We start from the raw sequence: 57671 nt of genomic DNA on the forward strand, positions 1-57671 counted from the left end.
AATTCAGTAGATGAATTTTTTATTCAATCTGTCGCATCTAAACGAAATAATATTCCTAGAAAATCACTGGATTATCGAACACCTTTGGAAGTATTTTTGAGTTACGTAAGTATTGATGATCTGTCTAACTTAATTTGACAATTAAGAGGACCCTAAATAAAAAAACTACCCTATTTGTATTTTTTCATTGTTTTAGGCATACTAGTAATAAATAGTTCTTCATTGAAAATAGAAAAAGAGGTGGCACCATGATTGAATTTCAAAATGTGTCAAAGATTTATAAAGGTGGGAAAGTTGCTGTAGAGGACGTCAATCTTTCATTTGAAAAGGGTGAGTTCATTTGTTTTATCGGTACGAGCGGGAGCGGAAAAACGACGACGATGCGGATGATCAACCGAATGACTGATCCAACACAAGGGAAAATTTTGATTGATGGAAAATCCATCCAAGAAATTGATCCGGTGGAATTGCGACGTCAGATCGGCTATGTTATCCAAAGTATTGGATTGATGCCTCACATGACGATCCGTGAAAATATCACTCTTGTCCAAAAATTGTTGAAAGTCAGTCAAGAAGAACGGAATAAAACAGCTGAAAAAATGATTGATCTTGTGGAATTGCCCCGTGAGATGTTAGATCGCTACCCACATGAATTATCTGGTGGTCAGCAGCAGCGTATTGGAGTCGTTCGTGCCTTGGCAGCGAATCAAGATATCATCTTGATGGACGAGCCATTCGGTGCGCTTGATCCCATCACTCGCGATTCACTTCAGGATCTGGTCAAAGATTTACAAGAACGACTCGGTAAAACCATCGTCTTCGTTACCCATGACATGGATGAAGCGATTAAACTAGCAAGTCGTATCGCCATCATGAGTGAAGGTCGTGTGATCCAATTCGATACACCAGAAAATATTTTACGTCATCCTGCAAACGATTTCGTAGAAGAGTTGATTGGAGAAGATCGCTTACTACAAGCAAAACCAAATGCGACAAGAGTCGGAGAAGTTATGCTAAATACAGCAATCACGATTACACCGGAAAAATCATTACAAGAAGCAATCAAACTGATGAGGGAAAAACGTGTAGATACGTTGTTAGTTACCGATAATTCGAATGTATTAAAAGGATTTATCGATGTAGAAACGTTGAATAAAAAACGAGGAAAAGTATCCAGCGTAGGCGACATTTTGAATAAACATGTTTTTTACGTAAAAGAATCCGCCTATCTTCGTGATACTTTGCAACGCATTTTAAAACGTGGGCTGAAATATGTGCCGGTCGTTGATGAACAGAACAAAGTCGTAGGTATCTTGACTCGCGCATCATTAGTGGATATTGTCTACGATGTGATTTGGGGAGAAGACCCTGCAACTACTGATGTTGCAGAGTCAGCTACTCCTGAAGAATCTAAGGAGGTCTGACCTATGCAGCAGTTTTTTCATCAGCACGGTTCAGAAATTCTCTCAAAAGGTTTTGAACATCTTTATATTTCAGGACTTGCTTTGATCATTGGTATCATCATTGCTGTACCGCTTGGTGTCTTACTGACACGTTTTCCGAAAGCTGCCACGATTGTGATTGGCTTAACCAGTGCCTTGCAGACAATCCCTTCTCTTGCTTTATTGGCATTGATGATCCCGCTATTTGGCGTAGGTAAATTACCTGCGATCATCGCCCTCTTTATTTATTCATTATTGCCAATTCTACGAAATACGTATATCGGGATGAAAAATGTCGATTGGAATTATCGGGATGTGGCAAAAGGGATGGGAATGACTGAGTTCCAATCCATTTTTTCCGTCGAACTGCCTATTGCTATGCCAACGATCATGGCCGGCATTCGTTTAGCTGCCGTTTACGTGATTGCATGGGCTACCCTTGCCTCTTATATCGGGGCTGGTGGTCTAGGTGATTTGATTTTTAGTGGACTGAATAATTACCAACCAGATCTCATTTTAGCGGGTACGATCCCTGTAACGATTTTAGCACTGTTGGCTGATTGGCTTCTAGGTCTCTTGGAACACCGGCTGACACCGATCGCACTTAGAGAGGAGAATGAAGAATGAAACGTATATTAAAAATGACCATGGTTCTTCTCTCTCTTCTTATACTTGCGAGTTGTTCCTTCCCTGGACTTGCCAGCAATACAGATGAAGACACCATCTCGATCACAGGTGGAATCACTTCTGAAGCTCAGATCTTAGCAAGTCTAGTTGCCGGGATGGTTGAACATTATACAGATAAAAACACAGCGATCATCAACAATCTGGCTACTACAACTATCAACCACCAAGCGATGATGAACGGAGATGCTTCGATTTCAGCAGCTCGTTACACAGGAACAGATTTAACCACTACATTGAATCTTCCTCCTGAAAAAGATCCGAAAAAAGCATTTGCTACCGTGAAAGATGAATTTGATAAAAGATATGACCAAACGTGGTTCCCGTCCTATGGTTTTGAAAATACGTATGTCTTTCTTGTTCGAAAAGACACCGCACAAAAATACCATCTATCTAAAGTCAGCGATCTGAAAAATGTAGCGGATGAATTAGTAGCTGGTGTAGATACTTCTTGGATCAATCGTAAAGGAGACGGTTACGACGGCTTCCAGGAAACTTATGGCTTCTCTTTCAACTCGATATTACCTATGCAGATTGGACTTGTTTACGATGCAGTCGAAGCAGGAAAAATGGATATTGTTCTTGGCTACTCTACGGATGGACGGATTGCCAGTTATGATCTAGTCATGTTGGAAGATGATCGTCAATTCTTCCCACCATATGATGCTGCTCCAGTTGTAGACAACAAGGTATTAGCTGATACACCTCATTTAAAAGAAGCCTTAAATAAGTTAGGTCATACCATCAGTACGGAAAAAATGCAGGAATTGAACTACGAAGCAGATAATAATCTAGTGGAACCATCAGTAGTAGCACAACGTTTCTTACAAGAAAACCACTATTTTGAAGGGAAGTGAAGCAATTGGATAAAATGAATGTCTTTCAACAATTTTTCTATTATTTCCAGGAAAATGGCTCCTATATCTTTGCACAATTTATCCGTCACTTCCTCATTTCTATCTATGGTGTCCTCTTTGCAGCAGTTGTCGGGATTCCGGTCGGGATCATGATTTCTAGGAGACGTAAATTAGCAAACTGGGTGATTCGTTTGGCGAATATCATCCAGACGATTCCTTCCTTAGCCATGATCTCCATTCTGATCATTGGATTAGGTCTGGGAGTCAATGTCGTGATTGTTACTGTATTTTTATATTCCCTGTTACCCATTATCAAGAATACGTACACTGGGATGATCCAAGTAGACAAAAATATCCTTGATGTCGGCAAAGGCATGGGGATGACTGCTAGACAACGACTATTCATGGTAGAGTTACCACTCTCTGTTTCTGTTATCATGGCAGGCATAAGAAACGCGTTAGTTGTTGCCATCGGGATAACCGCGATCGGTGCATTCGTCGGTGCTGGTGGTCTTGGAGATATCATTATCCGAGGAACCAATGCAACAGATGGCACATCGATTATTTTAGCCGGTGCATTGCCAACTGCATTAATGGCGATCATCACGGACTGGCTTTTAGGTATTTTGGAAAAACGGCTAGATCCAGCCAGCCGTACATCACGCTGATGTTATTGTAAAAAACAAAAGCTTTTGCGACCATTTGTTGGTCGCAAAAGCTTTTTTAGTTCTGTCATTTTTTAAGGCAATATTCCACTCTGATTCCTCCCTCTTTATGGGCAAAGAATTGCTTTTCTTAGCTATTTGTCCATTCCGTATACTCCAACTTCATACTGCCAACGGGTTCATCTCTGCATCCACCGACTAAGTTTTTTTCTTATCCGCTAAGGCATTTTGCCAATCCATTTTTCCATCACTCGTCATGGAATTCATACCACATGATCTCTAAATACTCGTCTGCTTGTTCTTTGAATTGGGCATCAATTCTTACATCGCTTTGGCGTGGCTTTCATTTAAGCCTTTTCCATCAGTCTTCGATTGTTCGATGCCTTCAGCTGCATCATCAAAACTGGTGACTGCCGTATCGGTTTCTTGATTGATGAACCAGTCATCAAATCCATATGTATTGGTAACTTCGATCATCTTTTCTACAATCGGGAACTTGCCATCCTCATCCTTGGCTAAAAACATATCTAGCCATTCCAGCTTCTCGCCATGGGCGGTTTGCGGTTCCTAAAACCGGTACACGATTCTTATGGGCTGCATCCGTCGCAACTAGACTTGGCGGTACGATGATCCCTTCGCCAGAAGAGCCGCCCCAATAAACCAATTGATCGATGTATTGCCAATAAGAAAAGACATTGGCGTCAAAGGTATCGATCCCTCGTGGTGCATTGCCGTTGATACTGCTATTCATGGCCGAAATCGCCACGACTTTGACTTCTTCGTTTGAGTGACATTCATGTTCGGCAATGTCGCTTTGGATACTCGCTCTGCTAAAGGAACGACACTGGTATTGTATTTCGTATCTGTATCTTTTCCAAAAGACTATGCCAACGAATCCTCTGGGAACCAAGAAGACGACTTCGGTTGATTGTCCATTGCTTTTTCCAACATACTTTTGGCTGTTTCTCGATAAACGACTTTTCCAATTGTCTTCGCTTCACTTTGGCGATAATCGATGGTCGTTGCCACTGCCAACACTAACAACGATGCGCCAATTTTACTGATTTTCCTTGTCACACTTCTTCCTCCTTGTTTTACATAAACCCGTCAACATTCCTAAACTCAAACAATGACCCTTCAAAGGTGGAGATATAGGAACAAATTAAAGAAATCATGCAATAAATCCAAGAATGTTGGTTTTAGAACAAAAAAAGAGTCTCCTTTTTGGGGTGACTCTTTGTTAACTATCTAAAAAGGTTGGCTCTTCTCACTTCACTCATAATGTGTCCAGGCAGAATAAATTTCCACAACTTTATTTTCCTCATCAACTTTGTAAACCACTCGATGCTGTCTATTCAGCCTGCGTGAGTATCTGCCTTCATGTGTAGGTCTCAGCTTTTCAAAAGACTGCGTGGGCATATATGGATCTTCCTTCAATGTCTGAATCACTTCTTCAAATTGTTTCTTTAAATTCGATTGCTTGATTTTTCTTAAATCCACTTTCGCAGAGTTTTTGATTGCGACTGTATAGTTACTCATCAAAGAGCTTCCCAATCAATATCATCGATATTCGTAAAGCCACTGTCGTCTTTTTCGCGGTCTCGTACTTTATCTAAAGTACCTGTTTGCTCAAGAAAAAGGGTTTCTTGAATCGCTCTCCAGTCTTCCAGCCCAATCAATACAGCATTGTTTCCACTACGATCACTAATAATCTCGATTTCAGTATGATTTTCATTTACCTCTTTCAATAACTGATAAAAATTTTTACGAGCAGTGCTAGGATTCATCGTTGTATTAGCCATTGTCTCTCCTCCTTTTTCTGATATAATTATAGCGTACTTGATTAAGTACGTCAAAAAAAATACAATAAAGCACTTAAATTCAGCAAACTTTTCCTCTTTTTTACATAGAGAAAAAGACCCCTTTTTAGGGAGGATCTTTGTCCACGCTCACTTCTTACTCCTTTACGACTAGCGGTAGCCAAACGTAAAGTAATTGGTAACAACGTATCATCTTTAGCAAAGGTCGAATCCAAAGCCTGTGAGTCTATGCAACAACACCAATACACGAAGGTTCCTCGTTGCAGTGTGACTTGATTGATATCTTGAATAAAATCTGAGGATACGCACGAAAGATTTGTAACGGTTATGCAAAACTGATTTTGGCCATCAAGTCTTCTACTGCCTCAAAAATGATTGCCTCTTTCGTCTCCTGCCATTCATGTTCACTATCGATTTGAAACTTGATTAGACCGTTGGGTTTGTGAATCACCAATTAAAAATGGCACTGAGTTATGGTAACAAAAAATGGGCACTTGACGAGGCTGAGATTCCTACTCATGGCGCCAGATTATTAAAAGGCAGTATTTAGTAAAAAGGGCAGCAGTATACGTTTATAAGCAACACAATGCAATCTGCTCATTGTGCTGCTTGTTTTTTATTCTTCGCACACTTTTCGACCAAGAAACGCAACGCCCTGATCATTGATTCCAGAGAAAAACAACCTTTCTTTTTGGTCGATGTACTCATAATATGGGACAAATTCATTTCCTTCCCACAAGTAACTTCGTCCTTCTTTTTTTAATTCTGTTATTTCATGCTGTTGAGAAGATATAATTTGAGATTCGTAATCAAATTGGATGATTTCCCACTTTCCTAAAAGATTTTCCTGCTCTGGCATTCGTGAAACACTTCTTTGATAGATTGAAGCAGAGATCACTGGCCAGCCTGATTCCAGCCAATATAGTTTACGTATTTGTAAATGGAATTGGTCACTAAATGGTTTTCTCCGTGCATGATGCACAACAAAACTTTCCTTATTGGATTGCGTAAAGATCGAATTATGACCAGGAGCGTATACAACTGGTTCTTCTGAGAACTGATAACTGCCCAACAGTTTGGTCCCTACTTCGGTTGGCGTCTTTTCTTGATCCGTCATGGCCGTACCATGCCAGTCCAGATATGGCCCCGTAATTTCTTTTGCTCGGGCGACACGGATATTGTACGAATCATTAAGGGAATCGAAAGAAACAAACAAATAATAATAATCGGTTTCAGGGTGATAATAAATAAATGGTCCTTCAATAGCAGTATCAACTGTTTTCGGACGAAAAGCAATCCGTTGGCCATAGCTCTTTTCTTGAAGTTTTCCAGTTTCTTTGTTCAATGGAGCAATATAGATTCCGCCAAAGAAAGAACCATAGACAAACCACTGCTCACCCGAGCGGTCAAAAGCAATATTGGCATCGATCGCGTTATGCTGTGCAAGAGTTGCATTGGTTTTAACAACCTCTCCTTGATCTTCCCAAGGACCCAAAGGATCTGAAGCTGTAGCTAAGCCGATAAAAGAAGTGGTACTGCCGAATGTCGAAGCAGAATAATACATACGGAATTCGTCCTTGTAGCGAATAACTTCCGGTGCCCATAGTCCTTGAGCTTTGCTCCATTTTACTGCTGGTTCAGGCATTTCTGACAATGCCTGTTTCTCAAGTTGCCAATGGATCAAATCTTTTGAGCTACGAATTGGTACACCAGCCGTTTTGGGCTGTTGTGTGTCCGTTGAATATAAATAAAAGGTGCCTTCATGTTCAATAATCGTAGGATCATGAACCCCATTGATCGCTGTCATGTCTTTCCCTCATCTCCTAATTGATTTATACTATTTTATAAAAACAGGACAGCTACTTGACGAGCTGTCCTGTTTGTTCCCACATTCCTGCAGGACAGTTTTTCTTAGCTAAGTTTGCGCGAAACCGATAAAAACAGCCACATTTGGTACAGGTATGATTCAATCGCAGTGGACAGGTCTCACAAACAGCGATTCTCCTACTGACGATCTCCGGCAAAGCCAAGTCTCTTTCTAAAGAAAGTTGTTCTGCAATCAAGGATTCAATGTCTTCCTGTGCTGCTACAGCAACATCTTTCACTTCGCATCCTTTACAAGTCATGGGATCAGACTGTCAATGAGATCGTTAGAACACTCATTGCTGGCACACGCAAACTGACTTTGTTCTCTTCAACATCGTAAGCGGTGAAGTCTTGGATCACCACATCTTCAGGATGATCAAAATCATTGTGTGCGTTCATTTTGTCTCCCACGATATAACGAGCTTCTTTCACTTTATTGATCGCTGTTTCAAGGGAGAAGGATAATTCTTCCGTGCCTTGGGTAGCAAAATTACAAACCGATAGATGGATCGTATCCTCTTTTTTCGAAATCGTATACGTAATGGTATCGCTGCTGGTTCCATGGCTATCAATGGTTTCAGCATCTTGATGGACTTTGTACAAATCAAATACATGATAGCTTGGGGTTTTCACCATTTGTTCGCCATCTGTCAAAATCATCGCTTGCAGGACGTTGACGGTTTGTGCGATATTTGCCATATGCACTCGCTTGGCATGTTTATGGAAAATATTCAAGGTGATCGCTGCGACCATGGCATCACGGATCGTATTTTGTTGGTATAAGAAGCCTGGATTCGTTCCAGGTTCTGCTGAGAACCAAGTGCCCCATTCATCAACAATGATTCCGACACGCTTTTCTGGGTCATACTGGTCCATGATAGCGCTGTGGCGGGTCAATAATTCATCCATGTAGGCTGCTTTTTCACAGGTCACTTGCCACTCTGCCTCATCAAATTCCAAGGCGCTACCTTTTTCTTCCCAGCCTTGCGGATGAACGTAGTAGTGCAAGCTTAGGCCGTCCATCAACCAATGGGCGTTTTTCATCAGCGTTTCTGTCCAATGATAGTCTGCGACATTCGCTCCGCCAGCGACTTTGTAGATTTTTTTGTCACCGTATTGGCGGACATAGGTTTGATAGCGGCGATACAGATCCGCATAGTACTCTGGCCGCATATTGCCGCCACAACCCCAGTTTTCGTTTCCTACGCCAAAAAATTTCATTTCCCACGCTTCTTCATGGCCATTTTCTCTGCGAAGATCAGCCATCGGAGAAATGCCATCCATCGTGATGTATTCCACCCATTCTGACATTTCTTGCACCGTTCCGCTGCCGACATTGCCGTTGACATACGCGTCACATTGCAGCTGCTTGATCAATTCAAAAAATTCATGGGTCCCGAAATGATTGTTTTCAGTCACGCCGCCCCAGTGAGTGTTGACCATCGTTTTGCGGTTTTCTTTAGGACCAATCCCGTCTTTCCAATGATATTCATCGGCGAAGCAGCCGCCTGGCCAACGCAGCACAGGGATTTGAATGTTTTTCAGTGCTTCAACCACATCGATCCGCATCCCATTTTTATTTGGGATCGGCGAATCTTCTCCAACGTATAATCCTTCATAGATACAACGGCCTAGATGCTCTGCAAAATGACCGTAGATATATTTGCTGATCGTTGTTCCTGATTTTGTGTGTAGAATTTTGATTGTCATTTTCCTACTCCTATTCTTTGATTCCCCAAATGGACTCATTATTATCGCCAATCGTTGAAAACGTTAACTTTTGCTGCTCGAATTCTGTTATTTCCTGAGTTAATAAGATTCCTTTGAAGGTAGTTTCTTCAAAAGTCAACACCAAGTATCCCGCATCGTACGTCCAAGTTCCGGTCAAGTCTCCAGTAACGTTTCCATCTTTTTGAAACTCGATCATCTGCGTTTTTAGCATGGTTGTTCCATTGTCGGTGCCATGGTTAATGATTTCATAGCGCCCGATAATTTCATCTTCTGTCAAAGCATCTGCTACTTGTTCATTGCCTCGATACTCATAGGGTGCTGGAACTGGCCAGCCCTCCTCATTCATATACATTCTGTTGACCCGCACTTCATGGGCTTCGGTTCCATTGTTAAAGCGCGTATGATACACCAAGGACCACTGACCATTCTCATCGATGATCGCCGAATTGTGTCCCGCTGCTCGATACCCCATTTGTTGAAACGAGAATTGATAGTTCCCAATCAATTTGATACCATAATTCACATTTTGTTCACCTTTATCCAAGATTGGGCTATTTCCTTGGGCATCAAGGTAAGGTCCTTCTGGTTTTTCAGCGCGAAATAGTCGCATATTGTAACCACCTTTTGCTGCTAAACCACCGTAAGTGACGAATAGGTAATAATAATCGGTTTTCTCATCATAAACAATGTAGGGACCTTCTCCTGATTGATGATAGCCACCTGAGAGTTTAATCCCAAAATAGCGATCAATGATGCGCCCATCTTCTGTAGTGCTATCTTCACCAGGATACATTGGTTTTCCAGTGGCTGGATCAACTTCCAATAAAAAGATACCGCCGGACCAAGAACCATAGGTCATCCATAGTTTCCCTTCTTCATCATAAAACAAAGCGGGATCAATGGCATTTGGCGCATAATCGGTGTTATAGGTAAGACCGGCTTCGATAGACCAGTTTTCACTAAAACCACTTATTTTTCCATCTTTGATCAGTTTTGCCAAATGAGTATTTTGATAGTTTGTATTACGGTCACTACCATCCGTTGAATCTTTTTCTGTAAATCCAGAATAAATAACTGTGTCAGAATAGCTGTATGGTCCTTCAATTGTTTTTGCTACAGCTAATCCAATCGCTGAACGCCGCCAAGTAGAACTAGCTGAGTAGTAAAGCATGTAGGCTCCTTTGTCTCCATTTGACCATTCATAATCAGCATTCCAGATCACATCTGGCGCCCAAAGACTATAGCCGCCTTTTGAATCAGCATCATCATATCCTGCCCATTTAAATGTTTCAGCTAGATTTTCTTTGGTATTTCCATAAATAATATTGTCTTCCATTGATTCATATTCGTGAGAAAAAGGAACTTCCCACGTTCGTAAGTCTGATGTTTTTGCTTGAGCAAGATGTGAACCAAATACATAGAATAATTCTTGATTTTCCTCATGGATAGTTGTAATTGAAGGGTCATGGATCGATACCCGTTCCTTAGATGTTGTTTCCCACTCCTTTTGTATAAGCTGCTCGGCAGCTTCCCCTGTTTGACATCCCATAAGAAAAAAACTGGTCAAAAAAACAGGTATCATCCTACTGATCATATTTATTTTTGTAGTCATTTTTTTCCTCTCTTTTTCTTAAGCTTTGATTACACCAGGTTCGCCAAAATTAGGCAGTCCATTTTTATGCCACGTAAATGGCTGAACATACGCATGTCTGTTTGGATTTTCCAATGGATCACTATAATCATTTTTTTCTGGTCGAGCGTGATAAACTAAAATATCTTGCTTTCCTTCCTCATCAATTGTAAATGAATTATGACCAGGACCATAAAGAGAATTACGCTCAGAACTTGAAAACACTGGTTCTTTTAATTTGTTCCACGAGTAGCCATTCAACAAATCGCTCTCTTCATCTGCCCATAAAAGCCCCATCGCATAGTTTTCATCCGTCGCACTTGCTGAATAAGTGATAAACACTTTTCCATTTCTAATCAAAGCGGCGGGTGCTTCGTTTACTTTGAAGCCGATTTTTTCCCATTCATAATAAGGGATACTCAGAAGAATCTGCTTTCCTTTCAATGTCCAAGGATTTTCCATCTCTGATAAATAAAGATTGGAATTGCCTGGAATATTTGGATCTACTTGTGCCCAGACATAATACAATCGGTTCCTATGTTCAAATACCGTAGCATCTAAACTGAAACTCTCAAATTGCGTCTTGATTTGTCCTTTTTCCACCCACTCTCCTTCAAAGGGATTTTCTTTCGCATTTTCGATTGCAAACATCCGATGATGATGCTGATCATTTCTGACTTCTCCATGATCTGCAGCAGCAAAATAGATGTACCATTTTCCCTGAATAAAATGAATCTCTGGTGCCCAGATCAGCTCACTCATTGAGCCTTCGGCATGAGCCGTCCAGATGACTTTTACTTCACCGTCAGCCAGTCCTTTCAAGGTTTTCGCACGTCTTAATTCGATTTCCTGATACCCTGGTTTTGATCCAGTGAAGTAATAATATCCATCGGTATGCTTGTATATCCATGGGTCTGCTCGTTCTAATACAATCGGTTCCAAATAATTTTCTGCCATAACTTCTACACCTTCTTAAAAAATTCCATTTTCCGTTTTTAGTATTTTTATTGCTTTATTTTTAGACATATACATCGTCGTAGCTAGTAAATAGAGGACGACACCAATCACATCATAGATGATCAAATGGATGATGACACAGGCGATCATCCAACGTATCGTTCCTTTGTTTATTTGTTTGTCTCGCATATTCTTCGCGTTGATCCAACTGATAACGCCCATCAAAATCGTTGCTAATGCAACGATCAACACTACTTTTGAGATCATACCTATAAGACTTGATTGTAAATATTCATACTGATTTTGATTTTGAAACGCTGCGATCCCTTGTTCTTCAAACCAAGGATAATACCCAAACATCGTTACGAGACCAATACAGACATCCCAGACCGCACTGGCACGTAGTAAGTTTCTTTCCAGTTTTCGATTCATGATCTTCACTATCCTTTTATTCCTGCATTTAAGTTCATAGATTCAATGAAATATTTTTGGGCAAATAAAAACAGCAGTACTGTGGGAATAATGGCAATCAATGCTGATCCCATTAACTGGCCAATCATCCGATAATTCCCATAAATGTCTTGTAATAAAAGCAGCCCAGCCGTAATTGGCATCTTACTAACGTCTGTGTACACGATTACTGGCCATAAGAAATCATTCCAAGAGCCAGTGAAAGAAAAGAGTCCGGCAACGATCAGAACAGGTTTGATCAACGGAACGATAATCTCTGAAAAAATTGTAAACTCATCTGCACCGTCCATTCGCGCCGATTCATCAAACTCAAGAGGAATTCCCTTCATAAATTGTCTGACAAGAAAAATATTCCCCATTCCAGCCAGTCCTGGAACAATCATGGCAAGAGATGAATTGACCCAACCAAATGTTTCGATGATTTTATAGGAAGGAATCAAATTCACAACACCGGGAAACATCGAGATCCCCATCAAAAGATAAAAGATTCGATCACGATATTTAAAGCGCGTTCTGCCATAACCATAAGCTGTCACTGAAACAACGATCACAACTAAGACAGTGTGAGTGACTGCGATAAACAGTGAATTCCATAACCACTGCATGATAGGCGCAGTAGAGGTATTGGTTAAAATCGCTATATAGTTATCTAATATCCAATTTACGGGTAACAAGCGAAACCCAGTGGAGACGATTTCGGTCTGAGAACGAAAAGAAGTGGCGAAGCTAAAAATCAATGGAATAACCCAGATGATACATAAAACGATCAGAAACAAATATGCGATGATCATACTAGGTATATGTTTCTTTTGTGTATTCATTTTTTACCCCCTTAAGTATTGCTTCTATCTAAAAGAAAATATTGAAATACGGACACACACATAATGATCAATCCTAATATGACTGCCATAGCCGAAGCCATCCCTGCAATTGATTCCCCTTGACTAAAAGCCAGTGAACGGATATACATCATCAATACAGTCGTGCTTTGATTGGGTCCTCCACCAGTCATCATCAAAGGCTGTGCAAAGACGTTAAATGCCCCAGCAGTTGTCATCACGATTGTATATAAAAGTGGAAACCGAATAGACGGCAAGGTCACGTTCAAGAATTTTTGGAACGATCCAGCTCCGTCGATCTCTGCGGCTTCATAAAGGTCTTCATTGACACCCGCTAAAGCTGAGCGATAGATGATCATGTTACCACCAATCGCTCCCCAAATGCTGACAGCGAAAATCAAGATCCACGCATAAGGTTGTCGCGATGCCCAAGAGAAATCAAATCCAAAAATATTATTTACGGCACCTAATCGAGAGTGGAAAATCAGTGACCATATCAAAGAACCAGCTGATACAGAGATAAGACCAGGAATATATAGAACCGCTTGAAAAAGTCCTTTCAGCTTCACTTTTTTATGTTGCAGTGCCGCTGCAATCATCAAAGGAATAATGATCTGTAGTGGTACCATGATCAAGACAAAAATAAAGGTATTTTTCAAACCATTCCAAAATTGAGTATAGAAAGTGGACGAACTATCAAATAACAATGTCTTATAGTTGTTTAGGCCGACCCAAACAGGATCAGAAACCAAATTCCATTGAGTAAATGAAGCATAAATCCCATAGACTGTTGGAATGCATACAAAAATAATAAAGAGAACCATATGCGGTCCAATGAATGCAATTGAAGCCCAGTTAATGCTCTTTTTTTTCATTCCTTTCATTCCCTTCCAAAAATCAGAAAGAGGATAAAATTATCCCCTTTCAATTATTTAGCTACTTCCGCAATCTTATCTTCTACATATTGTTGCATCGTTGCTAAACCTTCATCCAAGTCTAATTCACCGTATGCAATATCTGTGCAATAGACGTCTAATGCCTCTAATACATAGGAGAAATAAACATAGTCAAAGATATAAAGTGTATCTTCTTCCTCTGAAGTTGAAGTAAAGAAGGATTGAGGATATTGTTGATAATCATCACTTTCTAAAATGTCTTTACTAGCGATAATTTGTCCCGCTTTTGCCCATTCAATCGAATTCGTACGAACGAATTCTAAGAATTGCGCGATGACCTCTTCTTTCTCATCTGTTCTAGACTCACTCTTCAACATACCAAACATATGGGAAGCAGCCCGATTTGTTACAATATCATCAGATGTTGAATAAATGTTTGTGACACCCCAATTCAGCCCTTCAACAGCATCATGCGCGGTTGAAGTCCAAGTACCATCTGTGGACAATAGAACATTTCCACCTTGGAACATCAGATAACCGTCTTCGCCATAAGGAGTCATTAACCCAGCATCGGTTAGTGCTTTAATTCTTTCCAATGCTTCTTTCATTTCCGGAGTATTAACGGTCGGATTGCCAGCCTCATCAGAAATAGCTCCTCCTAAATTACGGATCTGAGCCAAAATAACCCAGGAAAGTAAGGCATTGTTAACAACATAATCGCCTGCGTCCATTTTCCCTGCTAATGACATCATTTCATCAAAAGTAACAATATTATCGTCTAACCAAGAGGTAACATCATATTTCTCTAAAAGGTCCTGATTATAGTACATTGCACTCGCATGGATATCTAACGGAATTGTATACTGAGTGCCTCCAATTGTTCCTGCATTCCAAGCAGTATCTAAATAATTGCCTTTTTGTAGCTCTGGTTGATGCGAAACCAAAGGTTCAACCGTATCGAGAATATTCGAATTAACAAATTCCTCTACTTTGTAGGAATGCATTAATGTTAAATCAGGAATACCATTTTTAGAGCTAACGACTGTACTTAATTTTGTATACATATCAGATGTGATGACGTGATTAATTTTGTAATCTGATCCAGACTGTTCATTAAATTCATCTACAATCTTGTCCATATAAGCACCATCATCCCCCGTAAGAGGAGACCAAAAATTTATTGTGTATTTTTCTTTTTCTGAAGACTGGTAACGTTTAAAACCGGCAAAAGCAATTGCGACTACTGCAACCAATGCACCAATAATAATAAGTTTCTTCTTCATGTTCTTCCCTCTTTCATTGAAATTGAATTATGACCTAGCCGAACACTCCTATCCTCCTCATCACTATTTACTATCAATTCGTATATAATTTCATTACTTATTACCAAAATTTGCAAATGTTTTCTATTTACAAATAAATCATAACTTTATTTGTAACCGCTGTCAACAACATTTTAATTAATTTTACTAGAATAATTGCTACTTTAATTAATAAATATATTAATCAATAAACGAAATAAACAATGCTATTTACACAAATTAGCAAATGTATTAACATTCAAGTAAATCAAACAGTTTAAACGGAGGCGACACGATGCAATTAGAAATCAATCAAGAAGCATTACCTGTCTATGAGGCACTTGCCAGTAACGTGCGAATCAAAATTATTCAATTGCTGGCTAAAAACAAGATGAATGTCAAAGAGTTGGCACAAGAATTAGGTTTAAGCAGTGCGATTATTACGGTGCACATCAAAAAATTAGAGGAAGCCAAAATCATCAAAACGGAACGTGTGGGGCAAAAAAAGATTTCCAGTTTGAGAGTGGATCATATTGATATTAACTTTCCTGAGAAAATATTTAATGCCTTTGATACTAGAGAAACTTCGATTCCGATCGGTCATTATACAAATTATTTTGTTGAACCAACTTGTGGATTAGCGACACTCTCTGGTTTTATCGGTCCAGTAGATGAACCTAAATTTTTTATGGACCCGAATCGAATGGATGGTCGGATTCTCTGGTTCACGAAAGGCTTTGTTGAATACCAGTCACCCAATTTCCTTTCTCCAGATGAGAAACTAGAGATGATGGAGATTTCCATGGAGATTTCTTCTGAATTTCCTTTTTCTAATAATAATTGGCCGTCTGACATTACCTTTAGCTTAAACGGTATCACATTGGGCACCTGGACAAGCCCCGGAGATTTTGCAGATATTCGAGGCAAGTATACGCCAGATTGGTATCCAGACAACTTAAATCAATACGGGTTGTTGAAGACGATTCGAATCATGGAACATGGAACTTATATGGAAGGCGAACCATTGTCAGATGTCACGATCAAGGATATTCCTACTTATGAAGACACATGGCACTTAAGAGTCGAGGTAAAGGAAGAAGCTGAAAATATAGGAGGCTGTACATTATTTGGCAAAGGATTCGGAAATTATGATCAAGACATCAAAATCAAAATGTTTTACAGCTAAATAAGAAGAATAATAACATTTCATACGCTGTTCCCATCTTTAATGGCTTATAGAGGGCACCTTTAGCTGAGAATAAGACGAAACAGACCCTCTAGCTTCAATTAAGAGCTAGAGGGTCTGTTTTTGATTTTAAAACTTGGCTTATTTCTTCAAATGGTAGCTATAGGTGCTGACAACGATATTTTCACGCCAAGACAACCGCAATCTTAACCGCAAACTTGTTTGGTTATGAAGAATATTCTGCCAACGTCTGTTTGGTACAAATTGAGGAATCAGCACAGTAGTTGTATAGTTTTGTTTCGCTGCATTTTTACTTACGATATCTACATAACGGATAATTGGATTTTCAATCGAGCGATAAGAAGAGTGGACGATTGAAAAACGGACATCTGGGAAATGCTTTTTAAATTCTGATTCGATTTCTTTTTCTTTTTCGACATCTTCGTCTAGCGAAACATGCATTGCAACGACATAATCACCGATCGAACGCGCGTAATTCAACGCACCGATATTCACCCGTGTCACATTCCCAACTAATACAAGAACGGTATTTCCGTCATAATCATGTAGTTTTGCATCATTTTCTAAACGAAGCTGTTCTGCCACTTTTTTATAATGATCATGGATCTTATAAAAAATGAACATAACGATTGGCATGATGATGAAGAAAGGCCAAATATCTCCTAACCGATAGACGAACAAAATCGCAATGATTGCATATGAGATGAACGCACCTGTAATATTGGCAATCGATTTGCTTAACCATCTTTTTCCTTCTTTTTTCCATTTGACGACCATCCCTGTTTGAGATAAAGCAAATGGAATGAACACGCCGATAGAGTATAACGGAATCAAGCGTTCTGTTGAGCCATGGAAAATAAACAGCAACACGATCGAACCTAGCGCTAGAGTGATAATCCCATTGGAATAGCCTAGTCGATCCCCACGATCTTGATACATGTGAGGCATGAATTTATCTTTTGCCAGATTGTATGCAAGAACTGGAAAAGCAGAAAAACCAGTATTGGCAGCAACGGCTAAAATCAGTGCTGTAGCAAATTGAAGGACGTAATACAAAATACCATGTCCAAAGACGGCTTTACCGATTTGAGACAAAACAGTGACTTCTTTTTCCGGAACGATTCCATACCAATAGTTGATAAATGTGATCCCAACGAAGAAGAAACCTAAGATCAAGGCCATCATCGTCAATGTGGCAGCGGCATTTTTGGCTCTTGGCTTTTTGAAGAATGGTACGGCATTACTAATCGCCTCCACCCCAGTCAAAGAGGAGGAACCAGAAGAAAATGCTCGTAAAATCAAGGCGATAGAAACCCCCGGAACAGCCGCTCCTGGAAGCGCAGTAGCTTGCAATGGCACAGCACCTGTCACGATATTATATAACCCAACAACGATTAGCAACGAGATCACAAGGATAAATGTGTACACCGGAAATAACAGGAACGATGCAGATTCTCTCAGACCACGAAGATTCAGCATCATCAGTAGTAAAACGATTGTCACAGAAATAGCAACTTGATGCCCGTATAACGCTGGCACCGCTGATGTGATTGCTTCAGCACCTGCTGAGACAGATACTGCTACCGTCAACATGTAGTCGATCAATAAAGAGCCACCGGAAATCAAGCCCGCATTCTTCCCAAGATTCTCACTGCTGACGACATAAGCTCCACCGCCATGAGGATAAGCATGGATGATTTGACGATATGATAGCGTTAAGGAAATCAATAAAATAATAACAAAAGCGGCAATGGGCAGCGAATACCAGATAGCTGCAGCAGACAAAGCGACTAAAACGACAACGATTTGTTCCGTACCATATGCAATAGATGATAACGCATCAGACGACAATAATGCCAAAGCAGCAAAACGGGTTAATTTGTGCTCATCATTTTCAGCAGATTTTAAAGGCTTACCTACTAACAACCTTTTTAAGTAATCCAATTTTTAAACTCCTTTACACGCAATTTTACTTCAAGTATTATAGTCGAAAATTTATAGTAAACAAGATGTTATAGTACGCTCACTGACCTTAAAAGTCAATAAACTTTAAGAAAATAATTGGAAAAAAACAGAAAAATATCAAGCGCTTTTTCAAACGCTTTAATACAGCAAAAATCTAACATTTTTTTATGGGCTTTTTCTTTGAATTCTATAATAAAAGGATAGAACTTGACTTAGAAAATCAGGTTCTATCCTTTTTTATATCTTAACTTTTGAAAGAGAAATGTGAAGCTGTTTTTGTTTGGTCATTCTTATTACTTTATGCAGAACAGCTTTTTCACAACCTCTTGGTACACGGTGTTCCATCAGCTGACCCTCGGTATTAGCTCAAAACGCTGATCTCACAACCTCTTTTTTTAATGAAAAATATGGCTCTCGCGCGCCGCTTCTTTGAATTTCGTCATTTTTTCTTCGATGAACGGATAGACTGCCGTTCCTACGACTCCAAAGACAACAAACAAACCGACCATGATCCAGATTGCATTCGTAGCATTTGGCCAGTAAATGCCTCCTGCAGATTCTCGCAACAAGTTTACCGCATGCGTAAATGGCAAGAACGGATTGATCATTTGGAAGAATTTTCCTGAGACTTGGATCGGATAGTTCCCGCCTCCACCAGAGATCGACAGTACTAAAATGATGATAGCGATCCCTTTACCGACATTATCGAATAATGCAGCCAAGACGTAAACGATCATCATGAACGCTAAGGCGATCAAGACAGCAAATGACACGCTGTAGACTGGATTTTGGACATCTACTCCTAGTAAGAAAATATTTCCTAATGTAACAATCAAGCTTTGCGCGATTGCCATTGTCAAGAATGTCAGCATACGAGCAACGAATTGTTCTCGTTTCGTAAAATTGTTTCGGTCTTTCTTTCCTAAATAGTATTCTGTCGTAGCAACACTTGAAAGAAGAACAGCGCCGACCCACAGACATAGTGCAGTATAAAATGGGGTGCTAGCTGAACCGTTATTTGCGATTGGATAGAGCGCATTGGTTTGCAGCTCAACAGGTTGTGTAAAGAAGTCACTTTCTTTTGTTGCATCTAGTTTCAATAATTTGATGACTTCGCCTAGATCGACTTCCTGTTCGCCTTTTCGGATCGCATCTGCTGCTTTTTGGATACCAGCTTTGATATTTGGCCAGTCATTGTTGATCAAGTCCGCAGCAGCGTTCACAGCTGTTTCGACTTCTGGCATTTTTTCATTTACTGTTGTCAATGTACCGGTGATTTCATTTTTTAGTGCGGGCCAATCATTTTGGATAAAATCAGCGGCCAACCCTAATTTTTGCTGAAGGATCGGTAATTCATTGTTGTATAGGTCTGCCCCTTCATTGATGCCATTGACGATGGTCTCCATATTGCCATTCAACATTGTATTGGCATCGTGGATTTCTTGTCCAATTGCAGGCATTTCTTTTTGATATTTTTCTAAGATTGCCACTGCATTTGTTACAGTTGCTTTCGTTGAGCTGAGAAGCGAATCAAAGTCGATCTGGTCCGCTTTGCTCAGTGCGCCTTGTGCAGTCCCAATCGTATCGATGACTTGGTCTAGTAGAGAAGTGACGGTAGAGCTGACTTGATCCGTCTTGATACCAGTAACGATACCATTAACATTTTCAGCAGCAGTTTGTACTTGTTTTAATAAATCAGTAACTCTATCCGTGTTCCCTTCTTGAACAGCTGTGTTCAAATCAGTGAGACGACTTTGCAAATCGCCTAGCAAGGGTTTCAATTGATTTAGCTGATCAATAACTGGCTGCAATTTCGTATTTCCAGCACTTGTTTGCAATTTAGTCAGGAACTCGACCAGTTTATCGATTGCATTTTGTTGTTGAGGAATACTGTTGATAAAACTGTTTAATACATTCCCGATATCTTCTTTTTCTTTTTCACTTAGTTGGTTATCTTGGACAGCTGCATTGATCGTCTCAGCTAGCGAACCCGTCGTTGTTGCCACTTGTCCAATTGACTTCAATGTAACATCTACACTGTTTGTGATGCTTGGTATCGCATCTTTCAGCTGAGAGGCACCTGATTTTGTTTGGTTTGCTAGATCACTTGCCTGGTTTTCTAAATTTTTCACATCTGGCAAGATATCTTGTACTTGTTGGATGATCGTCAAGCCTTGTTTTGCTTCGTCAATTCCTTGATTCATTGTCTCTTGGATCGAAGCAAAATCACCGTCGATCTCTGCTAGTTGTTTACCGGCATTTTGGATCTCTGGGATTTTTTCTTGCAAATCAAGGATGATTTTTGCTTGGTCTTTCAACTCAGGCATTTTGTCATTCAATGCAACGACTTTTTCGCCCATCTCATCTACTTTAGGGATGTAATCCACGAATTCATTTGCTTTATTCAGTTTTTCTTTAATGTCAGGTAGTTGACTTTGTAATTCGAGGACTTGCTTTGTGTAGCCGTCGATCGTGTCCAGATTTTCATCTGTTGATAAAATCATATCTTTGACTTTATTGATACTTACTAGGTTCGTATCGATGTCGTAACCTATTTCATTGAATACTTTCAATAAAGTCGAACTGGCTGTTTTGATAAATTCATTTGTGATTTGCGATTGGATCGAACTTGCTCCTTTATCGGTGATTTTCGGTGCAATCGCATTGATTTTTTCATTTACCGTATATTCGATTTTTGGTTTCTTGATGTCACCACTAGTAAAACTCAGCAGATCTTCTGAGAAATCCTTTGGCAGGTAAATACCTGCGTAATACTTTCCGGAACGGACTCCGTCTTCTAATTGTTCTTTTGAATCAACGAATTGCCATCCTAATTGTTTATTTTTATGAAGCGATTCGATGACTTGCTCCCCAATGGCCACTTCTTTACCTTGAAACTCTGCTGGCTTGTCTGCACTGTAAACAGCAATTGGCAGCTCTCCAGTATTTCCATATGGATCCCATAGTGCTTTAATGTTAAACCACGCATACAGCGAAGGGATGATCATGATCGCAATGATCAAAAGTGTAGCAATCGGGTTTTTGAAAATCCGTTTCCAGTCAAGCAAATATAAACGAAGTGTATTTTTGATTGACTGCATAGTTCTCCCCCTTCTTCTTTTTTCAGCTGAATTACTTTACCATGTATTTCATACTTTTTTCAATCGGCTTTTTTCAAAAAAGTCGAATTTTTGGACATATCACGGCAATTGTCTCATTGTAATCTCTTACATATTGAGAAATAATTAAGGATTACAGCCTTTACTTTATCATGAAATAAAAGGGAAAGATAATTTTATGCCAAAGTTTTTATCTATTATACGTATACGCAAAAAAGCTAAAACACTTTTTTGGTCTTTGCCCCTACAAAAATGTTTCAGCTTTTTTCTTTTTTATTCCTATATTTCTTATTTTTCGAATGACAAAATGATTTTCCCAGCAGGAGGATGCCCTTCAACTTGCTGATGTGCTTGGATGACATGTGCAAGGGAAGCAGACAGATTCATTGAAATAAAAATATGAAAGGCACCTTTTTGATAAGCTTTGATTATGCCAGCAAAGGCTTCTGCATCTTGATATTCCTTTCTTGGAACAAATGATTCATAAAAGCCTTCCTTTTTTTGCCGCAAATCTAGGTCTGGGAGGTCATTTAATGCAACATATCTCCCACCTGGTTTCAGGATCTGGATGCCGGTTTCTCCTTTGATGCTTCCTTTCGTGGCATCAATCACAAGGTCTGCTTGATCAGCAAATTGCATACCTGGGTCTGTTTTATCATAAGCAGCAAATGCTGAAGCTCCTAGTTTCCTTACTTTTTCTTCGTTTTTACTAGAGGCACTGGTTAAGACTTGGATGCCCTTTTCGTGGAGAAGCTGGATCAGACTAGACCCGACCGCACCTGATGCACCTAGAACCATCACTGTATCTGTCGGCTGAATTTCCGTCAAATGATTGATTAGATTGTACGCCGTAATCCCTGGTGTGACCATTCCGGCTGCTTCTTCCCAACTCATTTCATCTGGAATTTTTACTGCTTTTGCTGATGGCAGTACGACTTCTTCTCCGTAAGTCCCGCCGACTGCATGGACAGCTACTCGATCACCTACATGAACAGTTGTGACATCTGAACCAATCTCTGTCACGATACCAGCGCCATCATTACCTAGTACATAAGGGAATTTCAATGTTCGTATCTCTTTCATCTCTCCTGAACGCAAGGCAACATCATACGGATTCACGCTGAATGCTTTTATTTCTACACGAATATGTCCGGAATCGACTTCTCTGGGTTGAGCATCGATTTCTTCAAAAACATCTTGCGCTTCTCCGTAACCGTTAATTGCAAATCTTCGCATGGTTACCATCTCCCTTTTTCTTTAAGTTTACGTTCATGCCTTTATTTTGACAAAAAAAATGTCTTTTCGGTTTGGAACATGATCCAAAACAAAATAGTTGTTTTTTTTCGCGTATCGTGTTAAATTATTCATCTAAAAGCGTAAAGATTACGATTTACGCTAATAAAAAAATTGGAGGAATTTGTTGATGGCTAAAAAATCAAAGATTGCCAAAGCAAAAAAACAGCAAGAAACGATTGAACGCTATGCTGCTTTACGTCAGGAATTAAAAGCGCAAAAAGATTATGAAGGCTTGCGTAAACTTCCTTTAGATGCTCGTCCAGAACGGTTGAAAAATCGCGATCTAATCGATGGACGACCTCGCGGATACATGCGTAAATTCGGGATGTCCCGTATAAAATTCCGTGAGTTAGCACATAAAGGTTTGATTCCAGGAGTAAAAAAAGCCAGCTGGTAGTCCAAGTCTGGCTGTAAAGGAGGAGGGCGCATGGACCACTCCTTGGATCATCAAAAAAGATACGTTCGCTTCTTCTAGCAGAAATGCTGGTACTAGAAGCGGACGTATCTTTTTTTACGCACAGTTGGTCCTTTTTTTATATGTAAAGGCTGCATGGTTACTTCGCTATACTTATTTAGTAACAGGAGTGAGTGCCTCAATGCCCACACTAATTTTTAATGCTCGGTCAACTTCTGCCATAATTGGACGATCCAAATGGCAGACTTTTTCTTTCAATCTTGATTTATCGATCGTTCTGATCTGCTCCAACAGGATAACGGAGTCTCTTTCTATTCCTGTTCCAGTAGCTTTGATCCCAATGTGAGTCGGAAGCTTAGGCTTAGCCATTTTTGCCGTTATAGCCGCAACAATGATCGTCGGGCTGAAATGGTTACCTAGATTATTTTGAATAACCAAAACTGGACGTGTTCCGCCTTGCTCCGATCCCACGACTGGAGAAAGATCAGCAAAATAAATATCTCCTCTTTTTACCATAGGATCCTCCTTATTCTTGATATTCTCTTGGTATCCGCTGTCCTAATCCGCATGCCACTTCATAGTGGATCGTACCTAATTGATCTGCTACATCTTGCATAGTGATTTCTTTGTCTGCATTTTTGCCGATAAGCGTCACTTTTGTTCCGACCGGAAATTCTTGAGGCAATCGGATCATCAGTTGATCCATACATACACGTCCAATCGTTTCACAATAGTTTCCTTCTACCAATAAAGAAAAACCTTGCATCTTTCGTAGCCAGCCATCTGCATAACCGATCGGTATCGTTCCGATCCATTCTGCTTCAGGAGTGATATATGTTTCCCCGTAGCCGATTCCTTCACCTGCTGGGAGTTTTTTGACTTGGATCAATTCAGAAACCAGTTCAAGCGCTGGCTGTAACGGATAAACTTCCGGTAGTGCATGCCCAGATGGGTTCAGTCCGTACATTGCTACTCCATAACGAATCATATTGCCGATTGTTTCATCATGCCATAAAGCCGTTGCACTGTTACTGACATGTACATATCGAGGAAGTTCAGAAAGTTTTTTTAGCACTTCCATAAAGCGTTCCTTTTGCAGATTCCAATACGTATCGTCTGCTTGATCTGCTGTAGAAAAATGGGTAAATAATCCTTCCCATTCTAATACACGACTTTCTCTGATGAATGCAGCTGCCTCTTTTACTTCTTCAGGTGTACAAAAACCGATACGCCCCATCCCAGTATCTGCTTTTAAATGGATCGAAAGAGGCATCTCTAGCTTACTTTCCTCTAAAATAGCAGCTGCTGCCTGCAACCATTCCCGGGTACCTGCAGTTACTGACAAATCATGAGCAACAGCTAAAGCCAGTGCGTCGTAAGGAACCATGTTCAAGATAAGGATGGGCTGAGTAAATCCAGCTTCTCTCAACTCGACTCCTTCATCTAAATTTGAAACACAAAAGCCCGAAGCTCCACCAGCAACTGCTGCTTCAGCTGTCTCTACAGCTCCATGACCGTATCCGTTTGCTTTTACTACTGCAAACAATTCTTTCCCTTGCGGAAGTCTTGCCACTTCATTTGCTACATTTTCAGTTATAGCTTTTTTATGTATCACTGCTTTCGTTGGGCGGTGCCAAGCGACAACCATCATTTTTCCTTCTTTCTAGTCTTCCAAAATAATTTGTGCAAAAGCTGTTTCATTTGTGTGAGTAATACTGACCCATACATTGCCTTCATGAGGGGAACGCGTAACAACGGGCTGACCGTTTTCATTTTTTAAAATCTCGATATCTTGAAAGGTAACTTTCCCGATCCCCGTTCCCCAAGCTTTAGAGAAAGCTTCTTTACAGGCGTAACGCCCGCCTAAAAATTCTACTTGGCGATGAAAAGGCAAGGACTGGAACAGTTTCGTTTCTTCAGAGGTCAAGATTCGTGCAATGAATTTTGGTTTTTCTTCGATCAGCCGAGTGATCCTAGACAATTCGACTGCATCGATCCCAATTCCTTTTATCATATGCTTTTCTCTTTTCAATAAATTTAGAACACTCTCATTCTACCAAATTATAACCATTTTGCCACAAATAAGTCCACAAATAACAAAAATGAAAGTTTCTCTTAAAACAGAGAAACTTTCATTTTAGGTTTAATCGTTATTTGAACGGATCACAAATCCGCGTTTTTTATCATTGTGACGTTTACCGCCATCTTTTTGGCTGTTATTATTTTTGCTATATCCGCCTTTTGATTTGTTTCCACGATAATTCCCGCCGTCACGACGATTACGGTTGTTTCCGCCGCCACGTTTGCCATTTTTGTTGTATCCTTTTTTCTGCATTGGCAATGGACGTTCGGGTGTGATCTTCACTGGTACTGCATCAGCTGGATCTTTTGCTGTCGTTTTCAGCAGTAATGCAACCAAATCTTGTGCAGAATATTCTTCTAATAATTTATCTGCTGTTTGCAGGTATTTATCTAGACCGTTTTCTGCAAGTTTTGTTTCGATTTGTTCAACTGCAGCACCTAATTGACCTTTGAATGCTTCTTTTTCAGTTGGCGGACGTAAAGTCGTCATCCGTTTTTTCGTCAAGTTTTCGATCACATGCAAGTAGTCCATTTCATTTGGTGTAACGAAAGTCACAGACATACCGCCTTTTCCGGCACGACCTGTACGTCCGATACGGTGAACGTAGCTTTCTGGATCTTGAGGGATATCATAGTTGTACACATGAGTGACACCTGAGATATCTAATCCACGTGCGGCAACGTCTGTCGCTACAAGGATATCTAAATGACCGTTCTTGAATGAACGCAATACGCTCATCCGTTTTTGTTGAGACAAATCGCCATGGATTCCTTCTGCACGATAACCACGTGCTTCTAATCCGCGTGCCAATTCATCTACGCGGCGTTTTGTACGTCCGAAGACGATTGTTAGTTCCGGTGTTTGAACATCAAACAAGCGAGTCATGATATCAAATTTTTCGTATTCTTTTGCGCGGACATAGTATTGATCGATCAAGTCAGCTGTCATTTCTTTCGCTTTGATCTTCACATGATGTGGACTTTTCATGAATTTAACGCCGATATTCTTGATGGCTGGCGGCATTGTTGCTGAGAAAAGTAATGTTTGTCTTTGCTCAGGAACTTGAGAAATGATTTTTTCGATATCTTCCAAGAAGCCCATATTCAACATTTCATCTGCTTCATCCAAGACTAATGTTTGAACAGTTCCAAGCTTCAATGTATGGCGGTTGATGTGGTCAAGCATACGTCCTGGTGTACCCACAACGATATGTGGACGATCTTTCAAGCCACGGATCTGACGGCCAATATCTGCTCCACCATAGACAGCTTGTACACGCACTTTTTTGTCGCGCCCTAAACGATATAGTTCTTCTTGTGTTTGGATAGCTAATTCACGTGTTGGTGCGATAACCAGACCTTGTAATTCGTGACGATCTGGATCGATTTTTTCTAACATTGGTAATCCAAATGCAGCTGTTTTCCCTGTACCTGTCTGTGCTTGTCCAATAACGTCTTTTCCAGCTAATGCTAGCGGAATCGTTTCTGCTTGGATAGGTGTTGCTTCTTCAAAACCAGCGCGTTCGACTGATTTCAACAATTCTGGTGATAATTCTAGTTCTTTAAATTTCAAATGAATCCTCCTATATGGTTGTTAACTGAGGATGTAGCTTTTTTGCTACCCCGTCGATTTGTTCGGTCAAAGTGTATTGTTTCTTTTTGACAGTGGCCACGCACGTTTTTATCCATTCTTAGCCCCTGTGGCACCACCGAAAAATCACTTTGCGAAGTTTAGGCATTAGAAAAGCCAAACGGGTCGCGTTCAGCTTTATCATGATTATGACATCTGGTTTCGACAAGTTGCTTCCATGGCAAAACCAGTCCAATTTCTCTTCATCTTTCGGCAATAGGTTATTCTAACATAGCTTTTCATTTTCTGCAAGTTTACAGATTTTTATTTCATTTGCTGAAGCTGTTCTACTACTTCGAATAAGCCCATGCTGTTGCTGCCTTTCAGCATAATACTGTCTGTTGATTCAAGAGTTTGTTTGACAGCTTCAATCAATTTATTCTTTTCTTTTTCAAAATAGAACACAGGTAGTTGCGGATATTTTTGATTCAAGTCTTCTTTTAATGCATGCATTTGTTCCCCGTACAAGAAAATCATGGCAAATTTCTCAGGATCGATATGTTCACTCATTTGCGCATGCATGTTTAATGAATCTTTCCCTAATTCCAGCATATCTGCTAACACAGCGATTCTGCGCCCTTTTGTTGGCAGATTTTTAAAAGTATCTAATACTAGTCCCATGGCTGTTGGATTTGCATTGTAGACATCGCTCAAAATAGCTGCACCATTTCCTGCCGTTAGCCATTCAGTTCTATTTTGTGTGATAGAAACATGAGCGAGCCCTTGGCGTATCTCAGGTATGGACAGTTCAAAGAAGCGCCCGATCGTATACGCAATCAAAGCATTCGTTACATTATAACTTCCAGGCAGCGGGATCGTAAATGTTTCTCCTTCTACTACAAAATCGGTTTGCGCTTTTCCTTCTGCTGTCACTTCTGCATGAACATCGCCATTTCCAATACCGAATGTTGTGACTGTTTGTACTAATGTTGCCGTTAAAGGTGTCAGCAACGGTTCATCTGCGGGCACAACGAGTAATCCGTCTGGTACAAGTCCGTCAGTGATTTCCATTTTGGCTTTAGCGATTCCTTCTCGCGACCCAAGATTTTCTATGTGTGCTTCACCGATCATTGTGATTGCTGCAGCTTTTGGTTGAGCCATAAGTGAAAGTTCTGTGATTTCATTGGCGTGATCCATGCCCATTTCCAAAACGATTTTTTCTGTATCTTGCGGCATGTGCAAAATCGTGTAAGGAAGACCAATATTATTGTTGTAATTTCCTTGCGTCTTATATGTTTTGTATTTTTCAGACAAGACAGACGCGGTTAGATCTTTCGTGGTGGTTTTACCATTGCTTCCTGTAATTGCAACGACTTCTGCGCCTACTTTTTCCAAGTAATAGGTTGCCAATTGCTGCATGGCTTTCAAAGGATCTGCTACAGGGATAACTGGAAAATCTTTTGGTGCTTGTTCAACAGGCAAGCTCCAAAATGAAGCAGATGCGCCGTTTGTGATCGCTTGCTGGATAAATTCATGTCCATCTCGCGTACCGGCAAGAGGAACGAATAAACTTCCTTCGGTTATCTTCCGGCTGTCAAATTCGACATTGGTAATCTTTGTCAGTGCAGAGCATTCGCTGCCCACGGCTTGTGCAATTTCTTGTATTGTTAGATTCATTGAGATCTCTCCTAAAAAAGGTTGTGAAAAAAGCGTTTGGCCTAAACGGCGGGTTCGCATGACTCTCACTTCCAAGTAAATTTCTCTATTCGTATTTAGAAGCTAGAATGAACGCGGTTACGCAATCACTCCAGCTTCTTCTTTATTTCTCTTTATTCATTTTTTTCAAAAAAAGATTGACGCTGATGGTATCGATTCATTCCTAATTGAATCAGTTCTTCAATCAAATCACCGTATTTCAAGCCCATGTTTTCCCATAAGAGTGGGTACATACTGAACTCCGTAAATCCTGGCATAGAATTTAATTCATTCAGGAATAATTCATTTTTATTTGTCAAAAAGAAATCACACCGGCTCAATCCGCTTCCGCCTAACATCGTGTAAGCTAACTTCGCGTACTCTTGCGCTTTTTGATAAACTTCTTCCGGCACTTCGGCTGGAATCTGCATTTCGATTTTATTATTGATATATTTGGCTTCATAATCATAGAATGCTACGTCTTTTACGACTTCACCAGGCAAAGTCGTCCGAACATCTTCATTTCCTAATACAGCAACTTCGATTTCGCGCGCTTCAATTCCTTGTTCAACGATTGCTCGAGAATCATACTGATAGGCTGTTGCTAAAGCATTTTGCAATTCTTCGCGGTTTTCTGCTTTTGTAATACCGACACTAGAACCCATATTCGCCGGTTTGACAAACATCGGATAAAGCAAAGAACCTTCACATTGATCAAATACTTTTTTAGGATTTTCTTTCCATTGATTCTTAAGTACTGGTACATAAGGAACTTGTGGCACACCAGCAGCTTGTAAAATATATTTGGTCATGATTTTATCCATGGCACATGCACTGGTCAATACGCCTGCGCCGACATAAGGCATATTCAATGTCTCTAAGAAGCCTTGGATCGTTCCATCTTCTCCGTTTGGCCCATGTAAAACTGGAAAAACGATGGCTCCTTCTTCTTTGATTTCGCCCGGATTGATCACTTTTCCTGTAAAGCCTTCCTCTGTCTGTCCACTTGGGTCCCATGAAAGATGCAAGACATCTTTGCTGGCAGGTTTTTCTGTTAGTAATGGACCTTTGACCCATTGTCCTTCTTTTGTAATAAATACGAGTTGAACTTGGTAATAATTATAATAAATGGCATTTAAAACTGAAAATGCGGAAAGAATGGACACTTCATGCTCTGCGCTGCGTCCGCCATATAGTAAAGTAATCTTCAAAAGATTGTCCTCCTGTATTCTAAATCGTTCAGTGATTTACTCTCATATTTTAGCACAAAACAAAAATAAACGAATAACTTATTTATAAAAAAACGAGTTGGTTTCTAAAAGAACAAACGTCATTTATTTTTTGTCAGCTAGATTATTTGTCCCGTTTTTTATAAAAAGTTATGATAAAGGAAAGGAGGGATGATGATGGCGCAAACAAATCCACGCAGCCGCTTGGCAGAAATCATTCGAGTGTTCATCAACTACAATGTAGTGCCAAACTTTGTACAGCAAAAAAATCCCGAACAGGTAAAAAAAGCCTTTGAAGAATTAGGACCCACCTTCATCAAGATAGGACAGATGCTTTCTGTTCGGGAGGACTTGCTTTCCTCTGCCTTCACTCAGACTTTTAAAACATTACAAGACAGTGTACCTAGCGACACATTTTCAACGGTCAAAAAGACGATCGAAACGGAACTTTCTCTTTCGGTATCAGATATATTCGATGATTTTTCCAAATCGCCTTTTGCCTCCGCTTCTATGGGACAGGCTCACCGTGCCAAGCTGAAAAGCGGTGACGCGGTAGTTGTTAAGATCCAACACCCTAACATTGCCGAAGAGATCCGCCTTGATCTTCAACTATTTGAGCGTGCAATCCCTTTGATCAAATACATTCCTGAAACTAGCGTAGTTGATCTAAAAGGGGTACTCCAAGAAGTAAAACGTTCCTTGATCAATGAAATGGACTTCTTAAAAGAAAGTCAAAATGGCGAACAATTCTATCAAAAGAACAATGGCTGGAAAGAGATCCGCAGCCCCAAAATTTATGACGCTTTTTGTTCGAAAAAAGTGATCGTGATGGAAGAAATGTCTGGTAAAAACTTGAATCATTTGATGAATGCCGAAAACGGAACAGAAACTTTTATCACCGGTATTCAAAACAAGCAGCTGAAACAAGAAGTTGCAAAGCTTTTAGTTGAGAACTTTATGAAACAGGTGTTTGATGATGGTTTTTTCCATGCTGATCCTCATCCGGGGAATTTGCTGTTCCATGTGCTAACAAAAGAAGAACAGACACGAGCTCGCCGAACAGCTGAAACAGTTCATGAAAAAGAGTTCGGTCCCTTTGCTTTTCGAGCCTCTACTTCTACAGAAGACCCTGTTGCGCCATATACGGTCAACTACATTGATTTTGGCATGATGGGGCATCTTTCTGCAGGTCTTAGGCAAAAGCTCACACAAGCCGTTTTAGCGCTGTATACGAAAGATGCTTATCGAATCGAAAAAGCGGTCCTTCGACTTTGTCAGCAGGAAGGCTTATTTGATGAAAGTCGGTTTCATCAAGAACTGACAAGTTTTCTTGAACAATATTATGATTCCCCTATTGATGAAATCAACTTGCAAGAAGTATTCGCACAAGTCGTGATGATCTGTCATCAAAATAATCTGCAGTTCGACCGTGATATCACGCTTTTGCTGAAAGCATTCGGGACATTAGAAGGGGTAATCCGTGTCCTTGACCCTGAAGTTTCCCTCATGGAAGTTGCTTCGCCTTTTGCCCAACATTACTTTCTCACCCATTTGGATGTAGAAGATACATTGAAACAAAGTGGATTAGATCTATTAGAAGGAATGAAGGCTGCGCCTAAGATTCCACAACAACTCCATCATCTATTAGAAATGTGGACTTCGGGACAAGGAAAAGTCAATTTGGAATTAAAAAAGCAAGACAAATTATTGAACAGGATCGAAAGTATGATCAATCGGCTTGTTTTCGGTATGATTTTAGCTGCATTGATCGTAGGATCTTCCCTCCTTGTCCAAGCTGCACCTGTAGAAAACGCAGAGGTCGTTTCCTTATTAGGGATATTTACGTATGCTATTGCCGCATTTGTCATTATTTTTTTAGCAATCGATGCATTGATCCAAATGTACAAGAAGAGGAAAAAGTAGAAAAAAGTTGAGAGAAAGCTGTTCTGTCTCAAGCAATAAGAACGACCAAATAAAAATAGCTCCTCCTATTTTACCGTTTTTTGAGCGAGTACCGAAGAACAACAAAAAAAAGGAACAAGGAATCCATTTATCCTGTTTCCCTGTTCCTTTTTGGTGTATTCGCGCACAAGTAAACTACCTTCGTTACCTACTATCTTCTGTACTTGGTAAACCTTGGTCAATTGCCTTTTTCAACGCTTGACGAAAAGCCGTATGATCTTTCTCCGTAAAAGGTTTTGGACCCTTTGTCCTTATGCCAGCTTTTCTTAACTTCCCACTATGGTAACGTTGTTCGAGAAGCGTACCGATATTCGCTTCGTCAAATTCTTTTCCAGAGTGATGGAACACTCGAACACCCTTCGGCAATACAAGTGAAGCTAAACCATAATCTTGCGTGATCAAAAAGTCATTCTTCTTAACCATACCGACGATTTTATAATCTGCACTATCAGCTCCACGGTCTACGTAGACGATTTGGACATGATTAGCGTATTCTTTGGTCGTATAATGATCTACACTGGTTACGATAATCACGTCGAGACCATAGGATTCTCCTAACTTTATGACGTCGTCTTTTACTGGAGAACCATCCCCATCAATGAATAGCCTCATTCTTTTTCGCCTTCTTCCATAAATGATATACAGTCACCAATCCGCTCATTAAAAGACCGACATTGATCCATTTGGCTAAAATAAGCAGTTGCGCACTTGCTATCGGCACTGCTCCATGGTTCAGCATGATTAGTAGTAGATGGATTGGCTCTCCCATTTCTTTTGCTAAAATAAACAAAAGCGTCATCAATAAAAACTGGTGGATCACACTTCCTTTATTTTGAGTAGTGTATTTGGCAATAATCCGACGATCCATTGGAATAGCTACATCGGTTTGATAGTATTCCTTATTTAGCCAACTGCCTGTTACTACGTGCCAGAAACTAAGCAGAAAGACACCTATCGCAAAACCATTTGGAATCAAGAGGACCAACAAAGAAGAACTCAGTCCAAGCAATTGCGTAGCCAATGGAGACCATGATAAACGTTTCAAAATCAATGGTCCGACTATTTTTGCTGCAATCAAACCGGCAGCATAAGGCAAATACATATAAAACGGAAGTTTCTCTAATCCGTACAGTATGCCAACATAAAAACTGCTAAACAAAAAAAGAAAATTCCCTAGCATTCCATTTAGAAAAGTAAACAGATTCAGCCAACTTGGCAACTTCCATTCCTTCTTCTGGTGGCCTAAGACGAACACGAACACAATGAACAACACCAAGAAACCATAAACAGCAAGATCAAAAAGCCTTTCATCGAATAACAATCGGGCATTTCTCAAAAGAAACAATAAGCCAAAGAACACCAAAAATAAAACAAGCTCCCGCGTAGCCACTAGGTTTCTTTTAATATCTTTGAAATCCAGTTCGTAACGCGGATAATGACTGACCGTATGGTAGGCCATGACGTAAAAAAGTGTATAAATCGTAAAGCTTGCTGCAATCTGAGTCGGTGCAGGCAGTCCGATCGCTTGATACAGGAGAAATAGCCAGATAGCTGCAAATAAGTATTTTTTCCCATCCATATTGATAAAGCCTTGCGTCTTCTCATGGAAATTGACCGTGATATTAGCAGGTACAAGCCATGCTGCACTCAGCCCTAGAAGAACACTTGAAAAATAAAACAAAGGAAAATAAAATACGCCTAGTATTCCAAGTAATGAACCAGTACCACCAATCAGCAAAGCAATCATCAGCAACGTGTAACTATCTAGACCAAATCGTAGACTATTGACTAAAAACAGCCCAGTCATCCGAAAGGCATAAAACAGCGTAAATGGCAAAATCGTCAGCCAATTATGCGAATCTGTTATTCCTAAAAATAAAAGATAAGGAATCAAAATAACCGTATTGCTTAAGATAAAGGGCGTTGTTTGCGTAAAATTGCGCCCAAATCGTTTGAGTTTTTCGAACATGACAATGGCTCCCTTAAACAGTCTTATAACTAATCTGCTCTTCGATTTTAGCATTAAAGGGGAAATAAACCAATTTTACAGAATATATTCTTGTAAAAAAAAATGCAGAAAGAAGCATAAGCTTCTTTCCGCATTTTTACGGTACTTGATTACTCAAGCAGACAAGCCCTTCTCCACAAAAGTCTTGCCCGACACCCCTGCATCCGGCAGGTGATAAAGATAGAAATCAATTATCCTGTGCCTCCAAAATCAATTAGGAGCTCTGTAAACCAGAGTCCTTCTCGACCCGTCGCATGAGGTTACTTTAACACAGTTCCTAAGATTATGCGAGAGCTTTTTTCATTTTATAATCGACCATTTGAAATCCTTGACCGATATCTGAAACAAGTTCTTCTGTAATCTCAAACCCTTCATGCTTATAAACCTCGATTGCTTGGTGATTTCCCTGGTTCACTCGTAAAAAAATCTCTTTTTCCTTTGTTTGCGCAACAAGTTCTTCATACCAGCGAAAAACCGAAGAAGTCAATCCTTGGCCACGGGCTTTATTCAGCAAATATAATTTACTTAAATAGATTTTACCTTTTATCTCTTCATAAGCAGTGTAACCGACAGTCTTCCCTTCACTTTTTAATAAAAAATAAGAAACGCCTTCTGCCAGTTCTTTTTGGATCTGCTTTTTTGACTGATAAGTTTTCAGCATATAATCGACTTGTTTTTGACCAATAATTGGTACAAAAGCTTCCGGCCATACTTCTTGAATGACTGCCATCAGCTCATCCAGTTCATTTTCTGTTACTTTTATTTTTTCCATACACCCACGTCCTTTTTTACATTATAAATGACCTTGCGCTTGATGGAATAAAAAGAGCATGATCATACTGTACACACCTACCGACCACGGCTTCAAGAAAATCACGATCTGCATAAACTCTCTAAAAGATAATTTCGTCAAACCAGCTACTAGACAGATCAAGTCGTCTGGCGCAAAGGGAAGCAGCAAGGTAACGACTAATACTTTTTTGATATCTTTCGTTTTTCTTGTCAGCAATTCATCAAATTTTTGATACTTTTTTGGCGATAAAATAAGCTGGACAAAGGCTACGCCATAGTAACGGACAAGCAAAAATCCGATTGCTTCCCCAATCACTAGACCAATACAACTATATAAAAGCCCAAATCCATTGCCAAACATCAGCATGCCAGCTACCGAAGAAATCCCTCCCGGCAAAATAGGAATGATCACTTGGATCACTTGCAACAGAACAAATACTATCACTGCATACTTGCCGAATTCCTGGATAAACGCTTGCAAAGACGTGCTTGAACGAAAGATCCCATGATGATAAGCATAGAGAATCAACACAAAGAAAAATAACAGACCGATGATTGGCATGATCTGAAGACATTTTTGTAAAACTGATGCTTTTTTAGACATCTTTCTTCCTCATATCTTTTTTCATTTGCTAAAACTGCCTCCTTAGGGGGGTGATGCAAAAGTAGCTTCTTCGGAAAATTCCTTCTTATTTATTGAAGCTGACTACTTCTGACACAACCTCTTGTTAAACGGTGTTCAAAAGCTTGCATCTGCGATAATAAACCCAACCAAACGAAAAACATGAGAAGCTGTTTTTGTTTGATTTGTTCTTATTACTGGATGCAGGGCAGCTTTTTCACGACCTCTGATTCACGGTGCTCAATCAGCTGACCTTCGGTATTAGCTCAAAAAACGGTAAAATATAAGGAACTATTTTTCCGTTTTTTCTCTCTAATACTCAAGTCAAGACGCTGATTTCACAACCTCTTGTTATAAATAAAAAAACAGTTGACTGGTGACTGTTCAAAAAGCAGGATCCTTGCTTTTCAAACGGTCGCAGTCCGTTCAACTGTTTCGCTGCGCACTATTTATGGTTTAAGAAACTAGCCACTTTTGTTGTAATCAAATCAATAGCAACGTGGTTTTCTCCGCCTTCTGGAACAATGATATCCGCATAGCGCTTCGTTGGTTCGATAAATTGATGATACATCGGTTTAACAACTGTCAAATATTGCTCGATCACGGAGTCCAATGTGCGTCCCCGTTCTTCCATATCCCGTTTGATACGACGAATAATACGAATATCATCGTCTGTATCTACGTATACCTTGATATCCATCAAGTCACGCAGACGTTCATCTTCTAAGATCAGGATTCCTTCTAGAATGATCACTTCTTTTGGTTCCTGAATGATCGTTGCCTGACTTCTTGTATGCGCTACATAGTCATACACGGGTTTTTCAATGGCTTTATAGTTCAGTAAGTCGCCTACATGCTGAATCAGCAGATCATTATCAAAGGCAAAAGGGTGATCGTAATTTGTGTTCAATCGTTCTTCAAAACTCAAATGGCTCTGATCCTTATAATAAGAATCTTGTTCAAGCATCATGATGGAATGGTCCGGGAAGTTGTTGAAAATCGCACGGCTGACACTTGTCTTTCCGCTTCCTGACCCACCCGTCACACCAATGATAATTGGCTTGCTTTTTGTCATTGACTAAAACCTCTTTCGTATCCGTTTTTTCATTCTAATCTATTATAGCGAAAAAACACGAAAATGCTATATTTTTCTGAAAATTAATCCTTTTCAATTTCCAATAATGAGTAAAGTTCTTCTAAAGAATCAATTCGATAAGTGGGTTGGATCTCTTCGATTTCCGGCAATTTGTTTTTATTGAACCAAATCGTATCGATCCCTGCCATGTTCCCTCCTTTGATATCAGAAGTCAGTGAATCACCAATGATCACCGTCTGCTTTTTATCAAGATCAGGAATGTGGGAAAATACATGATCAAAAAATTCTTTCATCGGCTTTTGCGCTCCGACAGCTTCTGAGACAAATATATCTTTAAAATAATCAAGCATTCCTGCATCTGTTAAACGCTGATATTGAGTATGCGACACACCGTTCGTTACAATATAAAGTTCGGCGTGAGGATGGAGCTTTTTCAGAAGTTCTAGACTTCCCGGAACAAGATCATGTCCTTGATTCAAGTAGTGACGATAGCGTTTCTCCATTTGGCGACTATCTACTGTTTTCCCAAATTGCTGGAAGAGTAATCCAAAACGACTGCCTGTTACTTCTTCTCGTGATAGTCTGCCCTTTTCAAATTCCTGCCATAAATGATGATTCAAAGCCTTATAGCTCGTTTTGATTTCTGGTGTCAATGTGATCCCTTGCTCTGCGAACAAAGCACTTAAAGCATTTGCCTCAGTTTGTTGAAAGTCTAGCAATGTATCATCAACATCAAACAATAAAGTGTTATATCTCATCTTTTTGATCTCCTATTTAAAATAAATACTTAACTTTTTCATCTCTGCTAGCGTCAACGATCGGTACTCGCCTACTGCCAACTGTTCATCTAATTCCAATGGTCCCATGCTTAACCGCTTCAATGCGATCACTTTCTTTCCTTGGGCTAAAAACATCTTTTTGACTTGATGGAATTTCCCCTCTTGGATCGTCAATAAAACGGTACTTTGGTGCTTGTCTGCTTTGAGTATTTTTAGATTAGCCGACTGGCATTGGTACCCATCAGCGAATACGATTCCTTTTTCAAATGCTGCTACGTCTGCTGATGTCACCCTTTCGTTCACCACTGCTTGATAAGTCTTTGAGACCTTTTTTTCAGGAAGGAGCATTTCATATCCCAATTGGCCATTCGAAGTAATCAGCAATAGTCCTGTTGTATCTCTATCCAGTCTTCCCACTGGATAGAGCGGCTGAAAACGATCGGCACTTGCAATCAGATCGATTACCGTCGTCTTTTCTGGATCTGACACAGCAGTCACAGCTTTTTTAGGCTTGTTGAGAAGATAGTAGGACTCATTTGTTTCTAAATGTTCACCTGCTACTTCAATCCGATGCAGCAAACTGTCTACATTTCGATTTTGTCGAAATTCGACTGTGCCATCGATCATCACTTGCTTCAAAGCAAACAGCCGCTTCATTTCCTTACGTGTCGTTTCTAATTTTTCTTCTATTAATTTATCTAAGCGCATACCGTTTCCTTTCTTATTACTAATAAGAATTATACCTTGAATATGTTTGCTTGCAAATAAATCATCAACGTTATTCCTTGACTTAACTAGCAGTTCGCGTTACGGTTAAAGAGTAAAGTGAATTGGATTTCTCATACACAGCGTAATGACCTGGTGGAGAAAAGTTGAATCCTGACTTTCTAAGGGGAGATGCGCACATCTCTCCTTTTGCGTTTTTTTAAGCGCCCTGCCTTCGATGATGTGCAAGAGATTAGCCTTTAGAATTCACTTAAATAAAATCTGTCCGTTACCAAAGCAGACAGTCACATTTTAAGGAGGAATTTTGGTTATGTCAGTATCATTAGAAGTAAGTAAAAGAGAAGTACGTCCCCGTTCATTAAGAAATAAACTTCGTCATGAAGGGAAAGTTCCAGCTGTTGTTTATGGGTATAAAATAGAAAGTACCCCTATCTCATTCGATGGTTTGACACTAAGCAAATTGCTGCGTGAACATGGAGCAAACAAAGTTATCACGATGGACATTGACGGACAAAAAGTCAATACATTGGTTCATAAGATCCAAACGAACACTTTTACTAATCATTTCGAACATGCAGAATTTCTATCTGTCAACATGTCGGAAGAAACAGAAGTCGAAACAGAAGTCGTTCTTGTTGGCGAATCAGTTGGTGTTAAATCGGGTGGAGTGTTAGCTCAAAACTTGTATACAGTAGTCGTATCTGCTACACCAGACAAATTGCCTGAACGAATTGAAGTCGACGTGACAAACTTGGAATTAGGCGATTCTATTACAGTAGCCGATCTTCCAAAAAACGACGATTACAAGTTCGTGACCGACAGTGAAGAACAAATTGCTGCTGTAGTCGCTCAAAGTGAAGAAGAAGAAAGCACAGGTGAAGGTGGCGAACCAGAAGTAATCGGTTCAAAAGAAGAATAATACTGAAACAATCAGGTGGTGTTAGAAGCGGCGGGTCAGCAGCTTTTAACACGCCTTTTTTATTTCTAATCGTTTATTTTCATATGGGGCTTCCGCTTTTGTAAATAGCTTTGCAAACGAAAAATGCTGATTTACCAAGCTTTCCCTCGCATATTTTTATGGTACCTTTATAAAAATTTATAGTTTGAAAAAAAGTATTCAATTATTGTTGCATTTTTCCTGATTCTTTATTAGAATGAACCCTCGTTAAAGTAAGTATTTCTAGTTTATCCTATGATTGATTATAAAAATAAAAACATTCGTTGATTCGAAGGAGGTTAACCAGATGTTTGAAAGTTTTGATAGCAGCCGCAACCGTTACGCTTCAGTTGGTGTAGTATCAAGTTTGCCAGATGAATTGATTGACAGTATATGGTTTATTATTGACCTAGATCTTAAGGGAGTCATTCCATTAGAAAATATATTAACCTTTGATTTGATCGAAAATCGTGGAAAAGTGACGATGCATTTTTCTCAAGCAGGAAGCAATGTGGAAATGGATATTGATTTGCCGTTTGCCTATTCGAACCAATTTCCTGCTCAAGTATACGCCTATGATGACGGTACGAGAGAAACGATCCTTTTACCAAGTGAGATCAGACAATATTAAGGTGATAGATAAACGTGGATGTCCCTTATTTACAGACCAGGCCAAGTTGTTGATTCTTTGACTCAATTCTTGGCTTCTTTTTATGGAATTTCATCAATTATCATTGATTTCTAATTGGTATTCTCAGGATAAACGCTATATACTACTAACTAAATTTTAAAGATATAAGGAGTTTAAAAGATGCGCGATTTAACAAAAGGAAGCCCCGCTAAACTGATTTTGCTGTTCACTGTTCCTTTACTGATCGGAAACGTTTTTCAGCAGTTTTATAATATGATCGATATGATCATCGTGGGTCAGACACTAGGTAAAAATGCGCTGGCAGCGGTTGGTGCAACTGGAAGCCTGACATTTTTGATCATTGGTTTTGCCCAAGGGTTAACAGCTGGTTTAGCCATTATTACTGCACAACGTTACGGTGCAAAAGATTATCGGGGTCTGAAGAAAAGTTTTGCTGCTAGTGTTGTTATTAGTCTTGTCGTCACTGTGATTTTAACTGTCCTGAGTCTCCTGTTTATTCGTCCGATGCTTCAGTTGATGCAAACTCCTCCTGAAATAATTGATCAAGCACAAACATTTATTTCAATTATTTTGTTAGGGATCTTTGCATCCGTCAGTTTCAATTTGCTTTCTAATGTCATTCGCGCACTTGGTGACAGCCGCACACCATTATTCTTTCTGATCATTGCGGTCATCATCAATGTCGTACTTGATTTGATTTTTATTATCTATTTTGGTATGGGTGTGGAAGGTGCAGCTATTGCTACCGTAATCGCACAAGTTTCTTCTAGCGTACTGTGTCTTGTGTATATCAAGAAAAAGATGCCTTTATTACAGTTACGCAAAAAAGATTTCAATTTTGACAAAGAAGAGTTTCGTGTACATCTAAATGCAGCTTTGCCAATGGCGTTCCAGTCTTCAATCATCGCTGTCGGTGCTATCGTATTACAAGCAGCGCTAAATAGCTTAGGGACAGATGTTGTGGCTGCTCAAGCCGCTGCTGGTCGTATTGATCAATTTGCCAATCAACCGATGATGTCATTTGGTATCGCAATGGCGACTTTCACTGCACAAAACTATGGTGCAAAGGAATATGGCCGAATCTTGCAAGGTGTACGACAAACTTTATTGATGAGTGTCGGATTTAGTCTTTTAGCAGGTGCTATCGTCATTTTCTTTGGACATTTCTTTGTTCAACTGTTTGTTAGCCCATCAGAAACACATGTATTTGAATTAGCACAAACCTACTTCAATATCAATGGGTCTCTTTACTGGATCTTAGCAGTCCTGTTCATTTTACGCTACACGCTTCAAGGTCTTGGACAAAGCAAGATTCCTACGATCGCCGGTATGATGGAATTGCTTATGCGTTCTTTTGCAGCTATCGTTCTTACAGGAATGTGGGGGTATCCAGGAGCCGCAGCAGCTTCTCCTCTAGCTTGGATCGGCTCTGTTGCTGTGTTGCTTTACTCTTACATGCGTTCGATGAAACAATTGAAACACATGGGTGAAGAGGAGCATTTCACGTTAGAACATGCCGAAGCAAGGTAACCTTGATTAAAAGAAATCGGTGCGGCTAAAAATGAAAACTTTTATTGAAAATATCTTCTTCGTTTACCGAAAACAGTTTTTTTAGATAACAAAAGGCTGTGACATTTTTTGTCACAGCCCTTTTTCATTTATTCTGCTTCTCTTTCCATGGTCTCTACTTTGAAATAATCGATATGTGCATGCTGGTATTCTAATACCGTGAAGCGAAATGAGGCAATCTCAATGATCGTTCCTGCGTTTATTTCTTTGTATCGGCTAGAAGCAAATCCCGCAAGTGTAGTAAAATTCGTTTCTTCAAACTCTGGAATCTCTACATGAAAATAACGTTGGAAATCATCTAATGTTAGTTTGCCGGAGACGATATAAGAGCCATCTGACTGTTCCGCTATCAACGCTTCGTCCAAATCTGTCTCATCCCGGATTTCCCCGACGATTTCTTCTAAAATATCTTCAATCGTCACTAAGCCGCTTGTCCCTCCATATTCATCTTTTAAGATAGCAATATGTTTTCCTTTTTTTCGCATGATCGTCAATAATTTTTTTATAGGGATCGTTTCAGTTGTGACGATTGGCTCTTCAATCAAATGTTCTACTGTCAGTTGGTCATCTTTATAAGATTGCTTGATCAAATCTGGTAAGGTAACATAACCTAGAACATTGTCTTTGGATTCTAAAATCACTGGATAGCGAGTATGTCCTTGCTCGATCGAAGCTTTTATCGCTTCTTTTACTGTTTCTGAAGCTTCGAATACTTGCATAGACGTACGATCTACTTGTATATCTTTTGCCAAGGTATCATCAAATTCAAACACGTTTTCCAAATAATGATATTCTTCTTTGGTCAACTCTCCTTTTTCATAAGAATTCAATGCGACTAATGTCAGCTCTTCTTGAGACAAGGTTTCTTCTCCTTCAGATACGAGGCGCACACCTAAAAGCTTTCCTAGACCCGCCGCCGAATGATTCAATACCCAAATAAAAGGAAACATTACTTTATAAAAATAATGAAGCGGTTTGACTACGAACAAGACGACCTTCTCCGTATTGACGATACTATAGCTCTTAGGAAGCAGTTCGCCAATAACCACATCGATATACGTCACTAAAATAAATCCTAGCGCCACAGAGATTGTACTGCTGATAGCCGAACTGAAAGGTAGTTTACCAATCACTGGTTCCAGTAGAGCCGCGACAGAGCCTTCACCGACCCACCCGATGATCAGACCGGTTAGCGTAATTCCTAATTGACTAGCTGATAAATAATTATCTAAATGGTGTGTAACATGAAGAGCTAGCTTGGCGTTCTTCACGTTTTCCTTTTCTAGTTGTTCCAATTTTGATCGTCTGATTTTCACTAAAGCAAATTCACTTGCTACAAAAAATGAAGTAATTGCGATCATCAAAAATAAAATAATGAAATTGATAACCATATTCTCCCGCCTTCCTCTTTTTCTATTGTACCCTTTTTCTACAAAAAGATTGAAAATAATGCGTATTTATATTAGGAATAAAAAAGGAGATGTGGCTGAAAAATGCCACATCTCCTTCTTACTCAAAAGCATCGCATTACTTGTTGCTAAACAGCTTTTTCATGATCTCTGATAAAAACGGTATTCAAAAGCTGAATTCAGATCAAAGCGCTACTTTCACAATCGCTCTTTCAACCATGTTTTCCGAGTATTTCCAATGATAAGCGGAACAGTTTCATGTTTTACTTCACTGTACTCTAGCCCAAACCATGTTTCTGGCGAGGTAGCGATTTTTTTGATTGCCAGTTTTGCCTGCATGATTTGACGCTGCCATTTTCCTAGAGTTGTCACATTGGAGACTACTTCATCAATCAGGACAAATTGGAAATCGCCAACTTCCCGTCCTGGTGTCAGAGAGTATCTTTGTGGCTGTTTTGGCAAACGGCCTTGTTTCATCAAATCATGGATGACTTGGCGAACATATACGTTGATTTCCTGTTGGACCCTGAAACCTAAGAACAGATTCACTTGGACAATAAAGTCGGTGCCCATCATATCTACTTGATATTCTTTCGTATATGGCTCATCCGTCACTTCCACATGAACAAACCAATAGACTCGTGCTCTTTTAGGTCGCTTATCTAAAATCGAATAGATGAACTGTCGTCCCACTTTATCTTCAGCCATATCAGGAACCAGAAAGACAACATTCGTCTGATAGATTGGTAAAGAAGTATCATCACGTAATTCTTTAAGCTGAGGGATATAATCTCTCAAAGACACATCCTCAGTTGACGATTCGCGGATGATGTTTCCTTGTTCCCAAATGAACATCACAACTAAGATGATCAAACCAATCAGAACGGCTACAAAACCGCCACGGAAGAATTTGACGACACTTGAGATAAAGAAAACGACTTCTATTGCACCAAAGAAAAAGGTAACTAAATATGCAAACCAACGAGAATGCCCATTTTGGATAAGATAAAAGTAAAGCAGTGCCGTCGTCATCAACATGGTCACCGTTATCGACAGACCATAAGCAGCTTCCATATGATGGGAGGTTCGGAATGTGACAACCACTAAAGAACAGGCGATCCATAGAATCAGATTGACTGCTGGGATATACATTTGCCCGATACTGTTCCCAGGATACATGATCTTTAATCGAGGCAGCAGTTTCAACTTGATGGCTTCCGAAACCAGCGTAAACGAGCCTGTAATCAATGCTTGCGAAGCAATCACCGCAGCAACTGTTGCAAAAGCAACGCCAATCACGATCCAACTTTGAGGCATCATTTGGAAGAATGGATTCAGGTTCTTGATTTGCTGTGCTTCAGGGTTTTGATAAACATTCAATAACCATGCAGCCTGCCCAAAATAATTGATAACCAAACAAATTTTGACGTAAGGCCAGCTCAAACGAATATTTCGTTTGCCGACATGTCCAAGATCGGAATAAAGCGCCTCTGCACCTGTCGTAGCCAAGAAAATATTTCCAAGAATGAACAAGCCTAGTTTGTTATCTGCACTAAAAAGCAGCTGGATTGCGTAATAAGGGTTTAATGCACGGATAACTGTCCAATCCTGGCTAAAATTCAGCAACCCCATTACTCCTAAAAAAGTAAACCAAGCGAACATGATTGGTCCGAATGCTTTTCCGACAATATCTGTCCCAAAGCGTTGGACCATGAATAAGACAAAAATAATAACTAAAGTGATAATGACGATCACATTCTGGTTATTACCGAACCGGTCAAAAAACTGCGGAATTCCCCGCAATCCTTCAATCGCAGTCGTTACCGTCACAGCAGGGGTCAATACCCCATCCGCTAGTAAGGCAGCTCCTCCGATCATTGCAGGAATGATCAAATATTTCCCACCTTTTCGGACAAGTGTGTAGAGTGAGAAAATTCCACCTTCCCCATGGTTATCTGCATTCAATGCAATCACGACATATTTGATCGTTGTTAGTAGAGTCAATGTCCAAAAAATCAATGAGACTGATCCGATAACAAAATCAGGATTGATTCCTGTCAATCCGCCATTATCTTCAACAATCGATTTCATCACGTAAAGCGGACTTGTCCCGATGTCTCCGTAGACGACTCCCATCGCTACAAGCAGGCCAGCCATTGATATTTTTTTGGTATTGTGCGTTGTTGCCACGTTTTCCCCCCATTTCTTGTTATATGGATATCCTTTAGGTAAGCTTGAATGATAGACGATATTCTTATCCATGACACCCGCTTTCCTAAATTGCTTCTAATTATCCAAGTAACACACTGAAGTGTCAACTTATTTGAATAAAATTATTCTTTCTTTGGTCGTTCCCTGATACGTCTTGCCACAAATGAATAAAGAGCAAGGCAAAAAATTGCACCCAATAATGCTGGGATCAAATAAAAACCGCCAAGTTCCGGTCCAAGCGGCCCTAGTAAAAATTCGCCAAGCCAGCTGCCTAAAAAGCCGATAATGATATTTCCAGATACACCACCTGGGACTTCCTTTCCCAAAATGGCACCAGCTATCAAACCTAACACACCGCCGATAAACAACGACCATAAAAAGTTCAGCATAGCCTTCCCCTCCTTCGTCCCTTTATCTCACTTTTATTTTACGCTTTATTTAGAAGGACTCCAAAAATATGCACCAAGAAATTTCAGCAAAAAGAGGTTGTGACAGAAGTGGTCAGCTTCAAGAAATAAGAAGGAATTTACGAAAATTGCTTCTTAAATTTTTGTGAAATTTCGGCTTATTTCCGAAGAAGCTACTTCTGGAACACCGTTTATTCGCAAAAAAGGACTGTGACAGTTTTTTGTCACAGTCCCCTTTTTTCGAATAATTGTTGTTCTCCTGCCAATTTCTTGATCACAAGACACAATATTCATAAGAATTAAAATTATTTTGCTTCGTTTTTCGTTGAACCATCTTCATTCAACATTGCTTTTCTTGACAGATTTACGCGTCCTTGTTTATCAATTTCAGTTACTTTCACAAGGATCTCATCACCTAGCTTAACAACATCTTCGACTTTATTGACACGATCGTTTGCCAATTGAGAAATATGGACAAGTCCATCTTTTCCTTTGATCAAGTTGACGAATGCACCGAATTTTTCGATACGGACAACTTTCCCTAGATAAACTTCACCGACTTTGACTTCTTTTGTCAGATCTTCGATGATCTTGATGGCTTTTTTGATCATTTCTGCATCAGCAGAAGCAATACTTACTTTTCCATCTTGATCGATATCGATTTTTACACCCGTTTCATCGATGATTCCATTGATCGTGTCTCCGCCTTTACCGATGACGTCTTTGATTTTAGCAGGTTCGATCTGGATCATTTCGATTTTTGGTGCATATTGGCTTAATTCTTCACGTGGAGCAGCAATCGTTGAAGTCAATTCTTCTAAGATTTCCATACGTGCTTGTTTTGCTTGCGTCAATGCTTCAGTTAGGATTTGTTCTGTGATTCCTTGGATCTTGATATCCATCTGCAAAGCAGTGATCCCATCTTTTGTACCGGCAACCTTAAAGTCCATATCGCCAAGATGATCTTCCAACCCTTGGATATCTGTTAAGATCGTATAGTTCTCACCATCAGAAACAAGTCCCATCGCAATACCGGCAACAGGTGCTTTGATTGGTACCCCTGCATCCATCAATGCTAACGTGCCAGCACAGATACTTGCTTGGGAAGAAGAACCATTTGATTCCAATACTTCTGCTACCAAGCGGATCGTATAAGGAAATTCTTCTTCTGAAGGGATTACTTGTGCCAATGCACGTTCTCCTAATGCGCCATGTCCGATTTCCCGACGACCTGGAGATCCTGCACGTCCTGTAGAACCAACAGAAAATTGAGGGAAATTGTAGTGGTGGATGAATCGTTTGCTGACTTCAACCCCTAGACCGTCAATGATTTGGTGTTCTCCTAAAGGTGCGAGTGTACAAGCAGATAAAGCTTGTGTTTGTCCTCGTGTGAACAATCCTGAACCATGTACACGTGGCAATAAGCTGACTTCTGATGACAATGGACGGATTTCATCCAATTTACGCCCGTCAGGACGGATTTTATCGATGGTAATCAATTCACGTACGACATCTTTTTCCAAATCTTCCGTGATTTGTTTGACTTCTTTCAATAAGTGATCTTCATCTTCGTGACCTGCAAATTTCTCAGCGTAAGCTTCACGAATATCGAGTTTCACTTGCTCAATGTTCTCTTCGCGAGCAAGTTTTTCTTCGGTCATTACTGCTGCTTTCATTGTAGCGTAAGAAGCATCAAAGATTTCTTTTTTCAATACTTCATCAACTTGCAGTAAAGTGACTTCCATTTTTTCTTTTCCTACTGCTTGAACGATTTCTTCTTGGAAAGCAACTAATTCTTTGATAGCGTCAAAACCAAACAGCAATGCACCAAGCATGTCTTCTTCTGAAACTTCTTTCGCGCCACTTTCAACCATGTTGATCGCTTGTTTCGTACCAGCAACAGTCAATTCGATATCTGTTTGTTCTGCTTGCTCTACCGTTGGATTCAAGACATATTCACCATTTACACGACCAACTTCTACACCTGCGATTGGACCATCAAATGGAATATCTGAGATTGATAGTGCTAAAGAAGAACCTAACATCGCTGCCATAGCTGGTGAACAGTCAGTTTCTACACTCATCACGATGTTCGTTACTTGGACTTCATTACGGAAGCCTTCCGCAAACATTGGGCGAATCGGACGGTCGATCAAACGGGCAGTCAATGTTGCTTCTGTACTTGGACGACCTTCTCGTTTGATGAAACCTCCAGGGATTTTCCCTGCTGCATACATTTTTTCTTCATAATTGATCGTTAATGGGAAAAAGTCTGTATCTTTTGCTTCTTTAGAGGCCACAGCTGCACTTAAGACCACTGTATCTCCATAACGGACTAAAACGGCTCCGTTTGCTTGTTTTGCTAGCTGACCGACTTCGATTTGTAAGGGACGGCCGCCCCATGTCGTTTTGAATACTTGTTTTTCTGACATAACTTCTCCTTTTCCTTCTCGTGAAAGCAAGACGCTACTAAACAAATGAAAACTGCTGAAAGCCGTTTTTTGAGCAGCTTTCATTTGGTTAGTAGGAGTCCATCTAGCTTGATCACGGAATTTTGCTTAATTGATATACGAGTAAAAAAAGTGAGATTCATGTGAATCCCACTCTTTTTGACTAAAATTAACGACGCAAGCCTAAACGTTTGATCAATTCGCGGTAACGTTGAACGTCAGTTTTACGTAAGTAAGCTAACAAGTTACGACGGTGACCAACTTTTTTCATTAGGCCGCGGTATGAATGATGGTCTTTTTTGTGCACGCGTGCATGTTCATTCAAGTGGTTGATTTCTTCAGTTAATACAGCGATTTGTACTTCTGGAGAACCAGTATCCCCTTCATGGCGAGCATATTCGTTGATGATTTCATTCTTGCGTTCTTTTGAAATTGCCATTTCTTTCACCTCTTTCGATTATTCCCCTGCGACTGAGTAAAACGTTGGTGATTCGCTTAACCAAGTGGCAGGCCGTGCGCCTAGAGCACACAGCTATACTTTACCTGAAACCGGGCTGGAAATCAAGTGGTTAATCATTAAGAAAAAGTAGTTTTCAAACAATCTTACTACTACTTTTCCATTTTTGTGGTAAACTATAATGCGAAAATAGACTTGAATATAGTCTTTTAAGAAAGGGGTACATATTCCATGATTACAATGGATGATATCATTCGTGAAGGAAATCCGACCTTACGCGAAGTAGCAGAAGAAGTTTCTCTTCCATTAAGCGAAGAAGATATCTCTTTAGGAAAAGAGATGCTTGAGTTCTTAAAAAACAGCCAAGATCCAATCAAAGCTGAAGAATTGCACTTACGAGGCGGTGTTGGCTTAGCTGCACCTCAATTAGATATTTCTAAAAGAATCATTGCTGTTCACGTACCAAGTGCAGACCCAGAGGTAGATGAACCTTCTCTAAGTACTGTTATGTATAATCCTAAAATTTTGAGCCATTCTGTTCAAGATGCTTGTTTAGGGGAAGGTGAAGGCTGTTTATCTGTTGACCGAGAAGTACCAGGATATGTCGTTCGCCATGCCAAAATCACTGTGTCTTATTATGATATGAATGGTGAAAAACACAAGATTCGTTTGAAGAATTATGAATCGATCGTCGTTCAACATGAAATCGACCATATCAACGGTGTGATGTTCTATGACCACATCAACGATCAAAATCCATTTGCATTAAAAGAAGGCGTATTGGTGATCGAGTAGAGACTTGGATTGATCCTTCGATTCTATGGCATAAGAAAGCTTTATAAAAGGGAAGTGACAGAAAATCGTCACTTCCCTTTTTATGTTTTGTCACTGACTGAAATCAAAATTACTAAAATCAAAATTCAGCATACGGCTGTGTCTTGGATAGAGATAAATTTTTATTGGGGATTATATGTTTTTTATCTCCTAAAAGATAGCTTTTATGTTTCGTTGCGCCTTCTTGGAGTTGGTTTAACCTCTGTTTTCTTGAATTTAGTGTTGCTATGCCCGTTGTTTGGGTGCGATTGTCTAGAACCTGTCCTGAGTTACTGTCTTGCCGATTTTCCCATGACTTTATTAACTGTCCCACTCGCTTCTTCCCTTGATTTTTATCGGTCTCTTGCTTCAATCCCTCTCTGTTTTCCCAAGAATCTACTTTTACCAACGGTTTTTCTGTTCGTGTATTCATACGCACGTTTTGTTTTGTTGGACTATTTGGTTGCCGATTGTTTGATTGATCATCCGCTTTATGTTGTACATTAGTTGCTGTTATGAAATCTGACAGCGGCTTTTGGTGATGGCGAGAAGCTAAATCAGTTAGTTGCGCTGACTTGTTTGGATGTAACCCTTTCGGCTGAGTCAACTGTTCCACTGGTCTTAGGTCCATGCCAAAGTCTTTGACACATGTTTTCCATAATTCAGGGTTCCTATCCATATACATCTTTTTATCATCTTTCTTGTCTATGCTTTCATCTCTTTCTTTCGAGAAAGGCTTTGTCTGTTCTGATGTAGCAAAATTGATGTTTTCCAGCGGAGTCTCACGTTCTGCCTTTGTATCAGAAGCCTCTTGTTGCCGAGTGATCACTGAATGTTTTTGCTCATTGGATAGGTCTTTTAGTTGTTGGGTGGGTTCCTTCTTAGCTACTTGAGTTGGAGCTAGTGTAAGACACGTTGTTTGACATTCCTCTTGCCACACCGTAGCAAGATCTTCGTCTCTTTCCCAAGGCATCTTTTCAACGAACTCTTTTTGCTCGTTATATAAATAAATCTTCCCCTCTAATCCTTCATTGTTGTGATATACATATCGGAGTACTTGACTAGAGTAGCTTCCTTCCACTCCATTAGCAATGTTACATTCCATCTCGTACACACTTTCTTGCCAATCTTCTACTATCATTATTAATTCAGTAGCATCCACACCACCATCAGCTGCATCCATTGCATGTAAAAATTCTGGATCATAGTAAAGGTTCAACTCAATCACCGGACTTGCTTTCGCTACTTCCACGGCTATTTGTCCTCTCAAGTTGTACAAATAATCATCGAATTTTTTCTTTTCAGAATCAATTGATTCACTATCAAAAGTTATATTCAGATTTTTACAGATATTCTCTAATTTAAGTTCTTCAAACTTTCTGCTAACCTTTTGGAAATCCTCCCATAAAGCCCATTCTTTTGTTTCAGGGGAAAGATATGCCGTAAAGTTTTCAAAGAATTGCTGTTGAATGTTCTTATCAGAAATCTGTGGTGCATGCTTAAACACAGTATCTGTTATAGCAGTTAAATAATTAGTGTAATGTTTTTCTTTGTACTGATCAAATTCCAATCCTTTGTCAATATATAAACTGATTTTTTGTTCTTTCTGTTTATCAGTGTCCATCTTGAACATCTCCTTTTTTCTGACTTGTTAAAAAGTATAGAACAGTTTACTTAAACAAAAAGAACTGCTTTTTCTTGGAAATAAAAAAACTGGCGTTTAAATTCCGCCAGTTCTTCGGTGTTATTTTTTTATGGAGCTTGTCATCCTTCGTACAAGATACCTGCTTCAGCTAGTTTTTGCTTGATTGTTTTCAGCATATGCTTTTCTGGGTAGCGGATCGTATGCAGATGGATTCCTCCTGTGAGTTCGGATAATAAAGAAGCATTGCTTTTTTGATAACGTCTCATAAATGAATCGATGTCTTGTGGCGTTTTAATGTGCAACGTGCCTGTTAGTTCACCGTAAAGCGGATGTTCTACGATCACATCAATGATTTCACCGCCATTTTCAACGATGAGTCTCAACTCTTCTTCTGTTTGATCTTTTCCATGCTGGACCGCGATTTTACTGATATGTCCAGTATTGGTTTCTTCTGTTTCAAGGATATAACCTCTTGCTGTTGCCACGATACTTTTACCTGCCGCTCGTAGTAAAGCAATATCACCGACAATAATCTGACGGCTGACTCCAAAAGTTTTCGCAAACTTGCTAGCACTCACTGGTTTTTCTGTATTTGCCAAGGTTTGCATGATTTGTTTTCGCCGTGCCTCTCCTTCGATCACACTTATTCCTCCTTCATTTTGTTTTGGTATTCGCGCGAGTGTTTCATCAAATCAACATATGTGTCTGTTATTGTTTCCATGTATCCCTTATTTTTCAGCAGTTTAGCCACTTTATCCAATACTTGCTGCTCTCTTTTTTCATCATAAACTGCTTGGTTTCCTTCTTTTTTTACTTGTCCTATTTTAGTTACTGTATCCATTCTTTTTTCTAATAAAGCAACTAATTCTCGATCGATCGTATCGATCTTTTGACGTAATGTTTCAAGAGACTCTTCTAACGGTTCTTCCTCTACTGTCTTGATGATACGAGCAGGATTTCCTGCAATCACTACATTGTCGGGGAAAGATTTGGTCACGACCGAACCTGCGCCGACCACTACATTGTTTCCTAGCGTGACACCCGGCGTGACGATCACGCCTCCGCCTAACCAAACATTATCACCGATTTTTATGGGTTTTGCGTACTCCAAACCACTGTTACGTTTCACTGGATGTAATGGATGTGTTGCCGTATACAGCTGGACATTGGGAGCTAACATGCAGTTATCACCGATTTCGATTGTGCTGACATCTAAAAATGTACAGTTGAAATTTGCATAAAAATTCTCACCGACAAATATATTATATCCGTAATCAAAATTGATAACTGGCTCCATATAGATTTTTTTCCCTGTACGACCAAATGTCTCTTTCAACAATTGGGATCGCAGTTCCGCTGATTCGGCTTGGTTGATGATTTGGCTTTGACTTCTTGCAAACATACGGTCGGCAACCAGCTCAGGATCATTGGCAAAATAAAGCTCGCCTGCAATCATTTTTTCTTTTTCTGTTTTGAATTCAGTCATAGTCTACTCCTAATTCTTGTATTTTTTTGAAAACAACCGCTCCGTCTTCCTGAATAAACGTATAAGGTTCCGCTAAATAAACAGGCGTTTGATTGATTACTAAAATTTTGGCTGACGGTTGGCGAAATTGTACCAGATCACAAAATGGATGAACTTGAAAACTCGTTCCAACAATGACGACCAGCTCTGCTTGGCTGACGGCGTAAGCCGCCTGCTCAATGACTTCATCTTGGAATCCTTCACCATATAACACGATGTTCGGGCGTATTTGTCCGCCGCATGCTTGATGTTTATCGCTGTGAAGATATTCTTTCCAGTCTACTGTTTGCTTACATTTTCGACAATGACATTGATACAAACTTCCATGAAAATTGACGAGTTGCGGGCTTTTAGCTTTCGCGTGCAACCCGTCGATATTTTGCGAAACGACCCAGACATTTTTTTCTTTCGCTAAACGTGCCATTTCTAAATGAATAATATTTGGTTTTGCTTCAGGATGATAAATCTTTTTGACAAATTGATAGAATTTATCCGGTTCATTTACCATTGCTTGATGACTCAGCAAGTATTCCGGCTGTTCCATTCCGTGGTAGATTCCTGTCAGTGATCGATAATCTGGCACTCCAGAAGGTGTGGATACCCCAGCACCGGTCAAAAACGTGATTTTCTGATGAGTCAATATCTCTTTTGCTGCTTCGTCTACTGTTCCTTGTTTCATGTTTTGTCACCTCACTTTCCATTATAGCCCATACTCCAACAAATTTATTGTTGAAAAGTGTGAAAAATAGGAATAAAAAAGTGTGAGGTACATTTGAACAATTTATCACAATCCTCACTGACAAAAGAATGAAAACGTGTTACAATACTGCTGTATAAAAGTGAGGTGAATCGATATGTTACCATTCTTTATTTACTGGGGCGTTATTCTGGCTTGCATCGCCTGGTTAGCGTTAAGTGTTTATTTCTCTGTTTTTTACCTTGTACGCAAAGAAAATGGAAATCTTTGGGCTTTTGCTTTATTCAACGTGATTGCCGCCATTGTTTTAGCCATTACATTAGCCGTTTATCGAACATGGGGCTGGGGAATCACTCAATACTCAAGTTTGATTTATCTAATATTAGCCATTTACGGTGTCGTTGTTCTTTTGCAAGCGATCCTAGGACGCGAGCCAAAGAAAGCGGCTGCTTAAATAATCGAGGTGGAACTGGATGCAGAAAATTTTCTGTTTCAGTTCTTTTTTTATTGTGTTACATACATTTTTGTGTATAATTATACTATTGTTTGTAATGGATAGATGATTCACATTGTGATTGTTTTTTCGGTAAAAGTAAAGTTTTCTATATTTATCAGTATTTTTTCAAAAAACAGCAGTTATAGATTGACAAAGCCTCTCGAGTATCGTAAACTTTTTTTGTATAAATAACTGAATACGAGATGCCTCAATCAATGAGGTAGAGGTCGCGAGAATCATTAACCCTGTGGAGTGAAGCAAACATGGAGAAGCAGGAATAGGGAGGATCGCCGAAATGTACACTTTTTTGCTTGAAGTGTATGTTGGGACGCAAGTTAAGAGCTTGCGGACTGTCTTAGCAGTGATGCTAAGTTGCGCTATGTTTTGTGAGAGGTTTATCACCTTATGGAATTTTAGCGGCCTTTTTATATCTATAAATCGGTCGCTTTTTATTTTTTCAGATAAAGCTTTACCGCATTTCATCTAGACCGCTCGTGTATCATATAATCAGAAAGGGAGAAAAAAATGAAAAAAAATATGGTTTCAGTTGCCGTACTATTTGCTTTTGTCTTCTCACTATTCAGTGTGGGGTCTCTGGCAAATGCAGATGAAAAAACACCGAGCGATGAGTTTCGCGTAGGTATGGAGGCTGGGTATGCACCCTTCAACTGGTCTCAACAAACAGATGAGAATAACGCCTTGCCAATCCAAGGCCAAAATAGTTACGCCGGCGGTTATGATGTTCAAATCGCTAAAAAAGTAGCAGATGGTTTAGGGAAAAAATTAGTCATCGTCCAAACAAAATGGGATGGTCTGGCTCCTGCTCTTCAATCAGGCAAGATCGATGCGATCATCGCCGGAATGAGCCCTACTGCTGAACGACGAAAAGAAATTGATTTTACCGATCCTTATTATGAATCCCAATTAGTAGTAGTAGTCCAGAAAGATGGCAAATACGCAAAGGCAAAAAGTTTAGCAGATCTTTCTGGAGCAAAGATCACTGCTCAGTTAAATACCTTCCATTATACTGTGATCGATCAGATACCGGATGTGCAGAAACAACAAGCAATGGATAATTTCTCAGCCATGAGAACAGCGTTAGCTTCTGGAATGATCGATGGTTATGTCAGCGAACGTCCGGAAGGTGTAACGGCAACTAGTGTGAACAAAGACTTGGAGATGCTCGAATTCAGCGGTGCAGATGGCTTCCAGACAAACCCGGAAGATGTTCAGATTTCTGTTGGTATGCGTAAAGGCGACCCGGATATCCAAAAAGTAAACCAGATTCTTTCTGGCATCTCTAACGATGAACGAACAAAAATCATGGACCAAGCAGTCAAAGATCAGCCTGCTGCAACTGATAGTGAAGAAAAAACCGGCATCATTTCTGACTTCACTACGATTTGGAAACAATACGGCAATATGTTCTTACGAGGTGCTGGACTTACCTTGTTCATCGCATTGATCGGGACAGTTGTCGGTACCACACTTGGATTACTGATTGGTGTCTTCCGTTCGGTACCTGAATCAGGAAATGCACTGACTCGCTTCTTCCAAAAAATCGGAAATGCACTTCTTTCTATCTATGTCGAAATATTCCGCGGAACACCGATGATGGTACAAGCAATGGTCATCTTCTACGGTCTGGCACTCGCTTTTGGTATTTCGTTGAATCGAACGATTGCCGCTTTGTTTATCGTCTCTCTCAATACTGGAGCTTACATGACAGAGATCGTCCGTGGGGGGATTTTTGCAGTAGATGAAGGACAGTTCGAAGCTGCGCAAGCCATTGGTATGACCCATGGCCAAACGATGAGAAAAGTTGTTATTCCACAAGTTTTACGGAATATCTTGCCGGCAACGGGGAATGAATTTGTTATCAATATCAAAGATACAGCCGTTTTAAGTGTAATCGGCGTAGCTGATTTGTTCTTCCAAGGGAACTCTGCTTCCGGTGCGAATTTCCAATTCTTCCAAACATTTACGATCGTCGGGATCATCTACTTAGTCATGACCTTTACGATCACCAGAATCCTGCGTGCGGTAGAAAAGAAAATCGATGGCCCTTCTGCTTACACAAAGCTTGAAGAAATCGACAATTCAAATTTGCAGGAATAAGGAGGAAGAATCATGAGTGAAAAAATTATTGAAATCAACCATCTAAGAAAAAGCTTCGGTGAAAATGAAGTATTGAAAGATATCAGCGTGACAGTCAACAAAGGCGAAGTTGTGACGATCATCGGTTCTTCTGGTTCTGGTAAATCTACTTTCTTGCGCTGTATCAATTTACTAGAAAAACCAACAGGCGGCGAGATCATTTATAATGGAGAAAATGTATTAGCTCCTAAATATAATTTACCTAAATATCGAACGAATCTAGGTATGGTTTTCCAATCCTTCAATCTCTTCAATAATATGAACGTCTTGGAAAACTGTATGTCTGGACAAACAACTGTCCTGAAACGAGATAAAGAAACTGCCAAAAAAGTAGCAATCGAAAATCTGGAAAAAGTTGGTATGGATCGTTATGTCGAAGCTAAACCAGCACAATTGTCTGGCGGGCAGAAGCAGCGTGTCGCAATTGCTCGAGCATTATCGATGAATCCAGATGTATTGTTATTCGATGAACCTACTTCGGCGTTAGACCCTGAAATGGTTGGTGAAGTGCTTAATACGATCAAAGACTTAGCACATACTGGCTTGACGATGCTTATCGTGACGCATGAGATGGAATTTGCAAAAGATGTATCTGACCGTGTCATTTTTATGGATAAAGGTGTGATTGCAGAAGAAGGTACACCAGAAGATATCTTTGTCCATCCGAAAGAAGAACGTACAAAAGAGTTCCTTTCACGTATTTTAAATGCTTAGGATCAATCGCTGATTGGGACAGAGAGCTGCGGTGTTTACCGCAGTTCTTTTTTTGCGCCTACTCATAAAAGGTAAATTTCTGAAAATTTTGGAATCTTAGTTGTGTTTTTCAGAAAACTCTCTTAATATGGAAGTAATTAAACTTTTTTAGTTAGGATGATTTAAAAATGAATGAAGAGCAAGAACTGCAGCGTGGACTGAAAAATAGACATGTCCAACTGATTTCTATTGGCGGAGCGATTGGAACGGGGCTGTTTTTAGGTTCCGGAAAGTCTATCCAGCTAGCTGGCCCTTCGATATTGCTCGCCTATCTCATCACTGGATGCATCTGTTTTTTCATTATGCGTGCGTTAGGCGAACTTCTGTTATCAAACACTAATAACCATTCTTTTCTGGATTTTGTTGCAGAATATCTTGGTAAAAAAGCGGCTTTCATTACTGGTTGGACGTATTGGTTCTGCTGGGTATCGATTGCAATGGCAGATTTAACAGCCATCGGGATGTATGTTCGCTACTGGGCACCTGGTGTTCCTCAGTGGCTTCCCGAACTGATTGCATTAGGTCTTCTTCTTTGCTTGAATATGGTGGCTGTCTCGTTGTTTGGTGAGTTAGAGTTTTGGTTTGCCTTGATCAAGGTTGTAGCGATCATTGCCTTTATCCTCGTAGGTGCTTATATGATCCTTACCCACTATACGACAGATATTGGCACAGCCAGCATCACGAATCTATGGTCTCATGGCGGATTCTTTCCGACTGGTGCCAAAGGATTCATCTTGGCTTTTCAAATGGTGACCTTTGCTTTTGCTGGGATCGAATTAGTTGGATTAGTCGCTGGGGAAACAGAAAATCCTGAAAAAGTATTGCCGGAAGCTATCAATAATATTCCTATCAGGATCATCTTATTTTACTTAGGTTCTCTTTTTGTCATTATGGCCATCTATCCATGGAATAGCTTGAATCCAGATAATAGTCCATTTGTAGAGGTATTTTCGGAAATTGGGATCACGATTGCTGCATCCTTGATCAATCTAGTCGTATTAAGTGCAGCAGCTTCTGCCTGCAACAGCGCCATATACAGTACAGGACGTATGCTTCGTTCTTTAGCACAAGAAGGCAGTGCTCCTAAAAAATTCAAGAAGTTAACAACACATCATGTTCCAGGAAATGCTTTGACATTTTCTACGATCGTTATTTTCATTTCGGTTATCTTGAATTACGTGATGCCTAGTGAAGTATTCACACTCGTAAGCAGTATTGCCACTACTTGTTTCTTGTTTATTTGGAGTATGCTTGTCTACACGCATATGAAATATCGTAAAAGTATCATCGGCAAAAAAGCACATTCATTTAAAATGCCGCTGTATCCATTGAGTAATTATTTGGTCTTTCTTTATATGGCCTTTGTGTGTGTCGTCTTGTTCCTAGGAAAAGATACGAGAATCGCTTTATTACTGACACCTGTGTGGTTCTTGCTTCTATTACTGATCTATCATATGAAATATGAACGTAAGAAGTAAGAAAGAGGCTGTGACAGAAGTGGTCAGCTTCAAGAAATAAGAAGGAATTGACGAAAATTGCTTCTTAAATTTTTGTGAAATTTCAGCTTATTTCAAAGAAACTACTTCTGGAACACCGTGAACCAGAGGTTGTGAAAAAGACGCTTAGTTTCGAGTAGTAAGAAAAATTTTGTGAAAATGGCTTTCCACATTTTTGCATAGATTTGGCTTAGTACCGAGAAACTGGCTTTTGAACACCGTTTAAGAAAGAGGTCGTGAGCCTGCCGTTTCACTCTGAGTCACAAGGAGCAATT

At 39.9% G+C, this 57671-nt stretch carries 53 protein-coding genes, 2 pseudogenes and 1 riboswitch; of the genes and pseudogenes, 16 read left to right on the forward strand and 39 right to left on the reverse strand.

The genetic code is table 11. The features are described from left to right. The 5 genes and pseudogenes from KFO35_RS10290 to KFO35_RS10310 all read left to right on the forward strand — a co-directional run. A pseudogene (locus tag KFO35_RS10290) lies at positions 1–138 on the forward strand (IS30 family transposase); the annotation flags it as partial. A gap of 110 nt (positions 139–248) precedes the next feature. Continuing rightward, positions 249–1424 (forward strand): betaine/proline/choline family ABC transporter ATP-binding protein, encoded by a 1176-nt coding sequence (locus KFO35_RS10295; RefSeq protein WP_002294192.1) that lies wholly within the window; start codon positions 249–251, stop codon positions 1422–1424. 3 nt (positions 1425–1427) lie between these two features. Next, positions 1428–2069, forward strand: coding sequence for an ABC transporter permease (locus KFO35_RS10300; RefSeq protein WP_002293405.1), 642 nt, complete (start codon positions 1428–1430; stop codon positions 2067–2069). Beyond that, positions 2066–2983: an osmoprotectant ABC transporter substrate-binding protein gene (locus KFO35_RS10305; protein ID WP_002315583.1), complete on the forward strand. Its 918-nt coding sequence runs from the start codon at positions 2066–2068 to the stop codon at positions 2981–2983. The genes KFO35_RS10300 and KFO35_RS10305 overlap by 4 nt, the downstream gene beginning before the upstream one ends. Continuing rightward, positions 2980–3651, forward strand: coding sequence for an ABC transporter permease (locus KFO35_RS10310; protein ID WP_025477296.1), 672 nt, complete (start codon positions 2980–2982; stop codon positions 3649–3651). The genes KFO35_RS10305 and KFO35_RS10310 overlap by 4 nt, the downstream gene beginning before the upstream one ends. 453 nt (positions 3652–4104) lie before the next feature. On the opposite strand, the pseudogene KFO35_RS10320 reads toward KFO35_RS10310, so the two are convergent. The 14 genes and pseudogenes from KFO35_RS10320 to KFO35_RS10380 form a co-directional block, all read right to left on the reverse strand. Further along, positions 4105–4399, reverse strand: a pseudogene (locus KFO35_RS10320) (endo-beta-N-acetylglucosaminidase); the annotation flags it as partial. Between the two features lie 131 nt (positions 4400–4530). Further along, positions 4531–4725 (reverse strand): hypothetical protein, encoded by a 195-nt coding sequence (locus KFO35_RS10325; RefSeq protein WP_080000635.1) that lies wholly within the window; start codon positions 4723–4725, stop codon positions 4531–4533. Positions 4726–4920: 195 nt separating this feature from the next. Continuing rightward, positions 4921–5187 carry a Txe/YoeB family addiction module toxin gene (locus tag KFO35_RS10330; protein WP_002294198.1) on the reverse strand — a complete coding sequence of 89 codons (267 nt, stop codon included), beginning with the start codon at positions 5185–5187 and terminating at the stop codon, positions 4921–4923. Then, a complete protein-coding gene (locus KFO35_RS10335; RefSeq protein WP_002294199.1) occupies positions 5187–5450 on the reverse strand; it encodes a type II toxin-antitoxin system Phd/YefM family antitoxin in 264 nt (87 codons plus the stop codon). The genes KFO35_RS10330 and KFO35_RS10335 overlap by 1 nt, the downstream gene beginning before the upstream one ends. Before the next feature lie 343 nt (positions 5451–5793). Next, positions 5794–5922, reverse strand: coding sequence for a hypothetical protein (locus tag KFO35_RS14340; RefSeq protein WP_258560466.1), 129 nt, complete (start codon positions 5920–5922; stop codon positions 5794–5796). A 162-nt stretch (positions 5923–6084) separates the two neighbouring features. Further along, positions 6085–7275: an arabinan endo-1,5-alpha-L-arabinosidase gene (locus tag KFO35_RS10340; RefSeq protein WP_002315579.1), complete on the reverse strand. Its 1191-nt coding sequence runs from the start codon at positions 7273–7275 to the stop codon at positions 6085–6087. 52 nt (positions 7276–7327) lie between these two features. After that, positions 7328–7594 carry a DUF6171 family protein gene (locus KFO35_RS10345; protein WP_002315578.1) on the reverse strand — a complete coding sequence of 89 codons (267 nt, stop codon included), beginning with the start codon at positions 7592–7594 and terminating at the stop codon, positions 7328–7330. 4 nt (positions 7595–7598) lie between these two features. Beyond that, positions 7599–9044 (reverse strand): alpha-N-arabinofuranosidase, encoded by a 1446-nt coding sequence (locus KFO35_RS10350; protein WP_070703901.1) that lies wholly within the window; start codon positions 9042–9044, stop codon positions 7599–7601. Positions 9045–9054: 10 nt separating this feature from the next. After that, complete coding sequence (locus KFO35_RS10355; RefSeq protein WP_002298342.1) at positions 9055–10677, reverse strand: glycoside hydrolase family 43 protein; 1623 nt, start codon at positions 10675–10677, stop codon at positions 9055–9057. Between the two features lie 18 nt (positions 10678–10695). Next, positions 10696–11652 carry a glycoside hydrolase family 43 protein gene (locus KFO35_RS10360; protein ID WP_002315575.1) on the reverse strand — a complete coding sequence of 319 codons (957 nt, stop codon included), beginning with the start codon at positions 11650–11652 and terminating at the stop codon, positions 10696–10698. A 15-nt stretch (positions 11653–11667) separates the two neighbouring features. Next, positions 11668–12084, reverse strand: a complete 417-nt coding sequence (locus tag KFO35_RS10365) for a hypothetical protein (RefSeq protein WP_002337069.1) — start codon at positions 12082–12084, stop codon at positions 11668–11670. Between the two features lie 8 nt (positions 12085–12092). Beyond that, positions 12093–12944: a carbohydrate ABC transporter permease gene (locus KFO35_RS10370; protein WP_002315574.1), complete on the reverse strand. Its 852-nt coding sequence runs from the start codon at positions 12942–12944 to the stop codon at positions 12093–12095. Between the two features lie 11 nt (positions 12945–12955). Continuing rightward, positions 12956–13846: a carbohydrate ABC transporter permease gene (locus tag KFO35_RS10375; RefSeq protein WP_002315573.1), complete on the reverse strand. Its 891-nt coding sequence runs from the start codon at positions 13844–13846 to the stop codon at positions 12956–12958. Between the two features lie 44 nt (positions 13847–13890). Continuing rightward, complete coding sequence (locus KFO35_RS10380; protein ID WP_156271914.1) at positions 13891–15141, reverse strand: extracellular solute-binding protein; 1251 nt, start codon at positions 15139–15141, stop codon at positions 13891–13893. 313 nt (positions 15142–15454) lie between these two features. Between KFO35_RS10380 and KFO35_RS10385 the strand changes: the two genes are divergently transcribed. After that, entirely contained in the window at positions 15455–16345 is an 891-nt protein-coding gene (locus tag KFO35_RS10385; protein ID WP_002298354.1) for an ArsR/SmtB family transcription factor, read from the forward strand. Positions 16346–16486: 141 nt separating this feature from the next. Here the strand turns inward: KFO35_RS10385 and kimA are convergent, their stop codons facing one another. The 3 genes from kimA to KFO35_RS10400 form a co-directional block, all read right to left on the reverse strand. After that, positions 16487–18310, reverse strand: a complete 1824-nt coding sequence (gene kimA / locus KFO35_RS10390) for a potassium transporter KimA (RefSeq protein ID WP_002315571.1) — start codon at positions 18308–18310, stop codon at positions 16487–16489. A 416-nt stretch (positions 18311–18726) separates the two neighbouring features. Further along, positions 18727–21432 (reverse strand): YhgE/Pip domain-containing protein, encoded by a 2706-nt coding sequence (locus tag KFO35_RS10395; protein ID WP_002315570.1) that lies wholly within the window; start codon positions 21430–21432, stop codon positions 18727–18729. A gap of 306 nt (positions 21433–21738) precedes the next feature. Continuing rightward, positions 21739–22686, reverse strand: coding sequence for an NADP-dependent oxidoreductase (locus KFO35_RS10400; protein ID WP_002315569.1), 948 nt, complete (start codon positions 22684–22686; stop codon positions 21739–21741). Positions 22687–22873: 187 nt separating this feature from the next. Between KFO35_RS10400 and rpsN the strand changes: the two genes are divergently transcribed. Next, complete coding sequence (gene rpsN / locus KFO35_RS10405; protein ID WP_002293413.1) at positions 22874–23143, forward strand: 30S ribosomal protein S14; 270 nt, start codon at positions 22874–22876, stop codon at positions 23141–23143. Between the two features lie 171 nt (positions 23144–23314). Here rpsN and KFO35_RS10410 read toward each other — a convergent pair whose 3' ends face one another. The 6 genes from KFO35_RS10410 to KFO35_RS10435 all read right to left on the reverse strand — a co-directional run bounded on the left by KFO35_RS10410 (position 23315) and on the right by KFO35_RS10435 (position 29719). Next, the gene (locus tag KFO35_RS10410; RefSeq protein WP_002289874.1) at positions 23315–23677 is read right to left on the reverse strand and encodes a type II toxin-antitoxin system PemK/MazF family toxin; all 363 of its coding nucleotides are present in this window, start codon (positions 23675–23677) and stop codon (positions 23315–23317) included. 10 nt (positions 23678–23687) lie between these two features. Further along, positions 23688–24809 (reverse strand): alanine racemase, encoded by a 1122-nt coding sequence (gene alr, locus KFO35_RS10415; protein ID WP_025477293.1) that lies wholly within the window; start codon positions 24807–24809, stop codon positions 23688–23690. Positions 24810–24824: 15 nt separating this feature from the next. Next, a complete protein-coding gene (acpS, locus tag KFO35_RS10420; protein WP_002293418.1) occupies positions 24825–25175 on the reverse strand; it encodes a holo-ACP synthase in 351 nt (116 codons plus the stop codon). Between the two features lie 129 nt (positions 25176–25304). Continuing rightward, the gene (gene cshA / locus KFO35_RS10425) at positions 25305–26816 is read right to left on the reverse strand and encodes a degradosome RNA helicase CshA (RefSeq protein ID WP_002293419.1); all 1512 of its coding nucleotides are present in this window, start codon (positions 26814–26816) and stop codon (positions 25305–25307) included. 321 nt (positions 26817–27137) lie between these two features. Then, positions 27138–28490, reverse strand: a complete 1353-nt coding sequence (locus KFO35_RS10430; RefSeq protein ID WP_002315567.1) for a UDP-N-acetylmuramoyl-tripeptide--D-alanyl-D-alanine ligase — start codon at positions 28488–28490, stop codon at positions 27138–27140. Between the two features lie 152 nt (positions 28491–28642). After that, positions 28643–29719: a D-alanine--D-alanine ligase gene (locus KFO35_RS10435; protein ID WP_002293424.1), complete on the reverse strand. Its 1077-nt coding sequence runs from the start codon at positions 29717–29719 to the stop codon at positions 28643–28645. A 195-nt stretch (positions 29720–29914) separates the two neighbouring features. On the opposite strand from KFO35_RS10435, the gene KFO35_RS10440 reads away from it, so the two are divergent. Further along, positions 29915–31660, forward strand: coding sequence for an ABC1 kinase family protein (locus KFO35_RS10440; protein WP_002315566.1), 1746 nt, complete (start codon positions 29915–29917; stop codon positions 31658–31660). Positions 31661–31843: 183 nt separating this feature from the next. Here KFO35_RS10440 and KFO35_RS10445 read toward each other — a convergent pair whose 3' ends face one another. The 7 genes from KFO35_RS10445 to KFO35_RS10475 all read right to left on the reverse strand — a co-directional run bounded on the left by KFO35_RS10445 (position 31844) and on the right by KFO35_RS10475 (position 37704). Further along, on the reverse strand, positions 31844–32311 hold the full coding sequence (locus KFO35_RS10445; protein ID WP_002315565.1) for a YaiI/YqxD family protein: 468 nt from the start codon (positions 32309–32311) through the stop codon (positions 31844–31846). Next, positions 32295–33668 (reverse strand): hypothetical protein, encoded by a 1374-nt coding sequence (locus KFO35_RS10450; RefSeq protein WP_002315564.1) that lies wholly within the window; start codon positions 33666–33668, stop codon positions 32295–32297. Before KFO35_RS10450 ends, KFO35_RS10445 begins: the two co-directional genes overlap by 17 nt. A 322-nt stretch (positions 33669–33990) precedes the next feature. After that, positions 33991–34479 (reverse strand): GNAT family N-acetyltransferase, encoded by a 489-nt coding sequence (locus KFO35_RS10455; RefSeq protein WP_002315563.1) that lies wholly within the window; start codon positions 34477–34479, stop codon positions 33991–33993. Positions 34480–34500: 21 nt separating this feature from the next. Then, positions 34501–35103 (reverse strand): TVP38/TMEM64 family protein, encoded by a 603-nt coding sequence (locus tag KFO35_RS10460; protein ID WP_002293431.1) that lies wholly within the window; start codon positions 35101–35103, stop codon positions 34501–34503. Between the two features lie 463 nt (positions 35104–35566). After that, on the reverse strand, positions 35567–36196 hold the full coding sequence (gene udk, locus KFO35_RS10465) for a uridine kinase (protein WP_002289751.1): 630 nt from the start codon (positions 36194–36196) through the stop codon (positions 35567–35569). An 83-nt stretch (positions 36197–36279) separates the two neighbouring features. Then, entirely contained in the window at positions 36280–36975 is a 696-nt protein-coding gene (locus tag KFO35_RS10470; protein WP_002315562.1) for a YjjG family noncanonical pyrimidine nucleotidase, read from the reverse strand. A 12-nt stretch (positions 36976–36987) separates the two neighbouring features. After that, the gene (locus KFO35_RS10475; protein ID WP_002315561.1) at positions 36988–37704 is read right to left on the reverse strand and encodes a 16S rRNA pseudouridine(516) synthase; all 717 of its coding nucleotides are present in this window, start codon (positions 37702–37704) and stop codon (positions 36988–36990) included. 328 nt (positions 37705–38032) lie between these two features. Between KFO35_RS10475 and KFO35_RS10480 the strand changes: the two genes are divergently transcribed. The 3 genes from KFO35_RS10480 to KFO35_RS10490 all read left to right on the forward strand — a co-directional run bounded on the left by KFO35_RS10480 (position 38033) and on the right by KFO35_RS10490 (position 40841). Continuing rightward, the gene (locus KFO35_RS10480) at positions 38033–38641 is read left to right on the forward strand and encodes a 50S ribosomal protein L25/general stress protein Ctc (RefSeq protein WP_002315560.1); all 609 of its coding nucleotides are present in this window, start codon (positions 38033–38035) and stop codon (positions 38639–38641) included. Positions 38642–38966: 325 nt separating this feature from the next. After that, positions 38967–39290, forward strand: a complete 324-nt coding sequence (locus KFO35_RS10485) for a DUF960 domain-containing protein (protein WP_002289744.1) — start codon at positions 38967–38969, stop codon at positions 39288–39290. 180 nt (positions 39291–39470) lie between these two features. Then, positions 39471–40841 carry an MATE family efflux transporter gene (locus KFO35_RS10490; RefSeq protein ID WP_002293436.1) on the forward strand — a complete coding sequence of 457 codons (1371 nt, stop codon included), beginning with the start codon at positions 39471–39473 and terminating at the stop codon, positions 40839–40841. Between the two features lie 128 nt (positions 40842–40969). Here KFO35_RS10490 and KFO35_RS10495 read toward each other — a convergent pair whose 3' ends face one another. From KFO35_RS10495 to rpsO, 5 genes are all read right to left on the reverse strand, one after another. Then, the gene (locus tag KFO35_RS10495; RefSeq protein WP_002315558.1) at positions 40970–42271 is read right to left on the reverse strand and encodes a hemolysin family protein; all 1302 of its coding nucleotides are present in this window, start codon (positions 42269–42271) and stop codon (positions 40970–40972) included. Positions 42272–42487: 216 nt separating this feature from the next. Beyond that, positions 42488–44479 carry a KUP/HAK/KT family potassium transporter gene (locus KFO35_RS10500; RefSeq protein WP_002315557.1) on the reverse strand — a complete coding sequence of 664 codons (1992 nt, stop codon included), beginning with the start codon at positions 44477–44479 and terminating at the stop codon, positions 42488–42490. 143 nt (positions 44480–44622) lie between these two features. Continuing rightward, positions 44623–44889: a GlsB/YeaQ/YmgE family stress response membrane protein gene (locus tag KFO35_RS10505; protein ID WP_002293441.1), complete on the reverse strand. Its 267-nt coding sequence runs from the start codon at positions 44887–44889 to the stop codon at positions 44623–44625. A 323-nt stretch (positions 44890–45212) separates the two neighbouring features. Then, on the reverse strand, positions 45213–47339 hold the full coding sequence (pnp, locus tag KFO35_RS10510; protein WP_002309766.1) for a polyribonucleotide nucleotidyltransferase: 2127 nt from the start codon (positions 47337–47339) through the stop codon (positions 45213–45215). A 187-nt stretch (positions 47340–47526) separates the two neighbouring features. After that, a complete protein-coding gene (rpsO, locus tag KFO35_RS10515) occupies positions 47527–47796 on the reverse strand; it encodes a 30S ribosomal protein S15 (protein ID WP_002289282.1) in 270 nt (89 codons plus the stop codon). Between the two features lie 249 nt (positions 47797–48045). Here rpsO and def point away from each other — a divergent pair, with 249 nt between their 5' ends. Continuing rightward, on the forward strand, positions 48046–48609 hold the full coding sequence (gene def, locus KFO35_RS10520; protein WP_002293455.1) for a peptide deformylase: 564 nt from the start codon (positions 48046–48048) through the stop codon (positions 48607–48609). 118 nt (positions 48610–48727) lie between these two features. Here the strand turns inward: def and KFO35_RS10525 are convergent, their stop codons facing one another. From KFO35_RS10525 to KFO35_RS10540, 4 genes are all read right to left on the reverse strand, one after another. Further along, positions 48728–50251: a hypothetical protein gene (locus KFO35_RS10525; protein ID WP_156271916.1), complete on the reverse strand. Its 1524-nt coding sequence runs from the start codon at positions 50249–50251 to the stop codon at positions 48728–48730. Positions 50252–50391: 140 nt separating this feature from the next. Next, complete coding sequence (locus KFO35_RS10530) at positions 50392–50913, reverse strand: transcription repressor NadR (protein ID WP_002341084.1); 522 nt, start codon at positions 50911–50913, stop codon at positions 50392–50394. A 2-nt stretch (positions 50914–50915) separates the two neighbouring features. Beyond that, on the reverse strand, positions 50916–51758 hold the full coding sequence (locus KFO35_RS10535; protein WP_156271918.1) for a chorismate mutase: 843 nt from the start codon (positions 51756–51758) through the stop codon (positions 50916–50918). Next, positions 51751–52476: an NAD-dependent protein deacylase gene (locus KFO35_RS10540; RefSeq protein WP_002315553.1), complete on the reverse strand. Its 726-nt coding sequence runs from the start codon at positions 52474–52476 to the stop codon at positions 51751–51753. The genes KFO35_RS10535 and KFO35_RS10540 overlap by 8 nt, the downstream gene beginning before the upstream one ends. Positions 52477–52651: 175 nt before the next feature. On the opposite strand from KFO35_RS10540, the gene KFO35_RS10545 reads away from it, so the two are divergent. The 4 genes from KFO35_RS10545 (at position 52652) to KFO35_RS10560 (ending at position 57378) form a co-directional block, all read left to right on the forward strand. After that, positions 52652–52948, forward strand: a complete 297-nt coding sequence (locus tag KFO35_RS10545) for a hypothetical protein (protein WP_002293448.1) — start codon at positions 52652–52654, stop codon at positions 52946–52948. 255 nt (positions 52949–53203) lie between these two features. After that, positions 53204–53378: riboswitch (Lysine riboswitch) on the forward strand. 137 nt (positions 53379–53515) lie between these two features. After that, positions 53516–55108 carry an ABC transporter permease subunit gene (locus KFO35_RS10550; RefSeq protein WP_002329735.1) on the forward strand — a complete coding sequence of 531 codons (1593 nt, stop codon included), beginning with the start codon at positions 53516–53518 and terminating at the stop codon, positions 55106–55108. 12 nt (positions 55109–55120) lie between these two features. Continuing rightward, a complete protein-coding gene (locus KFO35_RS10555; protein ID WP_002293446.1) occupies positions 55121–55861 on the forward strand; it encodes an amino acid ABC transporter ATP-binding protein in 741 nt (246 codons plus the stop codon). Between the two features lie 167 nt (positions 55862–56028). Then, the gene (locus tag KFO35_RS10560) at positions 56029–57378 is read left to right on the forward strand and encodes an amino acid permease (protein WP_002293445.1); all 1350 of its coding nucleotides are present in this window, start codon (positions 56029–56031) and stop codon (positions 57376–57378) included. The last annotated feature ends 293 nt before the right edge of the window (positions 57379–57671 follow it).

The sequence above is a fragment of the Enterococcus lactis genome (genome assembly GCF_015751045.1).
Classification (GTDB): domain Bacteria; phylum Bacillota; class Bacilli; order Lactobacillales; family Enterococcaceae; genus Enterococcus_B; species Enterococcus_B lactis.

Bases quoted from the DNA above. Each gene is read 5' to 3' on its own strand.
- KFO35_RS10295 (WP_002294192.1), top strand. From the start codon at position 249: ATGATTGAATTTCAAAATGTGTCAAAGATTTATAAAGGTGGGAAAGTT.
- KFO35_RS10300 (WP_002293405.1), top strand. From the start codon at position 1,428: ATGCAGCAGTTTTTTCATCAGCACGGTTCAGAAATTCTCTCAAAAGGT.
- KFO35_RS10305 (WP_002315583.1), top strand. From the start codon at position 2,066: ATGAAACGTATATTAAAAATGACCATGGTTCTTCTCTCTCTTCTTATA.
- KFO35_RS10330 (WP_002294198.1), bottom strand. From the start codon at position 5,187: ATGAGTAACTATACAGTCGCAATCAAAAACTCTGCGAAAGTGGATTTA.
- KFO35_RS10335 (WP_002294199.1), bottom strand. From the start codon at position 5,450: ATGGCTAATACAACGATGAATCCTAGCACTGCTCGTAAAAATTTTTAT.
- KFO35_RS10340 (WP_002315579.1), bottom strand. From the start codon at position 7,275: ATGACAGCGATCAATGGGGTTCATGATCCTACGATTATTGAACATGAA.
- KFO35_RS10345 (WP_002315578.1), bottom strand. From the start codon at position 7,594: ATGACTTGTAAAGGATGCGAAGTGAAAGATGTTGCTGTAGCAGCACAG.
- KFO35_RS10350 (WP_070703901.1), bottom strand. From the start codon at position 9,044: ATGACAATCAAAATTCTACACACAAAATCAGGAACAACGATCAGCAAA.
- KFO35_RS10355 (WP_002298342.1), bottom strand. From the start codon at position 10,677: ATGACTACAAAAATAAATATGATCAGTAGGATGATACCTGTTTTTTTG.
- KFO35_RS10360 (WP_002315575.1), bottom strand. From the start codon at position 11,652: ATGGCAGAAAATTATTTGGAACCGATTGTATTAGAACGAGCAGACCCA.
- KFO35_RS10365 (WP_002337069.1), bottom strand. From the start codon at position 12,084: ATGAATCGAAAACTGGAAAGAAACTTACTACGTGCCAGTGCGGTCTGG.
- KFO35_RS10370 (WP_002315574.1), bottom strand. From the start codon at position 12,944: ATGAATACACAAAAGAAACATATACCTAGTATGATCATCGCATATTTG.
- KFO35_RS10375 (WP_002315573.1), bottom strand. From the start codon at position 13,846: ATGAAAGGAATGAAAAAAAAGAGCATTAACTGGGCTTCAATTGCATTC.
- KFO35_RS10380 (WP_156271914.1), bottom strand. From the start codon at position 15,141: ATGAAGAAGAAACTTATTATTATTGGTGCATTGGTTGCAGTAGTCGCA.
- KFO35_RS10385 (WP_002298354.1), top strand. From the start codon at position 15,455: ATGCAATTAGAAATCAATCAAGAAGCATTACCTGTCTATGAGGCACTT.
- KFO35_RS10395 (WP_002315570.1), bottom strand. From the start codon at position 21,432: ATGCAGTCAATCAAAAATACACTTCGTTTATATTTGCTTGACTGGAAA.
- KFO35_RS10400 (WP_002315569.1), bottom strand. From the start codon at position 22,686: ATGCGAAGATTTGCAATTAACGGTTACGGAGAAGCGCAAGATGTTTTT.
- rpsN (WP_002293413.1), top strand. From the start codon at position 22,874: ATGGCTAAAAAATCAAAGATTGCCAAAGCAAAAAAACAGCAAGAAACG.
- KFO35_RS10410 (WP_002289874.1), bottom strand. From the start codon at position 23,677: ATGGTAAAAAGAGGAGATATTTATTTTGCTGATCTTTCTCCAGTCGTG.
- alr (WP_025477293.1), bottom strand. From the start codon at position 24,809: ATGGTTGTCGCTTGGCACCGCCCAACGAAAGCAGTGATACATAAAAAA.
- acpS (WP_002293418.1), bottom strand. From the start codon at position 25,175: ATGATAAAAGGAATTGGGATCGATGCAGTCGAATTGTCTAGGATCACT.
- KFO35_RS10430 (WP_002315567.1), bottom strand. From the start codon at position 28,490: ATGAATCTAACAATACAAGAAATTGCACAAGCCGTGGGCAGCGAATGC.
- KFO35_RS10440 (WP_002315566.1), top strand. From the start codon at position 29,915: ATGGCGCAAACAAATCCACGCAGCCGCTTGGCAGAAATCATTCGAGTG.
- KFO35_RS10445 (WP_002315565.1), bottom strand. From the start codon at position 32,311: ATGAGGCTATTCATTGATGGGGATGGTTCTCCAGTAAAAGACGACGTC.
- KFO35_RS10450 (WP_002315564.1), bottom strand. From the start codon at position 33,668: ATGTTCGAAAAACTCAAACGATTTGGGCGCAATTTTACGCAAACAACG.
- KFO35_RS10455 (WP_002315563.1), bottom strand. From the start codon at position 34,479: ATGGAAAAAATAAAAGTAACAGAAAATGAACTGGATGAGCTGATGGCA.
- KFO35_RS10460 (WP_002293431.1), bottom strand. From the start codon at position 35,103: ATGTCTAAAAAAGCATCAGTTTTACAAAAATGTCTTCAGATCATGCCA.
- udk (WP_002289751.1), bottom strand. From the start codon at position 36,196: ATGACAAAAAGCAAGCCAATTATCATTGGTGTGACGGGTGGGTCAGGA.
- KFO35_RS10470 (WP_002315562.1), bottom strand. From the start codon at position 36,975: ATGAGATATAACACTTTATTGTTTGATGTTGATGATACATTGCTAGAC.
- KFO35_RS10475 (WP_002315561.1), bottom strand. From the start codon at position 37,704: ATGCGCTTAGATAAATTAATAGAAGAAAAATTAGAAACGACACGTAAG.
- KFO35_RS10480 (WP_002315560.1), top strand. From the start codon at position 38,033: ATGTCAGTATCATTAGAAGTAAGTAAAAGAGAAGTACGTCCCCGTTCA.
- KFO35_RS10485 (WP_002289744.1), top strand. From the start codon at position 38,967: ATGTTTGAAAGTTTTGATAGCAGCCGCAACCGTTACGCTTCAGTTGGT.
- KFO35_RS10490 (WP_002293436.1), top strand. From the start codon at position 39,471: ATGCGCGATTTAACAAAAGGAAGCCCCGCTAAACTGATTTTGCTGTTC.
- KFO35_RS10495 (WP_002315558.1), bottom strand. From the start codon at position 42,271: ATGGTTATCAATTTCATTATTTTATTTTTGATGATCGCAATTACTTCA.
- KFO35_RS10505 (WP_002293441.1), bottom strand. From the start codon at position 44,889: ATGCTGAACTTTTTATGGTCGTTGTTTATCGGCGGTGTGTTAGGTTTG.
- pnp (WP_002309766.1), bottom strand. From the start codon at position 47,339: ATGTCAGAAAAACAAGTATTCAAAACGACATGGGGCGGCCGTCCCTTA.
- rpsO (WP_002289282.1), bottom strand. From the start codon at position 47,796: ATGGCAATTTCAAAAGAACGCAAGAATGAAATCATCAACGAATATGCT.
- def (WP_002293455.1), top strand. From the start codon at position 48,046: ATGATTACAATGGATGATATCATTCGTGAAGGAAATCCGACCTTACGC.
- KFO35_RS10525 (WP_156271916.1), bottom strand. From the start codon at position 50,251: ATGGACACTGATAAACAGAAAGAACAAAAAATCAGTTTATATATTGAC.
- KFO35_RS10535 (WP_156271918.1), bottom strand. From the start codon at position 51,758: ATGACTGAATTCAAAACAGAAAAAGAAAAAATGATTGCAGGCGAGCTT.
- KFO35_RS10540 (WP_002315553.1), bottom strand. From the start codon at position 52,476: ATGAAACAAGGAACAGTAGACGAAGCAGCAAAAGAGATATTGACTCAT.
- KFO35_RS10545 (WP_002293448.1), top strand. From the start codon at position 52,652: ATGTTACCATTCTTTATTTACTGGGGCGTTATTCTGGCTTGCATCGCC.
- KFO35_RS10550 (WP_002329735.1), top strand. From the start codon at position 53,516: ATGAAAAAAAATATGGTTTCAGTTGCCGTACTATTTGCTTTTGTCTTC.
- KFO35_RS10555 (WP_002293446.1), top strand. From the start codon at position 55,121: ATGAGTGAAAAAATTATTGAAATCAACCATCTAAGAAAAAGCTTCGGT.
- KFO35_RS10560 (WP_002293445.1), top strand. From the start codon at position 56,029: ATGAATGAAGAGCAAGAACTGCAGCGTGGACTGAAAAATAGACATGTC.